We start from the raw sequence: 54763 nt of genomic DNA, 5'->3' as shown, positions 1-54763 counted from the left end.
CGCCGGTCAGCGCCTTGCCCACGCACATCACGTCGGGCGTGACGCTCGCGTGGTCCGCCGCGAACAGCGCGCCCGTACGGCCGAAGCCCGTCGCGATCTCGTCGAACACCAGCAATACGTCGTGCGCGTCGCACGCCTCGCGCAGCACCCGCAGATAGGCCGGGGAGTGGAACCGCATCCCGCCCGCGCCCTGCACCACGGGCTCGACGATCACGGCCGCCAGCTCGTGGGCGTGCCGCCCGATCATGTCGTGCAGGTGCGTCGCGTACGTCTCCTCGTACGCCGACGGCGGCGCGTCCGCGAAGAGCTGGCGGGGCAGGACGCCCTGCCAGAGTTCGTGCATGCCGCCCTCGGGGTCGCAGACGGCCATCGGCTGCCAGGTGTCCCCGTGATAGCCGCCGCGCCAGGTCAGCACGCGCTGCTTCGCCGGCCGGCCGAGGGAACGCCAGTGCTGGAGGCACATCTTGAGGGCGACCTCGACCGCGACGGAGCCGGAGTCGCAGAGGAAGACGTGCTCGAGGCCCTCGGGAGACATGTCGACAAGGCGCTTGGCGAGCCGGACGGCGGGCTCGTGCGTGAGCCCGCCGAACATGACGTGGCTCATGCGCTCCAGCTGGCCGCGCACCGCGTCGTTGAGCACGGGGTGGTTGTAGCCGTGGATCGCCGACCACCAGGACGACATGCCGTCTACCAGCTCGGTCCCACCGTCCGCGAGGCGCAGGCGGATGCCGCTCGCCGACTCGACGACCAGGGGTTCCTGGCGGCCCGGCATCGGCCCGTAGGGGTGCCAGACGTGCTGCCGGTCGAGGGCGAGCAGCTCCGACGTGGTCAGGTCAGGCATTGGGCGCCAGGTCCGTCCCCGCGCCCCGGCGGCGTACCGCCACCAGGTCCGTGCGCACCTCGCCCGGCTCGGCGACCGGCTCGGGAGCCGGCTGCGACACCTCGCCGGCGGCGGGCTCGGCCGACCCGCAGGGGCCGCAGCCGCCGCCATGGGAACCGCAGCCCCCACCCTCGTGGGACCCGCAGCCCGACGCGTCCGCGACGGCGTCCGACCGGTGCTTCGGCAGCGTCGTCCGGTCGGCGCCCTCGACCTCGAAACCCGCGTCCGCGATCATGTCCAGGTCCGTCTTGCCCGCCTGCCCCTCGCTGGTGAGGTAGTCGCCCAGGAAGATCGAGTTGGCGAGGTGCAGGGCGAGCGGCTGCATCGAGCGCAGATGGACCTCGCGGCCGCCCGCGATGCGCACCTCCACGTCCGGGCACACGAAGCGGACCATCGCGAGGATGCGCAGACAGCGCTGCGGCGTCAGGTGCCACTCCTTGGCCAGCGGGGTGCCCTCCATCGGGATGAGGAAGTTCACCGGCACCGAGTCCGGGTCCAGCTCGCGCAGCGAGAAGACCACGTCCACCAGGTCCTCGTCGCTCTCGCCCATGCCCGCGATCAGCCCCGAGCAGGCGGACAGGCCCGCCGCGTGCGCTTTGCGCACGGTGTCCACGCGGTCGGCGTAGGTGTGTGTCTTCGTGATGTCCGCGTAGGTCGCCTCGGAGGTGTTGAGGTTGTGGTTGTACGCGTCCGCCCCCGCGCCCCGCAGCCGTTCGGCCTGGCCGTCCGAGAGCAGGCCGAGGCACGCGCACACCTCGACGCCCTCGTTCTCTTCCTTGACGGCCGCGATGGTCTGCGCCACCCGGTCCACGTCCCGGTCGGTGGGCCCGCGCCCGCTGGCCACCAGGCAGACCCGCTTGGCGCCGCCCGCGACCCCGGCCGCCGCGGCCCGCGAGGCCTCGTCGGGCTTCAGCCAGGTGTACTTGAGGATCTCGGCCTTCGACCCGAGCCGCTGCGAGCAGTACGAGCAGTCCTCGGGGCACAGCCCCGACTTGAGATTGACCAGATAGTTGAGTTTCACCCGTCGCCCGAACCACTGCCGGCGCACCTTGCCGGCGGCGGCCACTACGTCCAGGAGATCGTCGTCGGAGGTGGCCAGGACGGCCAGCGCCTCTTCGCGGGTCGGCAGTTCGCGCCGAAGCCCCTTGTCCACCAGCGTGTTCAGCAGATCCATGGCGCTGATCCTTACCCACGGCAGGCTCCCCGGCCAAGGAGAGTTCACACAACAGAACCGGTTTGAGGTGTGGGTATTGCCACATACTGGCCAGGTGGCAGGACGGCTAGGGTCTGTGCAATGTCTACAAACAGGCACTCCGTGCCGGGCACGTCGAGTTCGCCCGGACCCGCACGCCCGCCGCACTCCGCGCCCCCGCCGCGCTCGCCGTTCGACTGGATCGACGAGCAGGCCAGGCTGCGCGCCGACGCCGGACTCGTGCGCGTCTTGCGGCCCCGCGCCGCCGACGCCGGCGGCCTGCTCGACCTGGCGAGCAACGACTATCTGGGCCTGACCCGGCACCCCGAGATCGTCGAGGGCGCCGCCGCGGCGGCCAGGCGGTGGGGCGGCGGCGCCACCGGTTCCCGGCTCGTCACCGGCTCCACGGAACTCCACGCCGAGCTGGAGCGGGAACTCGCCGCGTTCTGCGGCTTCGAGGCGGCGCTCGTGCTCTCCTCCGGCTACGCGGCGAACCTCGCGGCGGTCACCGCGCTCGCCCCGCACGGCTCACTCATCGTCTCCGACGCGAGCAACCACGCCTCCTTGATCGACGGCTGTCGGCTCGCGCGCGGTGTGACGCAGGTGGTGCCGCACGCCGACCCGGCGGCGGTGCGCAAGACCCTGGGCGCCCACGACGGGCCCGCCGTCATGGTGTCGGACTCGGTGTTCTCGGTGGACGGAGACGCCGCGCCGCTGGCCGAACTGGCCGCCGTGTGCCGGCAGGCGGGCGCGGGGCTCATCGTCGACGACGCCCACGGACTCGGTGTCCTCGGCGACGGCGGCCGGGGCGCCCCGCACGCCGCGGGCCTCGCGGGGGCCGCCGACACGGTGGTCACCCTCACCCTCTCGAAGTCCTTCGGCAGCCAGGGCGGCGCCGTGCTCGGTCCCGCCAAGGTCATCGAGCACCTGGTGAATGCCGCGCGCACGTTCATCTTCGACACGGGGCTCGCGCCCGCCGCGGCGGGCGCAGCGCTCGCGGCCCTGCGGCTGCTGCGCCGGGAGCCCGAACGCGCGGCGCGGGCCCGGTACGTCGCCACGGAACTGCACGCGCGCCTCACGGCCGAAGGGCTGTCGGCGGTACGTCCCGACGCCGCCGTCGTCTCCGTGCGCGCGCCGTCACCGGAGTCGGCCGTGCGCTGGGCCGCCGACTGCCGGGCGGCGGGACTGGCGGTCGGCTGCTTCCGGCCGCCGTCGGTGCCGGACGGTGTCTCCCGGCTGCGGCTGACCGCCCGCGCGGACCTCACCGACCCACAGATCGCCCAGGCCGTACGAGTGATCAGCCGCACCGCTCCCAGGTGAGAGGTACCGGCCTCCTGCGGGGCCGGCCCCGGCTCACCGGAGGCTGTCGACGAACGTCTCCCAGGGGCCGGGGGAGAAGAGCAGGGCGGGCCCCGCGGTGTCCTTCGAGTCGCGCACGGCCAGCAGGGCGGCCGGTGTGCCGGAGTCGAGCGTGGCCGTCTCGACGCAGTTGTTCATTCCGTTGCTGCGGCTGCTGCGCCGCCACCGCGCGCCCTTGAGGGTCGTGCTTGAAGGTACGTACCGAGGCATTGCGGTCATGGTGCCTCCTTACGCGCCGTCGCTTAGCCCGGCGATGAATTCCTCTGAGTCCTCGGGTGAAAGCGCCTGTTCCTGAAGGGAGTTGAAGGCCTCCGTGTACGCCTGGAGGTCGTCCTTCCCCTCCAGATAGAGGCTACTCGTCAAATGGTCGAGAACGACCACATCCAGATCAGCAATGCTCGGAAATGACAAAATAACGAAAGGTCCGATGAGTCCCGCATGCTCGCCGCAACCGAACGGCAGCACCTGGAGTCGCACCTGGGGCAACAGCGCCACCTCCCTTAACCGTGCGAGCTGTTGTGCGAAGACCAGCGGCCCGCCCACCGGACGGCGCAAAACCGCCTCGTCCACGATCGCGCTCAGGCGCAGTGGCGGCTGGGCGCGCAGCACCTCCTGACGGGCCAGGCGCACCTCCACCAGGGCATCGACCTGCCGCTCGGGGAGCTTGCCGAGCGCGGCCCGGGTCACCGCGCGCGCGTACGCGGGGGTCTGCAGCAGCCCGGGCACCACGGAGGTCTCCAGCGTGCGCACCCGGCCCGCCTGGGCCTCGAGACTGATGAAATCCCGGTAGGCGGCGGGCAGCAGGTCGCGATAGGCCTTCCACCAGTGCCGGCGCCCGGCCGTGCCCTGGTCGCCGGCCCCGGCCAGCGTCACGAGCAGCTCGCACAGATGGAGGTCCGCCACCTCGTAGGCCTCCAGCAGGAGGCGCACGTCCCCGGCCTTCACACCGCTGCGGCCCGTCTCGATCCGGCTCACCTTCGACTGGTGCCAGCCGACCCTGGCGGCGGCCTGGCTGCTGGTCAGTCCCGCGGCGCCGCGCAGTGTACGCAGTTCGGCGCCGAGCCGACGGCGGCGCACCGCGGGGCCGTACTGCATGTCCGTCTCCTTCGGGACCGGGCCGTCGGATTCCCGGCGGCGGAGCGGGGGCCAGGGGCGACAGTAGAGGAAGCACGGTCCCGGCAGCCAAATACGGTCGGCCGTAGCAGAGTTCACCGCTTCGAGCGACAGATATATGCACATCTCGGTGGATCGCCACCCGTGACCGGCCAAGGAGTGGGAGGCTGGCGCGAAGCACCGGTCCGGGGTCGTCCTCGAGTCATCCGCTCCGACGAAGGACCGACCCCGGTGGGAAAGGGACAGCGTCGCCATGGCAGACCATCAGGAAGCATCCGTCACTCTGCCGAGCGATCCCGCCTCGGTCTCCGCCGCCCGCACCTACGTGACGAAGGTCCTCACGGAATGGGGCCTGCCGGACGGCGCCGAGGTGGGGGACACGATCAGGCTCATCGTCTCCGAGCTCGCCACCAACGCCGTGCAGCACACCCTCGGCCAGTCGCCGACCTTCACCGTGGACGTCCGGCTCGACCGGGACGAGCAGCTGCGGATCGGGGTCACCGACAGCCATCCGCGCTATCCGCGACGGCTGCCCGCGGCCGTTCAGCAGGACAACGGCCGGGGCATGGTCATCATTCGCTGGCTGACCGCCGAGTGCGGCGGCAGGCTCTCGGTCAGCCCCACCGAGGAGGGCGGCAAGACCGTGTGGATCGCCCTGCCCTGGACGGTCCCCGCCCAGCACCGGCACCGCGACGCGGCGCACTGAGCGAGTGAGCCGGCCCGGCGCCGCGCGCGACGGACTCAGCTCATGCCCGCCGACCGCCCGAAGGCGCCCCGCAGCAGCGCCCGGAAGGAGTCCGCCGCGGCGTTCGACTCGTCGGCCCGGTGGACCACGGAGATGGTCCGCCGCAAGTCACCCGGGTCGAGGAGCCGCATGCCGACGGGCGTCGAGGCGGTGCGCGCCACCATCTCCGGCACCACGGCCACCCCGAGCCCCGCGCTGACAAGGGCACAGACCAGGGCGTAGCCCGGCGTCCCGACCACCACGGCGGGCGTCGCCCCGGCCCGGACGAGGGCGCGCTCCACGGCCCGTCGCGGTGGATGGTCGGGGGCCATGCTGATCAGCGGCTGCCCGGCCAGCGCCGACGGCGGCAGGCGTGATGTGCCGCTCGTCAGGGCGTGCCCCGGCTGGGACACCAGGACCAGTTCCTCCACAAGCACCGGCTCGGCCGAGACGGCGGCGGGCAGTGGCACCGGGTCGGCGGGCTCGTACGTATGGGTGAGGGCCAGATCGACCTCGCCCGACGCGACCGCCTCGACGCCGGAGGGCGGTTCGTGCGCCGTCACCGTCAGTTCCACTTCCGGGTGGGCCCTGCGGAAGGCGGTCAGGACCGGCGGCAGCAGATGGATGCCCGCCGTCTGGAAGGTGCCCACGCGCAGCCGCCCGCCGGACAGCCCGGCGAGCCGAGCCAGTTCGTGCCGGGCCCGCTCCAACTCGTCGAGCACCCGTCGGGCGTGCCCCACCAGCAGTTCGCCGGCGCCGGTCAGCCGGGCGCCGCGGTGATGACGTACGAGCAGAGCGCTGCCCGTCTCCCGCTCCAGCTTGGCCAGCTGCTGGGAGAGCGCGGGCACGGTGTAGCCGAGGCGCTCGGCGGCCCGGGTGATCGAACCCGCCTCGGAGACCGCGACGAGCGCGGCGAGCCGCGTGGGGTCGTACACGAGGACACCCTCTCTGCGCCGCGCGTCCGACGCGCCCACGGGGTAAACGTCTGCTTAAGGCAGACCCAGGATATTGCACATACCCGTTGAAGGCCCGCGCACGGCAGTCTGGCCGGCATGGACGCACAACTGGTCGCCTTCACGGGAGTCGCCGCGGGCATGGTCGCCGTGCCGGGCGCCGACTTCACCGTCGTCGTACGCAATGCCCTCGTCTCGCGGCGTACGGGGGTGGCCTGCGCGATGGGGGTCGCCGCGGGCCTCTTGGTCCACACGGCGCTGGCGGTCACGGGCGTGGCGGCGGTGCTCGCGGCGGCGCCCGCGCTCTTCAGGGCGCTGCAGCTCATCGGCGCCTGCTACGTGCTGTACCTCGCTTCGCGTGCCCTGCGGTCGGCCTTGCGGGCGCGCATCGGGGCGGGCGACGAGCCGGTGGTGCGGGGCGGTGGTCTGCGTGAGGGGTTCCTCACCAACGCGCTGAACCCGAAGGCGGCCATCACCTTCCTGAGCGTGCTGCCGCAGTTCGTGCCCGACGGAAGCCCGGTGCTGCCGAGAACACTGCTGCTCGGGGCCGTCGTCGTCGTGTTCGCCCTGCTGTGGTTCCCCGTCGTGGCGCTCCTGGTGGACCGGCTCGGCCCGTGGCTGCGCAGGCCGCGGGTCGCCCGCGCGGTCGAGGGCGTCACCGGCGCCGCTCTCGGCGCCCTGGGTCTCGTGCTCCTCCTCGAACCGCTCCTCGCGTGAGGACCGCGGCTCGCGCACCGAGCACCGGGGGAGTGCTCGGGGCGCGTGCGGGCGTGCCGGCCGGGTGAGGTCAGCGCACCCGGCCGTACCAGACGCTGCCGGTCCAGATCTTCTCCAGGCGCACCACGGCCCCCTTCTTGGGCGCGTGCCAGATACGGCCGCTACCGGCGTAGATCCCGACGTGGTAGACGTTGCGGCCCGAGTGGAAGAACACGAGGTCGCCGCGCGTGCGCTGGGACTTCGCGATGTGCCGGGTCTTGTTGTACTGCGCGGCGGCGGTGCGCGGCAGCTTCTTGCCCGTGCGCTTGAACGAGTACAGCGTCAGGCCCGAGCAGTCGAACCGGTGGGGCCCCACGGCTCCGTAGCTGTACGGGGCGCCCTTCTTGGACGCCGCGATCTTGAGCGCCTTCGTCCCATGAGTTGCCGCCTCGGCCTCGGACGTGAGCCCGGGGGCCACGACGGTGCCGCCCACGACGGCGAGCGTGAGAGCCGAAGCGGCTCCCGCCCGACTGAGCAGCGGCGGAACGTGATTCAGCGCGGTCATGCGTAACCCTTCGTCAGCCGCCTGTGAAGGATGACCTGTCGGGTTCGGGCAGGCGAAGATGCCCGGCCGCGTCGTGCTCTGCGGCTTCACCCCAAGGGCGTCGTCCGGACCTTCCGGACGGGCCCGCCATGCTTGGGTCCTCCACTCCTGCCGGTGCACCGATGTCGACCGGTCATCCGGGCGGCGGCAGGACTCGGCGTCCGCCCGGATCGCCCCGCCGCTGTGGCGGGGGCTTGTCGTCGGAAGGGATCTTGACCCGAAAAGGGTTCGAAAACCGAGTCGAAACGGTGTTTTGTGAACCTACTCACGGCTGATCTGTTCGGGTGGACACGGTGGAAATCGCCCTCCGGCCGCCGGGTCCGAGGACGGTTCGACCAGCAGCGGAAGGGTTCATTCCGCCCTCTTGGCGCGCGTCGGACGCAACTTCCGGCCGCACGACAAAGGAGGCCCGCGTACGCCGACCGGGGTAGCCCGTCTGGTCCGTTTCGAAAGGGAGCCGGACGTTCCGCAGAGCGGAACGGATCATTCACCCTGGCCCGGGGCCGGCGGCAGGCCCACCCGTCCGGCCCGCCGCTCGCCGTCGAGGACGCGTAACGCCTGGGCGAGCGTGGCGGCGTGCACCTCGCTCTCCCCGCGCTGGTGCATGAGCGTCAGCGCTTCCAGCAGGGCGTTCGCCCGGCCGACCAGCGCCTGGGCGGCGCGCAGTCCGCCGTAGGTGTGTTCCGCGCGGGCGGGATTGATCTTACCGAGCAGGTCGACGACTTCGAGGTAACGGTCGATCAGGTCCGCCTCGGCCCGGGTCAGCGCGGGCAGCGGGGGGAGTTCGGGGGGAAGCATCCTCGGATCACCTCGCGTCGCGCGCGGCGAGCGAGGACTTGCGGGACGGGATGATCCGGTCCACGAGTCCGTACTCCAGCGCGGCCTGGGCGTCGAGGATCTTGTCCCGCTCGATGTCCGCGGCGATCCGCTCCTTGCGCTGTCCCGTGTGCCGCGCCAGCAGGTCTTCGAGGAGCTCACGGGTCCGCAGCATCTCGTCGGCCTGGATCACCAGATCGCTGGCCTGGCCCCGCACCGGCTCCGTCATGGCGGGCTGGCGGATCAGCACCCGCGCCCCCGGCAGCATGTACCGCTTGCCGGGCGTGCCCGCCGCCAGGAGTACGGCGGCGGCCGAGGAGGCCTGCCCCAGGCATGTGGTCTCCACGTCGCAGGTGACGAACTGCATCGTGTCGTAGATCGCGGTCATCGCGGTCAGCGAGCCGCCCGGGGAGTTGATGTAGAGCGAGATGTCACGGTCCGGCGCCACGTGTTCCAGGTGCATGAACTGCGCCATGACGTCGTTCGCCGAGGTGTCGTCGACGGGGGTGCCGAGGAAGACGATGCGCTCGTCGAGGAGTCGTGAGTACGGATCCATGGTCCGCGTCCCCGAGCTGGTGCGCTCGGTGAACTGGGGCAGGACGTAACGGGCGGACGGACGGTTCATGGCGCGCCTCTCTTCTTCCGGTCGGCGGGGCGACCTCGGATCTGTACAGAAAGTACAGGAGGTACGTGCGCTGTGGGAGGCTTTCCGGGACATGGGCCGGGGCGGGCCGTGACACGGGCGTGGCCCGTACGGGATCGCTCGCGCCCGGGGCTCGTGAGGGCCGGGCGTCTAAGCTGGGGGGCATGGCCTACGAGATTCCGGTGACGCAAGCCCGCGCAGAGCTCGCCGAACTGATCAACCGTGTCGTCTACGGCGGCGAGCGCGTCGTCGTCACGCGGCACGGCAAACCGCTCGTGGCACTGGTCTCCGCCGCCGACCTGGAGCGCCTGGAGGCACTCGCGGAGGCCTCGCAGGAGCGGGCGGTCAGCTCCGTCACCTCGATCGGCTCCACGCAGGCGGCCACCGCCGGGCCGGAGCGCCACCGATTCGGCATCGCGGCCGAGCACCGGGGGCCCAACCCCGCGTAGCGCGGGGAGCGTTGACGCCCGTATGGCACAGCCCGGCCGGGGCGTCGCCCCCTCGCGCCCGGCGGCCCGCCGAGCGCTGCGCCGAGGAGACGCGGGCGGTCGGCGGCGCGAGGCGCCTTGGGGCAAGGACCGGTATGGCGCGGCCCAGCTGTCGGTCATGGGCCGGTCAACGTCTGGTTAACCTCGTTGAAACTCCTCCCAACTACCCTCCCGTGCCACGCCACCAGGGGTTTTGGTAACCGGGGTGCGCAAGATCGCGCGCATTCGTTGTGTGTTACATCTATACCCGCCGCGGTGGCCGCGGCAGCCGGACCCCGCACGGTTCGGAGCGAGGACGTGAGGTGGGACCGGTGCGACTGACCCCGCACGAGCAGGAGAGACTGCTCATCCATGTGGCCGCGGATGTGGCCGAGAAGCGAAGGGCGCGAGGGCTGCGGCTCAACCACCCCGAGTCGATCGCCCTCATCACCTCCCACATTCTCGAAGGCGCCCGGGACGGCCGCACCGTCGCCGAGCTGATGTCGTCGGGCCGCAGGGTCCTCACCCGGGACGACGTCATGGAGGGCATCCCCGAGATGATCCACGACGTCCAGGTCGAGGCCACCTTCCCGGACGGCACCAAGCTCGTCACCGTCCACGACCCGATCGTCTGACGGGAGTCACGCGCCTCATGCACGCCGCGACGCACGGCACGGCCCACGGCCCGGTCCCCGGAGAGATCCTCTTCGCCGACGAGCCCGTCCCCTACAACGAGGGCCGGGAAGTCACCCGCCTCACCGTCCTCAACGCCGCCGACCGCCCCGTGCAGGTCGGCTCCCACTACCACTTCGCCGAGGCCAACCCGGGGCTCGACTTCGACCGCGGCGCCGCGCGCGGCCTGCGGCTCAACATCGCCGCCGGAACCGCCGTGCGCTTCGAGCCCGGCATCCCCGTCGACGTCGAACTCGTCCCGCTCGCCGGCCGGCGCGTCGTGCCCGGCCTGCGCGGTGAGACCGGAGGTGCCCTCGATGCCTGAACTGTCCCGTGCCGCGTACGCCGATCTGTTCGGCCCCACCACCGGCGACCGGATCCGGCTCGCCGACACCGACCTCCTCGTCGAGATCGAGGAGGACCGCTGCGGCGGCCCCGGACGCTCCGGGGACGAGGCGGTGTTCGGCGGCGGCAAGGTCATCCGCGAGTCGATGGGCCAGTCCCGCACGACCCGCGCCGAAGGCGCCCCGGACACCGTGATCACCGGCGCAGTGATCATCGACCACTGGGGGATCGTCAAGGCCGACGTCGGAATCCGCGACGGCCGCGTCACCGGCATCGGCAAGTCCGGCAACCCGGACACCATGGACGGCGTCCACCCCGACCTCGTCATCGGCCCCGAGACCGAGGTCATCGCCGGCAACGGCAAGATCCTCACCGCGGGCGGCATCGACACCCACATCCACTTCATCTCGCCGACCATCGTCGACGAGGCCCTCGCCTCGGGCGTCACCACGCTCTTCGGCGGCGGCACGGGGCCCGCCGAGGGCAGCAAGGCGACCACGATCACCCCGGGCGCCTGGCATCTGGCCCGGATGTTCGCGGCCCTGGAGTCGAGCCCGGTCAACATCGGCCTCCTCGGCAAGGGCAACACCGTCAACGCCGAGTCGATGCACGCCCAACTCCGTGCCGGCGCCGTCAGCTTCAAGATCCATGAGGACTGGGGCGCGACCCCCGCCGCCATCGACGCCTGCCTGAACGTGTGCGAGGAGACCGGCGCCCAACTCGCCGTCCACACCGACACACTGAACGAAGCGGGCTTCATCGACGCCACCTTCGACGCCGTCGCGGGCCGCACCCTGCACGCCTTCCACGTCGAGGGCGCGGGCGGCGGGCACGCCCCCGACATGATCACGGCGGTGTCGCTGCCCAACATGTTGCCGAGCTCGACCAATCCGACCCGGCCGCACACCGTGAACACCGTCGAGGAACACCTCGACATGCTGATGGTCTGCCACCACCTCAACCCCGCCGTCCCCGAGGACCTCGCCTTCGCCGAGTCCCGCATCCGCCCCACCACCATCGGGGCGGAGGACATCCTCCACGACCTCGGCGCCATCTCGATCATGTCGTCGGACTCCCAGGCGATGGGGCGCGTGGGCGAGGTGATCATGCGCACGTGGCAGACCGCGCACGTCATGAAGCGACGCCGCGGCTTCCTGCCGGGTGACACCCGCGCGGACAACCACCGCGCCCGTCGCTATGTCGCCAAATACACGATCAACGCAGCCGTCGCCCAGGGCATCGACCACGAGGTCGGCTCGGTCGAGCCCGGCAGACTCGCCGACCTGGTGCTCTGGGAACCGGCGTTCTTCGGCGTCAAGCCGCAGCTCGTCCTCAAGGGCGGGCAGATCGCCTACGCGCAGATGGGCGACGCCAACGCCTCCATCCCCACCCCGCAGCCGGTCCTGCCGCGCCGCATGTTCGGGGCCCACGGCAGGGCGCCGGGCCTCAACTCGATCAACTTCGTCACCCAGTCGGCCCTGGACGACGCGCTGCCCGAACGCCTCGGCCTGGACAAGCCGTTCCTGCCCATCCGCTCCACCCGCGGGCGCTCCAAGGCGGACATGCGTCAGAACGACGCGCTGCCCCGCGTGGAGGTCGCCGCCGACAGCTTCGCCGTCACCATCGACGGCGAACTGGTCGAACCGTCCCCCGCGGTGGAACTGCCGCTCGCCCAGCGGTACTTCCTCTTCTGACGACCCCTCTCCCGCCTGCCCCTCTCCCGACGGCTCCCACGACACCACTGGCGACGATCACATGTCACGCGCAGCACTTCTCGTCCTCGCCGACGGCCGCTTCCCCGCCGGCGGGCACGCCCACTCCGGCGGGGCCGAAGCGGCCGTCAAGGCGGGCCGCGTCACCGGAGCCGAGAGCCTGGAGGCCTTCTGCCGGGGGCGACTGCACACCAGCGGTCTGGTGGCGGCCGCCCTCGCGGCGGCCGCCGCCCTCGGCGTCGACCCGGCCGCCCTGGACGAAGCGGCCGATGCCCGCACGCCCTCGCCCGCCCTGCGCGCGGCGGCGCGACGGCTCGGCCGGCAGCTGATGCGGGCCGCCCGCGCCACCTGGCCCCACCCCGAACTCGACGCACTGGCGCGGCGGTTCCCCAAGGGCGCCCACCAGCCGGTCGTCCTCGGACTCACCGCCCGCGCCGCCGGACTCGGGCCGCAGGACGCCGCGTACTGCTCGGCGTACGAAGGGGTCAGCGGTCCGGCGACCGCCACGGTGCGGCTGCTGAGCCTCGACCCCTTCGACGCCACGGCGGTCCTGGCGCGGCTCGCCCCCGACCTCGACCGTGTCGCCCAGGAGGCGGTCGAGGCGGCCGGACGCGTCGCCGCCGAAGGCGTGGAGGCGCTGCCCGCCGCGTCGGCTCCGCTGCTGGAGATCGGCGCGGAGGCGCATGCGGGGTGGCCTGTGCGGTTGTTCGCGTCCTAGCTCGGCACCGCCCTGGGGGCTGCGCCCCCGGACCCCCCTATCGGCCTGGACGGCCTCGTCCTCAAACGCCGGACGGGCTGGAGATGCCCGGCCTCGTCCTTGAACGCCGGGCGGGCCGGAGATTCGCGGCTCGCCTCGACCATTGGAGAAAACCATGCACCTCGACCACTCCCACGACGGGGCCGCCGCCGTCAGCGCCGACGCCGTGCGGCCCGACGGGCGCCGCCGCGCGCTGCGCATCGGGCTCGGCGGGCCCGTCGGCTCCGGCAAGACCGCCACCGTCGCCGCCCTGTGCCACGCGCTGCGCGACCAGCTGTCCCTGGCCGTCGTCACCAACGACATCTACACCCGCGAGGACGCGGAGTTCCTGCTCCGCGAGGCCGTCCTGCCGCCCGAGCGGATCACCGCCGTGGAGACCGGCGCCTGCCCGCACACCGCCATCCGCGACGACATCTCCGCCAACCTGGAGGCCGTCGAGGACCTGGAGGACGAGGTCGGCCCGCTCGACCTGATCCTCGTCGAGTCCGGCGGCGACAACCTCACCGCCACCTTCTCCAAGGGCCTCGTCGACGCCCAGATCTTCGTCATCGACGTCGCGGGCGGCGACGACATCCCGCGCAAGGGCGGCCCCGGCGTCACCACGGCCGACCTGCTCGTGGTCAACAAGACCGACCTCGCCCCGCACGTCGGCTCCGACCTCGCCCGAATGGGGGCCGACGCCAAGGCACAGCGCGCCGAACTCCCCGTGGTCTTCCAGTCGTTGCGCTCCACGGAAGGCGTCGGCCCGGTCGCCGCCTGGGTCCGCGCGCAGTACGCCGCATGGACCACGTCGGCGTGAGGGCCGACCTCGCCCCGGCGGGCGGCGCCCGTGCGCGCGGCGGCGCGGGCCTGCGGGCCACCGCCCGCGTCGTGGCCCGCGCCGACGGCCGAGGCGGCACCGCGCTGCCCGTGCTCGACGGCGAAGGACCGCTGGCGCTGCGCCGCACCCGCTCGACCGGGCCGGCCGCACGCGTCACGCTGGTCGGCGCGATGAGCGGCCCCCTCGGCGGCGACCACCTCACCGTGGAGGCCACCGCGGACGAAGGGGCGAGGCTGCACATCGACTCCGCGGCGGCGACCCTCGCCCTGCCCGGCCAGACCCGGGAGACGGCACGCTACGACGTACGCCTCGCCGTCGCCGACGACGCCGAACTGCACTGGCTGCCCGAGCAGTTGATCTCGGTGCGCGAGAGCGACCTGCGGATCACCACGCGCGCGGAGCTGGCCCGCGGCGCCCGGCTGGTCCTGCGCGAGGAACAGGTGCTCGGCCGCACCGGAGAATCCTGCGGCCGCCTGACCAGCCGGCTCACCGTGCGTCGCGCGGGGGCGACCCTGCTCGACCAGGAACTCTCCTGCGGCCCGGGCGCCCCCGGCGGCTGGGACGGTCCCGCCGTCCTCGCCGGACACCGCGCCGTCGGCCAGCTCGTCGTCGTCCGTCCGCAGTACGAGCGGCACAAGCCGCCCGCGACGCCCCTGGGGGAGTGGGCCGCGCTCATCCCCCTGGCCGGACCCGGCGTCCTCGTCACCGCCGTCGCACCGGACGCCCTGCGGGTGCGCCGCGTACTGGACCAGGCCCTGCGCGACCTGGGCTGACCGCTGGTCGCGGTGCCCGGCCTACTGGGAGATCGCCTCGATCCGAGGGTCGGCGATCTCCCGGTAGTCCGCCGTCCGCAGCGCCAGCGACCGGTCGAGGCGCGCCGCGTTGAAGAAGATCTCCTCGTGGTCCAAAAGCGCCGGATCCACGACCAGTTCCAGCTCCGGGTCGAACGAGAACGGCAGGATGGTCCCGCTGACGCTCCCCGAGAGCCGCTCGGCCACCTCCTGCGTCGCGAACCCGGCGTACGTGCCGCCGAGCAGCGCCTTCAGCGCGTTCAGGTCGACGCGCCGGTCACCCGGCACCACGGCGAGGACGTACCGCTTCGTCTTCTTGCCGGTCTTCACCATCACCACGATGCACTTGGCGGCCTGCTCCAGGGTGTTGCCCCGCAGCGCGCTCACCGCCTCCGTGGCGCCCTCCGGCTCGTGCTCGATGACCCGGTACGCCGCCCCCCGCTCGTCCAGCAGTCCCACCAGCTTGGTGTACCGGGCGTGCTGCTCGCTCACTTGGCCTCCCCGCCGCGCCCCTCGGACGCCTTCCGCTGTGTAGTCGACGAACTCGACTCCGGGATCATAGTTCGGGGGCGCCGGCCCAGCGGCATCCGCGGCAGCCCGCGCGGCTCCTTGCCGCGCGCCGCGGCGCGTTCGGCCTCCTCCTCCTTCACGACCGCCGCGTACTTGTCGACGTACTCCTGCCCGGAGAGGCCGAGGATCGCGTACATGATCTCGTCGGTGACGGCCCGCAGGACCGCCTTCTCGTTGTCCATGCCGGCGTACCGGGAGAAGTCGAGGGGCTCACCGAAGCGGATCGTCACCCGCCGGATGCGCGGCACCTTCTTCCCCGGCGGCTGCGCCTCGAAGGTGCCGATCATCGCGCAGGGGATCACCGGCGCCTCCGCCTTGAGCGCCATCGCGGCCACCCCGACCTTGCCCTTGTACAGCCGCCCGTCGTGCGAGCGCGTGCCCTCGGGATAGATGCCGAGCAGCTCCCCCTTGCGCAGCACCCCGAGTCCCTCCCGGATCGCGGCCTGCCCCGCCTCCTTGCCGGAGCGGTCGACCGGGATCTGCCCCGCGCTGCGGAAGAAGGCGGCCGTCAGCCGACCCTTGATGCCGGGCCCCGTGAAGTACTCGGCCTTGGCGAGGAAGGTGATGCGCCGATTGATGATCGCCGGCATCAGGAAGTGGTCGGAGAACGACAGATGGTTCCCGGCGACGATCGCGGCACCGGACTCGGGCACATGCTCCAGACCCTCGATCCTCGGCCGGAACAGCAGCCGTAGCAGTGGACCGAGGATCACGTACTTGAGCAGCAGATAGAACATGACGGCCACCTTCCCTGATCCGGGTGCCGACGCACAGTAGCCAATCGGCGACGCGTATGCGAGGGCCCGTTCGGGCTCTTACCCGCCGCCGCGCGGGCGACTCACCGGCGAGGCGGCTCGACGCACGGCCCGGACGGAGGATGCGCTGGTTGTCTCCCGGCGTCCCCGACGCCACAGACCGACGCCGCCGCACATCACCGTCACTCCACCCGGAGGTTTCGCATGCGCCCGTTCACCGTCGCAGCCGCCGCTCTGATCGCACTCGGCGCCGCCGTCCCCGCCCAGGCGGCGGACGAGGCCCCCGCCCCACGCCAGCGCGGCCTCTTCCTCACCGTCTCGGGCTCCGACAACACCTGGGTCCGCGGCGTCCTGCTGCGCTGCCACCCCCGGCCCGACGGGCACGGCCACCACCCGCACGCGGCCAAGGCGTGCGCGGCGATCGGCCGGGCCAAGGGAAACTTCGACAAGCTGGCCGACGAACCGCACGCGTGCACCAAGCAGTACGACCCGGTGACCGTCACGGCGACCGGCACCCACCGGGGCCGGACCGTCAACTGGCACAAGAAGTACCCCAACGCCTGCGCGATGGACGTGGACACCGGTCACGTCTTCCGCTTCTGACGTACGTGACGGGCCGAAGCACCACTGTCGGCCCCCGGCTGTCGCGCGGCGCGCACCTCACGTGGCGCGCGACAGCACCATCGCCAGCGTGATCAGGCCAAGGACGACCCAGCCGAACCACAGCCAGCCGTTGCTCCCGAGCGTCACCGAATAGGCCGTCACCATGACCAGGCCTCCGATGGTGAACCCACCCATGGTCTTCGTGGAACCGGGCATCGCTCAGCCTCCTCCCGGCAGTCTCGGGCGCCTGCGCGCCAAGACCGCGGTCCGAAGACCATCGTGACCCGTGGAGGCCCTCCCGCGCTAGCGGCCGCGTGCGGCCAGTGAGGCCAGATAGGCGTTGTACGCCTCCAGCTCCTTGTCCCCGTCGCGGTCCGCGGCGCGGTCCTTGCGGCGGGCCTCACGGTCCTCGGAGCGCCGCCACTGGAAGAGCAGGGCCACCAGGACCACCACGGAGGGAATCTCGCTGAAGGCCCAGGCGATACCGCCCGCCGCCTCCTGATCGGCCAACGGATCGATGCCCAGCGAGGCCGGCGGGTGCAGATACGTGCCGATCATCGGCTGGGTCGCCATCATCAGCGCGATGCCGAAGAACGCGTGGAAGGGCATGCCGGCGAACAGCTCCAGCATCCGCATCACGTAGCCGGGGCGGTGCGGCCCCGGGTCGACGCCCATGATCGGCCAGAAGAAGACCAGGCCGACGGCGAGGAAGTGCACCATCATCCCGATGTGGCCGGCCTTGGAGCCCATCAGGGTGTCGAAGATCGGCGTGAAGTAGAGCGCGTACAGGCTCGCGATGAACAGCGGGATCGTGAACGCGGGGTGCGTGACGATCCGCATGTACCGGCTGTGCAGCAGCCACAGCAGCCACTCGCGCGGCCCCTTGTGACCGCGCGCCGCGGCCGGCAGCCCGCGCAGCGCCAACGTGATCGGCGCGCCGAGCAACAGCAGGATCGGCGACAGCATGCTGATCACCATGTGCTGGACCATGTGCACGCTGAACATGACCATGCCGTAGTCGTTGAGCTTGGTGCACATCACGAGCAGAACGGTGAGGATGCCGGTCACGAAGGAGATCGTGCGGCCCACCGGCCACTTGTCGCCGCGCCGCACGAGCCGCGCCACGCCCCACCCGTACAGGGCGAGGGCCACCAGGCAGCCGATGAGGAAGAAGGGGTCGGCGGAGAGTTCCAGGCCTCGCCCCAGCGTGAACGGCGGCAGATCCATGTTCATGCCGTGCCCGCTGTGATCCATCCGGTGGCTCCTGATTCGTGCGGATTGTGCGACGTGCGTCGGCACCAGAGTAGAACCGCCCCCGGCCGCTGACGCGACCGGGGGCGGGTAGTGCAACGGGCAACGACTAGAGCACGCACTCCGCCTCGGCGTACCGCTCGTCCGGCACGGTCTTCAGCGTCTCGACGGCCTCGGCGAGCGGCACCATCGTGATGTCCGTGCCGCGCAGAGCCGTCATCCGGCCGAACTCGCCGCGGTGCACGGCCTCCACCGCGTGCCAGCCGAAGCGGGTCGCGAGGACGCGGTCGTACGCGGTCGGGGTGCCGCCGCGCTGGACGTGGCCGAGGATGACCGGCCGTGCCTCCTTGCCGAGGCGCTGCTCCAGTTCGAGGGAGAGCTGCCGGGCGATGCCGGCGAACCGCTCGTGGCCGTAGACGTCCTTGGCGCCCTCGTCGAAGTCCATGGACCCGGCCCGGGGCTTGGCGCCCTCGGCGGCCACGACGATCGCGAACTTCTTGCCCGCCGAGAACCGCTCGCCGACCTTCGCGGCCAGCTCCTTGATGTCGAAGGGGCGCTCGGGCACGACGATGGCGTGCGCGCCGGCCGCCATGCCGGAGTGCAGGGCGATCCAGCCCGTGTGCCGGCCCATGACCTCGACGATCAGCACCCGCTGGTGCGACTCGGCGGTGGTCTTGAGGCGGTCGAGCGCCTCCGTCGCGACGCCCACCGCGGTGTCGAAGCCGAAGGTGACGTCGGTGACGGCGATGTCGTTGTCGATCGTCTTGGGCACGCCGACGATCGGCAGGCCCGCGTCGGAGAGCAGCCGGGCCGCCTTCAGCGTGCCCTCACCGCCGATCGGGATGATCGCGTCGAGGCCCAGATCGGCGACATGGCCCCGGGCGCGCTCCACACCGTCCCGCAGATGGGCGGGCTGCACGCGCGAGGAGCCGAGGATCGTGCCGCCGCGGGCGAGGATGCCGCCCACCGCGTCCAGGTCGAGCTTGCGGTAGTCGCACTCCAGGAGGCCTTTCCAACCGTCGTGGAAGCCGATGACCTCGTCGCCGTGGTCCACGACCGCGCGGTGCACGACGGAGCGGATGACGGCATTTAGGCCGGGGCAGTCGCCGCCGGAGGTAAGGACACCAATGCGCATAGCCCGGGAAACCTTTGCAACGTGGGCCGAAAGGGCCGGACCACGTCGTCCGGCTGGATCCCCGCCACCCTATAGGCGCCGGGGGGCGGGCCCGCATCAGGCGTCCGAGGGCTGGACGCCCCCGCTCACATGTGCGGGCGGGGCGTCAAGCGGGCCACCGCGGGGCCGGCGGGGCGGGTGTTACGCGGGCTGCTGCGCGGCGTTGATGCGCTCGGCGCGCAGCGCCTCGTACCAGCGGTCGTCCGTGGGCGGCAGCGCGTTCACGTCGAGGGCCAGCTTGAGCAGCAGGTCCGCGATCAGCGGGTTGCGGGCCAGGACCGGGCCGTGCATGTACGTCCCGAAGACCGTGCCGTTGTACGCGCCCTCGGTGCCGTCGCCCGTGCCGTTGCCCCGGCCGAGCGTGACGCGGGCGAAGGGGCGCGCGGAGGGACCGATGTGCGTGATGCCCTGGTGGTTCTCGAAGCCGGTCAGCGGGGGCAGGCCCAGCTGCGGGTCGATGTCGCCGAGGACGTCACCGACGCAGCGCTCGCCCTCACCGCGCGTGGAGACCACGTCGAGCAGGCCGAGGCCCGGCTCGCGCTGACCGAGGTCGTTGATGAACTCGGTGCCGAGGATCTGGTAGCCGGCGCAGACCGAGAAGACGATCGCGCCGTTGCCCACGGCGCGCTGGAGGCCGCCGTCCCGGCGCAGCCGCTCCGCCGCGAGCCGCTGCGGGCGGTCCTCGCCACCGCCGATGAGGTAGATGTCACCGGAGGTGGGGATCGGCTGGTCGCTGCGCACGTCGTACCGCTCGACCTGGAGGCCGCGCTGGCGGGCGCGGCGCTCCACGACCAGGGCGTTGCCCTGGTCTCCGTACGTGCTGAGCAGGTCGGGGTAGACCCACACCAGCCGCAGGCTGTTGTCGCTCATGCTCATGTGTCCCTACGAAAAGGTCTAGAGGGGCCGGTGGGGTCAGTTGCCGACGCGGCGGCGCAGGTCCTGGAACGCGGTGTAGTTCGCGATCGTCTCGATGCGTCCCGGCGGGGCGAGCTGCACCGCTTCGTCGAGGCTCTCGCAGACCCGGAAGTCCAGGTTCGCGACCTCCAGGCGCACGGCCAGGTCCAGCTTGCGGTCGCCGAGCACGAAGATCGGGTGACCGGCGAGGCGGGTGTAGTCGACGTCCCACAGCCAGGAGGTGTCGGTGCCGTCGGCACCCCGGGCGTTGACGGAGAGGATCACCGGGGTCGGCGGCGGGTCGATCAGCGAGAACGTCTCCAGCCAGCCCGCGGGGTTCTTCGCGAGGAGCAGACGCAGGTCGCGGCCCTGGAACTGCACGACGTCATAGCGTCCGGCGACCGCCTGCACCTGGTACATGCGCTCCAGGGCGACCTGCGGCGGCACACCGAAGACGGCGGCGACAGCGGCCGAGGAGGCGGCGTTGGCCTTGTTGGCGCGGCCGGGCAGCTGCAGGTGGATCGGCCAGGCGGAGCCGTGCGGGTCCAGGACGTGGTCGCCGGAGAGCACCCAGCTGGGCGCGGGGCGGCGGAAGCCGCACTCGCCGCAGAACCAGTCGTCGCCGGGGCGCTGCATGACGCCACCGCAGGACGGGCACGACCAGGCGTCGTCCTTCCACTCCTGGCCCGCTGCCACCCACACCACGTTCGGCGAGGAGGAGGCGGCCCAGACGACCAGCGGGTCGTCGGCGTTGGCGACGACGACGGCCTTGGTGCCGGCCAGGCCCTCGCGCCACTTCTCGGCGAGCATCCGGGTCTCGGCGGCGCGGTCCAGCTGGTCGCGCGAGAGGTTCAGCAGCGCGATGGCCTTGGGGTCCACGTCACGGGCGACGCCCGCGAGGTACTTCTCGTCGACCTCGATCACGCCGTACCGGGCGTCGGAGCCGCCGGCGAGCGCCGAGGTGATTCCGGCGGGCATGTTGGCGCCGAGGGCGTTGGAGACCACCGGGCCGCTGGCGCGCAGGGCCTCCGCGATCAGACGCGTGGTGGTCGTCTTGCCGTTGGTGGCCGACACGAGGACGACGTCCAGGTGTGTGGCGAGCCGTCCGAGCAGCTCGGGGTCGAGCCTGAGCGCGACCTTGCCGCCGATCACCGATCCGCTGCCGCGGCCCGCGGCGCGCGACACCGCGGCGGCCGCCTTGCCCGCCGTCACGGCCAGCTTGGCCCGCGGCGAGAGCGGGTCCGTGTTGCCTGACATCTGTCGAGATCCTCCTTGCGTACGGCGCCGCGCCTGCCCCCGGCATCGTTTCTCTGCTCAGCCTATCGAGATCCGCTGACAAGCCCGAACCACGGCACCACCTCGGCGCCGCTCCACTTCAGGACCGTACTCTTGCCGCCATGCGACACGGCTCGATCCCGGGCGCCTCGGGGCGCGTACGACCTCTGACCCTGCTCGGTGACCCCGTGCTCCACACGGCCTGCGCGGAGGTGAGCGACTTCGGGCCCGAACTGGCGCGGCTGGTCGAGGACATGTTCGCGACGATGTACGCGGCGCAGGGCGTGGGTCTGGCCGCGAATCAGATCGGCGTGGCCAAGCGGGTGTTCGTCTACGACTGCCCCGACGACGAGGACGTCCGCCACCTCGGACACGTGGTCAATCCGACACTCGTCACGGGGGACGGCGTCACCGTGCGCGGCCCCGAGGGCTGTCTGTCGCTGCCGGGCCTCGAAGCGGGCACGCCCCGTTTCGACCATGCCGTGGTCGAAGGGTTCGACCTGCGGGGGGAGCCCGTGCGGGTGCACGGGACGGGCTGGTTCGCGCGCTGCCTCCAGCACGAGTGCGACCACCTGGAGGGCGGGGTCTACACCGACCGCGTCACCGGCTGGCGGCGCCGCAGGGTGCTGCGGGCCGCCGCCAGGGCCTCCTGGAACAGCTGAGACGGCCTCCTGGAACAGCTGAGGTCCGCCGAGGGCCGGCCGCGGGCCGGGGCGGACGTCTGCTCAGAAGCCCGGCCCACCGACGCGGTTGCCCGCGGCGGCCAGGCGCCCCCAGAGCAGATCCGCCAGGCTGCGCACCAACTGCTCGCGCGAGCAGGGTCGTTCGCCGAGCCACCAGTCGCCGGCCGCGTGCATCATGCCGACGATGCCGTGTCCCCATACCCGGGCCAGTTGGGCGCCGTCGGGGCCGAGGTCGACGCGCTCCTCGATGACCTCCGCCAGCTCCTCGCCGAGGCGGCGCAGGACGGGGGCGGAGTGCAGACCGACGTCGAAGCCCTGCTCGCCGGAGGAGGGCGCCTCTGAGGGGTGCATCAAGAAGCGGTACACCTGCGGGCGGGCCTCGATCGCCGCGAGGTAGGTGTCGAGCGTCGCCTCGACGCGCTCCCTGCGCTCGGCGGGGGCGTCCAGGGCGGCGCGCAGGGCCTCGAGGAGCGCGTCCGTGTGCCGCTTGGCGAGGGCGGCGTACAGGCCGCCCTTGTCACCGAAGTGGCGGTAGAGGATGGGCTTGGTGATGCCCGCCTCCGCGGCGATGGCGTTCATGGAGGCGCCGGGGCCCTCACGGAGCACCACCCGGTCCGCGGCCTCCAGCAGCTCGCGCCGCCGGTGCTCGGCGGATTTCTGCTGCTCGTTCCGCTGTGTGGTCTCCATAGCGCTTCTCCCCGCCCCGTGCGATTGCGTGCCGCACGCGCAACGTAACACCTGGCGGGCGGCGGGCATCGAACGGGCTGCCGGAGGTTGACACGGACTACTGGCCGGTAACAGACTTCCGTTACCGCTAGTAACGCCGCAGTTGACCGCTGGTCCTGGAGGAGTCATGGCCGAGTTCACCATGGAGCTCAACGACGAACAGAAGGAGGTCCGGGACTGGCTCCACGGGTTCGCCGCCGAGGTGATCCGCCCCGCGGCCGCCGAGTGGGACGAGCGCGAGGAGACTCCCTGGCCCATCATCCAGGAGGCGGCGAAGCTCGGCATCTACTCCCTGGACTTCTATGCCCAGCAGTTCTTCGACCCGACGGGCCTCGGCATCCCGATGGCCACCGAGGAGATCTTCTGGGGCGACGCCGGCATCGGCCTGTCCATCATGGGCACGGGCCTGGCCGCGGTCGGGGTGCTCGCCAACGGTACCGAGGAGCAGATCGGCACCTGGATCCCGCAGATGTACGGCGACGCCGACGACGTCAAGGTCGCCGCCTTCTGCTCCTCCGAGCCGGACGCGGGGTCCGACGTGGCCGCCATGCGCACCCGTGCCGTCTACGACGAGGCCAAGGACGAGTGGGTCCTGAACGGCACGAAGACCTGGGCGACCAACGGCGGCATAGCCAACGTCCACGTCGTCGTCGCGGTCGTCGACCCCGAGCTGGGCTCCAAGGGGCACGCCTCCTTCATCGTCCCGCCGCGGACGCCGGGACTGGCCCAGGGCCAGAAGTTCAAGAAGCACGGCATCCGCGCCTCGCACACCGCCGAAGTGGTCCTCGAGGACGTACGCGTCCCCGGGCACTGTCTGCTGGGCGGCAAGGAGAAGCTGGACGAGCGCCTCGCCCGCGCCCGGGAGCGCGCCAGGTCCGGCGGCGAGCGCGTGAAGAACGCGGCGATGGCCACCTTCGAGGCGTCCCGCCCGGCCGTCGGCGCGATGGCGGTGGGCACGGCCCGCGCCGCGTATGAAGAGGCCCTGGAGTACGCCAAGACGCGCACGCAGTTCGGCCGCCCGATCATCGACAACCAGGGCGTGGCCTTCCAGCTCGCCGACATGCGTACCCAGATCGACGCGGCACGCCTCCTGGTGTGGCGCGCCTCGTGGATGGCGAGCACGGGCAAGAAGTTCGAGTCCGCCGAGGGCTCGATGTCCAAGCTCTACGCGAGCGAGGTCGCCAAGAAGGTCACCGCGCAGGCCGTCCAGATCCTCGGCGGCAACGGCTTCACCCGGGAGTACCCGGTGGAGCGCATGCACCGCGACGCCGCGATCTACACCATTTTCGAAGGCACGAGCGAGATCCAGCGCCTGGTCATCGCGAGGACCCTTTCGGGCATGCCGATCCGCTAGGGCACCCGGCGTCCCCCCCCCGCTTCCCGCCCGCGGCAGGCGGGAGCGGGGCCCGTCTCACGGCTGGTACACGTACGGGGTGGTCGTGCACAGCGTCGCGAAGCCCAGCCGGTCCAGGATCGGACGGCTGTCGTCGGAGGCGTCGACCTGGAGGTAGCGGTAGCCGCGCTGGACGGCGACCCGGGCGCGATGGGCCACCGTCGCGCGGTAGATGCCCTTGCCGCGCCACCCGGGTGCGGTGCCGCCGCCCCAGAGCCCGGCGAAGTCGGTGCCGGGGCGCAATTCCAGCCGGGCGCCGCACACCGGCCGGTCACCGGCCATCGCGACCACCGCGACGATCTCGTCCGGCGTCTCGGCCAGCTGGGCGAGCACCCGCTGGGCGAGCCGCTCGCTCAGCGCGGCGTCGCCCTCGCCGAACGCCGCCAGATGGGCCTCGGCCATGAGCCGGGCGCCCGCCGCGTCCGTCACCGGCAGCAGCCGCACGCCCTCGGGCAGCCCGGGCCCGGCCGGCAGCCCTTTCGCCTCGGCGACCATCACGGTCTCCGTCGGCTCGGCCACGAACCCCGCGGCGAGGAGCCGCCCGGCCAGATCGGCGGGGCGGTCGTAGGAGTGGAGCTTCCATTCGAACGCGCGGTGGGCGGCGGTGTAGTGCCGCACCTGCTCCGCGATCACGGCGTCCGCCGTCGTCGCGTCGGTGTCCGCCCACAGGACGCCGTTCCAGTCGTGCTCGGACCCCGTCTGGCGGACGATGCCGCCGACCCGCTCGACCCGGGTACCAGGGCTGTCACTTCGCGCGTCGCGCCTGATCTGCCGGTCGTACGCGGCCAGTGCCGCTGCGTGATCCATTGCGTCACTTCAACAGGGGCGGCCAAGGGGCGGCAAGCGAATATCGGCGGCGGCGAGGGGTCAGGAGCGCCAGTGGCAGCGCAGCGCCGCCATGGAGAAGCCGGGGCCGAAGGCCACCGCGATGCCGGGAGCGCCGTCGGCGGGCGGTCCGCAGTGGGTGCGCTCGATGACGCGCAGGATGCTCACCCCGCCGAGGTTCCCCTCGTCGGTGAGGGTGTCCGTGGAGTGCCGCGCCGCGTGGGCGTCCAGGCCGAGCGAGGCGGCGGTGTCGGTGATGATGCGCAGGCTGCCGGGGTGGATGACGGCGAAGTCCACCGGCCGCGTGCCGACCCATTCGGTGAGCGCGGGCAGTACGTCGTCGGCCGCGGTGAGGGCCTTCTTGGTCGAGTCGAAGTGGAAGCCGTCCGGGGAGATCCGGCCGCGCTGCCGGTCGAGGCTGTCCGGCAGGACGTACTCGAAGGAGTCCTCGATCGCGAGCCCCGGCCCCAGCGGGACATCGGTGACGACCGCGGCGGCCGCGGAGTCCCCGAAGAGGGCTTTGTAGATCATCGATTCGATGCCGGTGTCGGAGTGGTGATAGACGCTGGAGATGACCTCGGCCGCCACGACGAGGACCTTGCTGCCGGGGCGCGCCGCGACGAGTTCGGCCGCCCGCATGAGGCAGTGGGTGCCGCCCGGGCAGGCCAGCGTGGTCAGGGCGATGCGTCGGACCGTGGGGCGCAGCCCGAGCCGTGCGATGAGGTTGACGTCGAGGTTCGGGACGGACCAGCCGGTGCTGTGGGTCGTGACGATCGCGTCGATGTCGCGGGCCTTCAGGCCGGCGGTGTCCAGCGCGGCAAAAGCGGCGCGTTCGGCCATCGTGAGCGCGTCGGCGAACGCGGCGCGGGCGCGCTCGCCGATGTCGGCCGCACCCGACACGGTGGGGGCGTTGAGGGGGCGGGTGAAATTACGGGTCCGTACCCCGCAGTTCTCCACCACGCGCAGGATCGCGCGCAGGCGGGGGTGGCCGGCGTGGTGGGTGCGTATGTCGTCGGCTATCTCCGCGGTGGTGACCTTGTGGTCGCCGACGACGGTCTGCGGTCTGGAGACATAAGCGGGCACAGGGCGGCTCCGACAGGGCTCGTGAGGACGTTCGGGTGCGGCACAACGTACTTCACCGTCACGAAGCCGTCTTCCGACGAAAGTGAGCGGAAGACCCTGGAGGATCTGCGGAGTTTGTGGGGTCTGTGGGGCTCACAGAGCGCGGAGCATCGGCGAGCGCCGGTGGGAGCGCAGTTCGCCGGGGTGGAACACCAGGATCATCAGACGCGCACCGGGCGCGGTCATGGGCTGCGCCGTGCACATGGTGACCCAGCCGGGCCCCAGTTCGGGATGCAGCAAGGGGCGCTCGTCCCCGTCGGGGTGGGGGTAGGAGACCCCCGTGCGGTACAGGTCGGCGGTGTCGGGTTCCGCGAGCACCTCCTTCTCGATCTGCAGGAGGGTGTCGTCCTCGGGTCTGGAGGCGAGGGCGGCCCGCAGCTGGGGGAGGACCATCGGGGCCCAGGCGGCGTGCCAGTCCATGAGGGCGCGGCGGCCGTCGGGGTCGAGAACCATCCAACGCATCACGTTGGTGGGGACGTTGCCCGCGGGGAACATGGCGGTGAGCGGCTCGTTGTAGGCGAGCATGTCCCAGGACGCGTCGGTGACGTAGGCCATGTGGGATATGCCGTCGACCGCCTCCTGCCATACACCGGGGACTTCTTTGCCCGAGGACAGATGGAGCGGGCCGGGCGGGTCCTGGAGCAGCGCGTAGCGGTTGAGGGAGACCCACTCCTGTTCGTTGAGCCCGAAGAGACGCGCCACGTCTCGCAGCAGGGAGGTCGGCGGGTTGGGGTAATTGCCGGATTCGAGACGGTGGTACGTCCCGAACGTGCGGTGCAGCAACTGGTCGACCTGGTGCTGCGACAGACCGGGAGCCCGCCGCCCCTGACCGCTCGGCCGGGAGAAGCCATGCGATTCGGGGGCAATGAGGGCGCGTCGTTCGCGGAGCAGAGCGCGGAGCGCCGTCTTGTTCATGGTGGGTAATCCCTCTTGGTGCACGCCGAGTTGGAGCGTGATCAGTCTAAATATTCACAGCTTCTTTGGTAGTAAACATTGCCCGAAGAAAACGATCAGACACTGCGGCATCATGGAGTGCGCGACCTCGCCGGCCTGCAGGTTTGATCGTCGGCGTGTGCGCGGGCACAACAGTGGGGCATCTTGTCCGGGGAGCTTGAAAATGGCTGAAATTCCCCGGCATTGGGTTCCCCCCAGGCCCCTCGGGCCGATGTGGGAAGCGTGTGGGACGGTTGTTCGTATTCCGATCCGTGTGGTTGGAAACAGGGCGACGCGGGACCGCGCGGAGCTTCTTCCCCGGTCGGTCTGGTGGGTCCACCGGCTGCGGTCGGTGCCGTCACTCGCCATTACGTAGCGGCCACGGTACCGACCGCCCGCGGTTGCCCCGGTTCGCTCACGCGGCGGCGATCCGCTCCTGTGCCCGTGCCAGGATCTGCGTGACCCTCAGTCCGAACCGGACGTCGCAAGGGTGTGCCGTGCCGGTCCGCGCGGCCGCGACCAGGGCGTCGATCGCGTTGCGGAACGCCTCGTCCGCGCCCTCCCAGGACGGCAGCACCGCGATGCCGTGCTCGCCCCGCAGCTCCATCGCGAGGCCCGCGCACTTCTCCGGCGCCGTCAGGCTGAGCGCGGCCGTGCTGGACGCGCCGCCGGTGTGCCGCAGGATGAGGTGGGCCGTGTCGCCGGGTCCTGGCGCCGCCGTCACGTCGGTGACGTCGCCGAGGACCGGCAGCAGCATCGACAGGGCGTGCGGGCCCACGTCCCACAGGCCGCCGCGGCTCGCCCGCCACGGGGAGTCGAACGCGGCGCCCCCGTCGGGGGTGTAGAAGGAGCCGTACCAGTCGGCGCGCCCGGTGAACCAGCCGCCGAGGGCGACCTGTTCGGCCAGCCAGGCGGAGCTGTCCGGGGCGAAGCGCAGCGTGAAGAACACCACCGACGCCACCTGGGCGCGTTCGGCGGCCCGTGCGAGGTGGCGCGCGGCGTCCGGCGTGGTGGCCACCGGCTTGTCGAGCAGCAGATGGCACCCCGCCGCCGCGGCGCGCGCGGCCAGCGGCGCCTGCACATCGGGCGGAACCGCGAACGCCACGGCGTCACTGGCCGCGAACAGTTCGTCCGCGTCCGCGTACGCCGTCGTCCCCTGTGCGGAGGCGAGCGTGGCGGCGGCCTCCGGGCGGCGGCCCCACACACCGCTGAAGTCGACGTCGGGATGCGCGGCCAGGGCGGGGGCGTGCGTGGTGGTGGCCCAGGGCCCGGTGCCCACCAGGCCGATGCGGAGTCGGTTCATGGGCGGCAGTATGACCGAAGCTGTCCGAAGAGGGCCTCTCGCGGCAGGAATCGTCCTCTGCAATGGCCGGTTGCGCACGGCGCGCATTCCCGGAGAACGGCAGGCATGCGCTCCCGGCACATGCCAACTTCCGGGTGGTGAACACCCATTCACCCGCTATGGTGAATTTCCATTCACCTCGTGGTGGCGGGGGAGCTTCATGGCGGCCATCCCGATTTCCGGCGATTCGTGCGTCCAGGGCAAGCGGTTTCGTCCAGGAGGCGACCGTGGAAGGAATGTGTCCGTGGGGAGAAGACACATCATCGCGGAGAGTGTGAAGAGTGTGGAGAGCGCGCGCAGGGATGTGTCCGGGGTTCGTGCGCGCGCCGGGGCCCCGGAGGCGCCACGCGCCCCCGTGCCTCCGCCGGCCGGCTGCCGCAGGGGCTCCGAGGCCACCAAGGAGGCGATCACCCGCGCCGCGCGCTACCTCCTCGCGCGTCACGCGCACGGTGACATCACCCTCAAGGCGGTGGCCGACCGCGCCGGGGTGAGCGCCCCGCTGGTCCTGAAGTACTTCGGCAACAAGGACGCCCTGTTCGCGCACGTCATGTCCTTCGAGGCGGACGCGGAGGCGTTCTTCGACGCGCCCCTCGCGGGTCTCGGGCGGCACATGGTCCACCATCTGCTGACCGGCCAGGCCGAGCGGGGCGCCGATCCCATCCTGCGCATCGTCTTCGCCCCGCTCCACGGCGAGCGCGGCGACATCCTGCGCGCCGACTTCCGCGCCCAGGTGGTCCAGCGGCTGACCGATCGGCTCTCCGGACCGGACGCGGGGCTGCGGGCCGAGCTGGCCGCGAGCATGCTGCTCGGGCTCGGTGTCATGTACGGCATCGCGCGCGGCCCACGGCTGCGGGCCGCGGCGATCACCGAGATCACCGACCGGTACGCGCCCGCGGTGCAGGCCTTCCTGACTCCCCGCTGACGCGTCCGGCCGGGAGCCGGGCAGCCGTTGACAAGACTTTGCCCGTGGCCGGAATGTTTCCTTCCGCGCTCGCCCGCGCTTCCCTTCCCGTGGGGCCGGGGAGTCGGAACGGGCCATGAGTCACCCTCTGGCCTTGGCAAAGTCCGGCCGAAACCATGCGGGTCAAGCCGTCGCGAGACCCTCGGCATATTGACCGCACGCTCTCGCAGGCGCAGGATCCCTATATGGGTGCTAGATACATCTAATTCGATGACCGGGAGGAACGACATGTGTGGCATCACCGGCTGGGTCTCCTTCGACCGTGACCTGACGGCCGCGTCCACCACCTTGGACGCCATGACGGAGACGATGTCCTGCCGGGGGCCCGACGACCGCGGCACGTGGACGGAGGGCCCCGCCGCGCTCGGGCACCGCCGGCTCGCCATCATCGACCTCCCCGGCGGCCGCCAGCCCATGACGGCCGAGACCCCGACCGGCACCGTCGCCCTCGTCTACTCGGGGGAGACCTACAACTTCACCGAGCTGCGGCGCGAACTGGCGCGCCGCGGCCACCCCTTCGCCACCGACTCCGACACCGAGGTGGTCCTGCGCGGGTACCTGGAGTGGGGCGAGGCCCTCGCCGAGCGGCTCAACGGCATGTACGCGTTCGCGATCTGGGACGCCCGGCACGACAAGCTCGTCATGGTCCGCGACCGCATGGGCATCAAGCCCTTCTACTACTACGAGACGCCGGACGGCGTGCTGTTCGGCTCCGAGCCCAAGGCGATCCTCGCCAACCCGCTGGCCAGGCGCCGCGTCACCAGGGACGGACTGCGCGAGCTGTTCACCGTCGTCAAGACCCCCGGCCACGCCGTGTGGGACGGCATGCGCGAGGTCGAGCCCGGCACCGTGGTGACCGTCGACCGCTCGGGACTGCGCCGACACGTGTACTGGACCCTGGAGACCCGGCCGCACACCGACGACCGTGACACGACCATCGCCAAGGTGCGCGAACTCCTGGAGGACATCGTCCGCCGCCAGCTCGTCTCGGACGTGCCGCGCTGCACGCTGCTCTCCGGCGGCCTCGACTCGTCGGCGATGACGGCCCTCGCCGCGCAACAGCTGGCCGAGTCGGGCGAGACGGTGCGCAGCTTCGCCGTCGACTTCGTCGGCCAGGCGGACAACTTCGTCGCCGACGAACTGCGCGGCACGCCCGACACCCCTTTCGTGCACGACGTGGCGAAGGCGGCGGGCACCGAGCACCGCGACATCGTCCTGGACTCGGACGCGCTCGCCGACCCCGAGGTGCGCGCCAAGATGATCCGGGCGCGGGACCTCCCCATGGGCTTCGGTGACATGGACGCCTCCCTCTACCTCCTCTTCCGTGCCATCCGCGAGCACTCCACGGTCGCGCTCTCCGGGGAGTCCGCGGACGAGGTCTTCGGCGGCTACCTGCAGTTCTTCGACGAATCGGCGCGCACGGCCGACACCTTCCCCTGGCTGGTGCGGTTCACGAACCACTTCGGCGACGACTCCGACGTGCTGCGCCCCGACCTGACCGCGGCGCTCGATCTCTCCGCGTACGTCAAGGACAGCTACGCGGGCGCCGTCGAGGGCATCCGCCGCCTGGACGGCGAGAGCGACTTCGAGTACCGGATGCGCACGATCTGCCATCTGCACCTGACCCGCTTCGTCCGTGTCCTGCTCGACCGCAAGGACCGCGCGAGCATGGCCGTGGGGCTCGAAGTGCGCGTGCCGTTCTGCGACCACCGCCTCGTCGAGTACGTCTACAACACGCCCTGGGCGCTGAAGTCCTTCGACGGCAGGGAGAAGAGCCTGCTGCGCGAGGCGACCGCCGATGTACTGCCCAGGTCGGTGTACGACCGGGTGAAGAGCCCGTATCCCTCCACGCAGGACCCCAAGTACGCCACCGCGCTCCAGGGGCACGTCAAGGATCTGCTCGCCCGGCGCGGCCACCCGGTCTTCGAGCTCGTGGACCGGGAGCGGGCGGCGCGGGCCGCCGGGCGGGAGGCGCCGCAGATCACCCAGGCGTCGCGACGCGGCCTGGAGCGCACCCTGGACCTCGCGCTCTGGCTCGACCTCTACCGGCCCGAGCTCGACCTGTCCTGATCCCGGGCACTCACTCCTGGGGCTCGGCCGTCGCGGCCAGGGTGTCGAGGAACCGCTGGAGCGCGACCTTGCGCCCGGCCCCCAGGTCCCGCTGTACGGGCGGCACGCCGGCCCCGCGCCGGGCCTCGGGAACTCGGGCGCCGGGGTGGTCCCCGATGTGGACGGTCGCCGCGTGACGTATGAACTCCGCGACCGGCATCCCGAGCCGGTCCGCGTGGCCCACGATCGCGGCGTACTCCTCGGGCGTGAACAAGACCTGCACAGGCTTGGCACCGTCCATGGACGCATGATGCCGCCCGGGTGGGTGCCACGAGGTGCGGTCGGCATATTCGCCCACGAAGGCATGAACCTATTCGCCCACGAAGGCGTGAAAAAGGGGAAGGCGGCCGCGGCGGGGCAGCGAAGCGACCCCGGCCGGACGGGGGAATCTCGGCCGGGGCCGCTTCATGCTTCAACGATAAACCATCGGGGGTGTTCCCCGCTGAGGGGGGCGGCTGGAGGGAGTGTGCCGCGTGCGGGCCCCGGCGCCCGCGCGCTGTCCAGGACCTCGCGGCACGCCCCGCCTAGTTCAGGATCATGGCCGTCGAGGCCGTGACACCCACGACGACGATGAAGCCGCGCAGGGCGGCCGGCGGCAGGCGGCGGCCATAGCGCGCGCCCACGAGCCCGCCCACCGTGGAGCCGGCGGCGATGAGACCCGCCGCCGTCCAGTCGATGTCCGCGACCACGACGAAGACGACCGCCGCGACGCCGTTGACGATCGAGGCGAGGACGTTCTTCACGGCGTTCAGGCGGTGCAGGTCGTCCAGGAGGAAGGCGCCGAACAGGCCCATGAGCAGCACGCCCTGGGCCGCGCCGAAGTAGCCGCCGTAGATGCCGGCGCCGAGGACGCCGCACCACAGCGGCACGCCGCCGTCCCGCCTGCCCCGGCCCTCGCGCTCCTTGAGCCGCCGGCCGAGCCGGGGCTGGAGCAGCACCAGCACGCAGGCCGTCAGGATCAGCACCGGCACCACCGCCTGGAAGGCGTCGGCGGGCAGCTTCAGGAGCAGCAGCGCGCCGATCAGGCCGCCGATGAGGGAGGCCGCGCCGAACCGCACCAGGCGCCCGCGCTGCCCCTTCATCTCGCGGCGGTAGCCGTACGCAGCGCTCAGGGTGCCCGGCACGAGGCCGAGGTTGTTCGACACGTTGGCCGGCACCGGTGGGAGGCCGAAGGCCAGCAGGGTGGGGAAGGTGATGAGCGTGCCGGACCCCACCACCGCGTTGATCCCGCCGGCCGCGACACCGGCGGCGGCGACGGCCACCATTTCGAGCGCTTCCACACATCACCTTCCGCAGAGGGGCATGGCCCGGGCCTCGGAGTCCGGTGGACCCCGGGTCGACGCCCGTCACCGGGTCGCCGCCCGGGCCGACAACGATCTTGGGCCCGGCACATACCCAAGTCAATCCTCGGGTTTTCTTGCATCGCCCCAAGCGATGGCTTCACCCGGGGCCGGCCAGCCGGTAGCTTCGGTTCCCGTGACTCTCGATGATCTCCGTGTCTTCGTGGCCGTGTGCCGCGCGGGCAGCCTCAGCGCGGTGGCCCGCGACCTCACCTGTACGCAGTCGGCCGTGAGCCAGCACGTCAAGCGGCTGGAGAAGGAGCTGGGCGTCACCCTCCTGGAGCGGCACGCGCGGGGCGTGGTCCCCACCTCGGCCGGCCGGGTCCTGAGGGCCGCCGCCTCCGAGGGCATCGGCGGCATCGACCTCGCGGTGCGGCGCCTTCGGGAGCAGGCGCGCGGGGACGGCGGCACGGTGCGGATCACCACCGGGGCCACCTCCGTGCGGCACTTCATGGCCGAAGGCGTCGTCGACTTCCGCAGGCGCTATCCACGCGTCGGCCTGGAGTTCCAGACGGTGAGCTCCAGCAGCGGCTGTTTCGACGCGCTCGCCGCCGGTGACCTCGACCTCGCCTGGATCACCCTCGGGGAGCCCGTGCGCGGCATCGAGCAGCGGCCCGTGGTGGCCCTGCCGTGGGTCCTCGCCGTCCGCGCCGACGACCCGCTCGCCGGGCGGCCGTGCGTCGAACCGGCCGACCTGGCCGCCTGCCGGCTCATCACGCCGCCGGCGAACTCGACCTCACGTGCCCATCTCGACTTCCACCTCGGCGAGTTGGGCGTGGTGCTGCCGGCCGGCACCAGCGTCGCCGACTGGGACACGGCCGTACTCCTCGCGGAGCTGGGCCTCGGGCAGGCGGTCGTGCCCGCGCTGCCCGACTCGCGGGGCCCCGCCCTCGCGGGCCTGCGCATGATCCCGGTCCCGGGTCTGCCACCGCTCTCGGTCGGCTGGGCGGTACGCCGCTGGGACGCGCTCGGCCCGCTGGCCCGCGCCTTCGCCGACACCGTGGCCGAGCACTGCGCGCCGACCGGCTCCCTCCCGGCCCAGGGCGCGGCAGCCGTCCTCGCCCCTCCTCGGTGAGAGACCGCCCGTCCCCGGCGAAAGACCAAAGGAGCGGCAACCTTTGTGCGCCCTGCGGCGACTGCTCAGCGGCCCGTGATCCACGGGCGCCCCCACGTACGTACAGACGGGAAGCGACACATGACTGAGCAGCACGGCCGCGGCAAGGCGCGGCACCGCAGGAAGAAGAAGGCTCTCCTGGTGGGTGCCCCGACGGCGCTGGCGGCCGCGGGGGTCCTCGCCTATGGCACGGCCTTCGGGGTGTTCGGTGCGGACGCGCGGCCCAAGGCGGCGGCCGCCCCGGCGCCGGCCTGGGCCGACGACACCGCCGACGGTTTCGCGTCGGTCCACGCGCTCGGCCAGAAGGGGACCTACGGCGGTCGGGACGGGAGGACGGTCACCGTACGGAATCTCGCCGACCTGGAGAAGTACGCGACCGCCCCGGAGCCCTACGTCATCGTGGTGGCCGCCACGATCCCGATGGACCCCAAGGGCAAGGAGATCAAGGTCGCCTCCGACAAGACGATCGTGGGCGCGGGCACCTCGGGGCAGATCGTCGGCGGCGGATTATTCCTCGGCCAGGGCGTGCACAACGTGATCATCCGGAACCTCACGATCCGTGACGCGTACCACGGCATCTGGAACGACAAGGAGCACGACTGGGACGCCATCCAGATGGACGGCGCGCACCATGTCTGGATCGACCACAACAACCTGCGGCACATGGCCGACGGGCTGATCGACAGCCGCAAGGACACCACGTACGTGACGGTGTCGTGGAACAGGCTCAGCGACAACAACAAGACGTTCGGCATCGGCTGGACCGAGCACACGACCGCGGACCTGACGATCCACCACAACTGGTTCCGCGAGACCGCGCAGCGCAATCCCTCGACCGACAACGTCGCGCACGCGCACCTCTACAACAACTACCTCCAGGACGACCCGGGCACCGACATCACCTCCTCCTACGGCAACTACGCGCGCGGCAACACGAAGATGGTCCTGGAGAACAGCTACTTCGAGGGCATGAACAACCCCGTCATCAAGGACGGCACCGCCGCCCTCGTCCAGCGGGGCAACGTCTTCTCCCGCACCAGCGGCCGCAACGAGAGCGGCGGCACCGCGTTCGACCCGAAGCGGTACTACTCCTACCGCCTGGACAAGGCGGCCGCCCTGCCCGCCCTCCTGAAGTCCGGTACCGGGCCGAGGAGTTCCTTCGGCACCAACGAAAGCGGCAAGGCCACCGCGGCCGGCACCCTCACCGTGGCCAAGGACGGCAGCGGCCAGTACCCGAGCGTCCAGAAGGCCGTCGACGCCGTTCCCGCCGGCAACACCTCGCGGGTCGTGATCCGGATCGCCCCCGGCACCTACCGCGAGACGGTGAAGGTCCCCGCGAACAAGCCGCACGTCACGTTCGAGGGCACCGGCCGCAGCCGCAAGGACACCGTCATCGTCGAAGGCCACGCCGCCGGCATGGCCAAACCCGACGGATCGGGTACGTACGGCACCGGCGGCAGCGCCACGGTCGCCGTCGAGGCCGACGACTTCCAGGCCCGCAACCTCACCGTCTCCAACGACTTCGACGAGGCGCGCAACCAGCAGCTGAACGGCCAGCAGGCCGTCGCGCTGCGCACCGCCGCCGACCGGATCCGCCTGGACGACCTCATCGTCAGCGGCGACCAGGACACCCTGCTGCTCGACACGGCGGCCAAGGACAGGACGGGCCGGGTCCTGCTCACCGACTCCTACGTCATCGGCAACACCGACTTCGTCTTCGGCCGCGCCACCGCGGTCATCGACAAGTCCGTCCTCACCCTGAAGAAGCGCTGGAACGGGACCTCGGCCGGATACGTCACCGCGCCCAGCACCCCGGCCGGACGCAAGGGCTTCCTCGTCACCCGCACCACCATCGACGGTGATGTCACCGCCCGCAGCTTCTACCTCGGCCGTCCCTGGCACGCCGGGGGCGACGCGAGCCTCGACCCGCAGGCCACCATCCGCGACAGCAAGCTGGGCGCGGCCGTCAAGGCGACCCCGTGGACCGACATGGGCGGCTTCTCGTGGAAGGACGACCGTTTCGCCGAGTACAAGAACACCGGCCCCGGCGCGGGCGGCCCCAGCGGGGAGCGCCCGCACCTGACCGACGCCCAGGCCGCCGCGCAGGAGCGGGCGGACTGGCTCGGCGACTGGCGGCCCACCGACTGACCTGAGGGACGCTCACGGGCGGCGACCGGGGCCGGTCCCCGCCCGTGCCGGGCCCGCGCCCGGCGGCGGGGCGCCCCTGGCACCGTCAGAAGTTGATCATGTGTCCGGCCAGGCCGTGCACCGCTTCCTTGACGGCCTCGCCCAGCGTCGGGTGCGCGTGGACGTTGCGCGCCACCTCGTGGACGGTCAGGTCCCACTGCTGGGCCAGGGTCAGTTCCGGCAGCAGCTCGGTCACGTCGGGGCCGATCAGGTGGGCGCCGATGATCTCGCCGTACTTCGCGTCGCTGACGATCTTGACGAAGCCGACGGTGTCACCGAGGCCGTGCGCCTTGCCGTTGGCCTGGAAGGGGAACTTCGCGACCTTGACGTCGAAGCCCTTCTCCCTGGCCTGTGCCTCGGTCCAGCCGAAGCTCGCGATCTGCGGCTGCGAGTAGGTGGCGCGCGGGATCATCGGGTAGTCGAGTTCCATCGTCTCGGCCTCCCCGATCGTCTCGGCGGCGACCACGCCCATGGCCTCGGCGGTGTGCGCCAGCATCAGCTTCGCCGTGACGTCACCGATGGCGTAGATGTGCGGGACGTTCGTGCGGCAGCGGCCGTCCACGTCGATCGCGCCGCGCTCGGTGAGCGCCACGCCCGTCGCCTCCAGGCCGTAGCCGGTGACGTTCGGCGCGAAACCGATGGCCTGAAGGACCTTGTCGGCCTCCAGGACCTGCTCCTTGCCGTCCTTGCCGGTGACGGTCACCCGGACCTGCTCGCCCGACTCGTCGATGGACTCCACGCGCGTGGAGGTCAGCACGTCGATGCCGAGCCTGCGGTACTGCTTCGCCAGTTCCTTGGACACATCGGCGTCCTCCAGCGGCGCGACGCGGTCCAGGAACTCGACGATCGTCACCTTCACGCCGTAGTTGTGCAGCACGTACGCGAACTCGATGCCGATCGCGCCCGCGCCCGCGATCACGATGGAGCGCGGCAGGGAATCGGCGAGGATCTGCTCCTCGTAGGTGACCACGCGCTCGCTGCGCGAGGTGCCGGGCAGCAGCCGGGGCGTGGCGCCGGTGGCGATGACGCAGTTGTCGAAGCCGATCGTGGCGGTCGTGCCGTCGGACTTCGCCACCTGAAGCGTGTTCGCGTCCAGGAAGGTGCCGCGGCCGTCGAACTCCGTGATGCCGTTCTTCTTCATCAGGAAGTGGACGCCCTTGACGCGACCGTCCGCGACCGTGCGGCTGCGGTTGAACGCCGCGCCGTAGTCGAAGGACACCTGGCCCTCGACCTCGATGCCGTACGTCTTCTGCTCGTGCGTGAAGAGGTGGGCCAGCTCGGCGTTGCGCAGCAGCGCCTTCGTCGGGATGCAGCCGACGTTCAGGCAGACACCGCCCCAGTACTTCTCCTCGACGACGGCCACCCGCTTGCCCAGCTGGGCGGCGCGAATGGCGGCCACATAGCCGCCGGGTCCTGCTCCGAGCACGACGACGTCGAAGCGGTCTTCCATGGGGAGGTCCTCTCTGGGGTGGAACGGGATCCAGTGGTGCGGATGGCTCTCTGCCACGATCATGCGCCATGCGGCGGCCCGGAGGGCGGGCGGGTGGCGCACACCACGGCACGCCCCGGCCGCCGCCCCCGGGGACACGGTCGGCCGTGTCCCCAACCACCGCTCAACACGCGTCCGTTGGACTTCCCGTGAGCAGTTCACCCGAACGTGGATCACCGGATAGTGTCACGCCGACGGCACACGTTCCGTGAACCCCGCGGGAGAGGTGGAGAGCGCGCTGTGGACAGTGACAACCGGTCCGGGACGGCGGCCACGCCGCCGAGTCCGTCCATTCCCTACGACATCCCGACCTCGGCCCGCGCCTACGGCTGGATGCTGGGCGGCAAGGACAACTACGAGGTGGACCGCGACTTCCTGCTCTCCACCCTGCCGTCGTTCCCCGAGTGCGTCGACATCGCCCGGCAGAACCGCCAGTTCCTCTTCCGTGCCGTGCGGTACCTGACCCGCGAGGCGGGCATCCGCCAGTTCATCGACCTGGGCTGCGGTCTGCCCACCGACGCCAACGTCCACCAGGTCGCCCAGCGCTTCGCCCCCGACGCCCGCGTCGTCTACGTCGACATCGACCCGATCGTCCTCGCGCACGGCCGCGCGCTGCTCGCCGACGACTCCTCCACCACCGTGATCCACGGGGACATGCGCGATCAGGAGGCGATCTTGGACCACCCCGACGTGCGGCGCCTGATCGACTTCGACGAGCCGGTCGCGGTGCTCTTCCTCTCCGTCGGCCACCACCTCACCGACGCCGACGAACCCTCCCGCGTCCTGCGGACCGTCATCGACCGGGCGGCCCCCGGCAGCCTCGTCGGCTTCTCCCAGGTCGTCGCCGACGACCCGGCCCGGGGCGCGGCGATGACCGCGCACATCTCCGGTGGCGGCGTCCCCTGGCAGACCCGCACCCCCGCGGAGGTCGACGCGCTGCTCGACGGCCTCGAACCCCTGGAGCCGGGCCTCGTGAACCTCGCCGACTGGCGCCCGGACGCCGCCCAGCCGCCCCTCGCGCCGGTCGACCCGGACCTCGTGCCCTATCTCGGCGCCACCGAACTCAACAAGGGCATCTACGAGTACGGGGGAGTGCTCGGGGTGCCACGCCGGCACGGCTGAACGGCCCCCCTGCAATCGGTTGACCCGGGGCGCCACGCGGCCCACAATGACGACCATGATCCAGCACCTGACCGCCGCCGTACGGACGTTCGGCGTCCCGTGGCGGCGCGGGTGCGAGCGCTCGGGCCGCTAGCCGTACGGAACCGCTCCGTCGCCCCCGCCCGGCACCGCGCCCCGAAGGATCACCCCCCATGGCCGTCACCGACCGCGCCCTCCAGCCCCCGACCACCGTCCTGCGTGAGGCCCGCGTGCCCGCCGACGGCATGTACGAAGGCCGCCGCACCTTGCGCCGCCTGCCAAAGGGGTGGCAGGAGCGGCCCTACGAACTGATCGACGTCACGCCCCTCGGCCGGCTCATCGGCGCCGAGATCCGCGGCGCCGACCTCGCGCGGCCCCTCGCGCCCGCCCTGCGCGACGAGCTGAACCGCGCCCTCCTGGAGTGGAAGGTGCTCTTCTTCCGGGGCGCGCACCTCACCGCCGGGCAGCAGCGCGCCTTCGCCCGCAACTGGGGCGAACTGGAGACCAACCCGCTGCTCGCCAGCGGCTCCGCCGACGACGTCGTCCGTTTCGACAAGGGAGCCGGCGCCGTCCCCACGTACGAGAACGTCTGGCACGCGGACGTCACCTTCCGCCGGCGCCCGGCCCTCGGCGCGGTGTTGCAGCTGCGCGAGGTGCCGCCGTTCGGCGGGGACACGATGTGGGCCGACATGGCCGCCGCGTACGACAATCTCGCCGACGACGTCAAGGAGCGCATCGAAGGGGCGCGGGCCGTGCACGACTTCATCCCCGGCTTCGCCCGCTTCTACGGCCCCGAACGGCTGGCCCCGTTCCAGGACCGCTTCCCGCCCGTCACCCACCCCGTGGTGCGCACCCACCCGGAGACCGGGCGCCGGACGCTCTTCGTCAACACGTCCTTCACCACGCACATCGTCGGCATGGAGCGCGCGGAGAGCGACCGGCTCCTCGGCCACCTCGTGCGACAGGCCCATGTGCCGGAGTACCAGGTGCGTTTCCACTGGCAGGCCGGCGACGTCGCCTTCTGGGACAACCGCGCGACCCAGCACTACGCCGTCGACGACTACGCGCCGCACCGCCGGATCGCGGAGCGGGTCGCGATCGCCGGGGACCGCCCGTACTGACGGGCGATCGGCCCGGCAGGCGGCGGCCCGCTCTTGACCCGCCGACCTGCGGACTTCTAGCCTCGCGGCATCCCGACCGGCCGCCGAACGAACGAACTGGGGCAGTGATCCATGGACTTCGCGTCGACCGAGGAGCGGGGGGAGCCGGCCCAGGGCGCCCTCGCCGGAGTCAAGGTGCTCGACCTGTCCCGGGTCCTGGCCGGGCCGTACTGCGCGCAGATGCTCGCCGACCACGGCGCCGACGTCACGAAGGTCGAACCGCCGGCGGGCGACGAGACCCGGGGCTGGGGGCCGCCGTTCGTCGCTCCCGGCACCTCCGCCTACTACCAGAACCTCAACCGGGCCAAGAAGAACATCGTCGTCGACCTGTCGCTGCCCGCGGGGCGCGAGATCCTCGACACCCTGCTGCGCGACACGGACGTCCTCGTGGAGAACTTCAAGGCGGGCACGCTCGCCAAGTGGGGCTATCCCGACGAGGAACTGCGCCGCCGTTTCCCCGCCCTCGTCCACTGCCGTGTCACCGGCTTCGGGACCGACGGCCCGCTCGGCGGGCAGCCCGGCTACGACGCGGTGCTCCAGGCGTACGGCGGTCTGATGAGCGTCAACGGCGAGCCGGACGGGCCGCCCCTGCGCGTCGGGGTGCCGGTCGTCGACCAGGTCACCGGCATCCTCGCCTTCTCCGGCATCCTGCTCGCCCTGCACGAACGCCACCGTTCGGGCCTCGGCCAACTCGTGGACTGCACCCTCCTGGACACGGCCGTCAGCCTCCTGCACCCGCACTCGGCCTCCTGGCTCGCGGGCGGCGCCGTGCCCCGCCGCACCGGCTCGGCACATCCCACCATCGCCCCCTACGACTCGTTCACCGCCGCCGACGGGCCGGTGTTCATCGCGGTCGGCAACGACCGGCAGTTCGCCGCGCTCGCCGACGTACTCGGTGTTCCCGGCCTCGCGGACGACCCCCGCTTTCGCACCAACCCGGACCGCGTGCGGCACCAGGGGGAGCTGCGGGACGCGCTGGAGGAGCCCGTCGCGGCCCACCTCCGTGCCGAGTTGGCCGCCCTGCTCACCGCACGGGGTGTGCCGGCCTCGCCGGTGCACGACGTGGCACAGGCGCTGACCGCGCCGCAGGTGCGCCACCGCGGACTGGTGGTCGAGGACGGCGACTACCGCGGGATCGCCTCTCCGGTGTCCCTCTCCCGTACGCCGGCGCGGGTACGGCCCGAGGTGCGGGGCGCGGGAGCGGACACCCGAGAGGTTCTCGGCGCGGCGGGTTACGACGACGGGGCCATCGCCCGAGCGGTGGCGGACGGCGTCGTGCGCGCCGCCGAGGCGCCGCCGCCGAGCGGGCGGAGATCGACCTGACGCGCCGCCCGGCGCACACTACGGCCCCCGGTGTCCTCGGACACCGGGGGCCGCCCCGCATCCCGGCTGCCTTCCCCCACGAAAGGTCACCGGGACTCCCCTGAGTGTGGATCAGGGTCGGATCTCGTCAGAAGGTCAATGCGGCACCCTCCCCGAGTCCGGCCTTCATCATGCACCGGTTGGCGAAGGTGCTGGACCAGCTGACGTGCTTGCCGTTCCAGACCCCGCTGACGGTCACTGTGACGGGCCGCCATTCCTTGGTGCAGATGGCATCGGGCGTGTTGTTCACCAGGAGGCCGAACTGGCCCTCCGCCTTGGTGAGTTCGGCACACGCGGCCGCCGGCGAGGGGTGGCTGCCGGAGGGACGCGGTGCACAGGTGAGCGTCACGGCGCGTTCGACCGCCGCGGAGGTGGCGTCCTCGCCCTGACCGACCGTGAGCACCAGGACCGAGGGCGCGTGGAGGCTCGTCGGCTTGGGAGCCCCGGCCTGCGCGGTACCTGATGTCGCGGCGAGGACGCAGGTGGCCGCCGCGGCGGCTGCTCCCATCGTCCTGAGGGTGCGACGCATGGTGATCTCTCCTTCGCTCGTTGCGGTTGGTGACTGCGGTGGGGAGTCTTGCCGGTGCGCAGAGTGAGTGCCAATACGGATGGTCGATTTCCGGATGTGTGCGTTCGGTGGGCGGTTCCCGCACGGGCGTTCGGGCAGCTCAGGAGTGGTGGATCGATGCCGCGTCGCTTGTCCAGCATATGGACGAACGTCACTGGTATAAACGCCAACTACCCTTTGACCTGCGAGAACGCGAAATTGGTTCCTTTTTCGACCATTCGCATCGTCCGGAAATCGCTGCTGGATCATCAGTGACTGCCCATCAGGCCATGGCCGGGACGGCCGGACTTCCGGGTCAGCGACGTGTGCAGGGAGTCGGGTGCTGTGTCAGTCGGCGGGGTTGGCGGCTGTCCCCTCGGTGCTGATCAGTACGACGGTGGCGGCGGGCCCGAGCCCCAGCTCGGCCCGGCGGGCGGCACCGCCCTCGCCGCGGAGGGCGGCGCGCAGCCCGGCGAGGGAGGCCGCGCCGCAGGGTCCGGACGAGACACCGAGCCGCGCCAAGTCCCGCACCGCCGTGGCGCTGTCGGCGTCGGTGACGGTGACCGCCGCGTCGAGTCCGTCGCGCAGCACGGGCCAGGCGAGCGCCGAGGGCGTGCCGCAGTTGAGGCCGGCCATCGCCGTCACGCCGGTCGTCACCCCGGTGAGCCGCCCCTCGCGCAGGCTCGCCAGTACGCAGGCGGCCGTCTCCGGCTCCACCGACAGGAGGGCGGGGGCGGGGGAGGGCCCGGGAAGGGGACGCCGGCCGCGATAGTGGGTCACGGCGGACTGGGCGAGCGATCCCACACCCACCGGGATCGCGACGAGGGAGGGCGCCCCGGCGCCCGCCGCTTCCAGTTGGGCGTCGATCTCGGCGAACAGCGTCGCATACCCCTCGACGATCAGCGCCGGAATCTCCTCGTAGCCGTCCCACGCCATGTCCTGGACGAGCACCGTGTCCGGCGCCTCGGCGGCGCGCGCCGCCCTTTCCACCGCCGCGTCGTAGGGGCCGGTCACGGCGGTGACCTCGGCGCCCTCGCCCTCGATGGCGGCCACGGCCGCCGGATGTACGCCGTCAGGGACGAACACGCGGGCCCGGCACCCGAGTTGGCGGGCCGTCCTGGCCACGGCCCGGCCGTGATTGCCGTCGGTGGCCGTGACCAGACACGGCCGCGCGCCGGAAGCCGACGGCCCTTCCTCCGCCCTCGCCACAACCTGGTGGATCGCCCAAGAGGCGCCGAGCGCCTTGAACGCGGGCAGGCCGAGCCGTGTCGACTCGTCCTTGACGAAAACCCGGCCTACGCCCAACTCGGCGGCCAGTGACGGGAGGTCATGCAGCGCGGTCGGTGCGTAGCCGGGCAGCGAGCGGTGGAAGGCGCGGGCATCCGACCGCGGAGGGGCGCAGATCCACGCCCGTGCGGCGGGACGCGCGTACCAGGGGAGGGAAGAGCGGGAACCGGCCATGGAGTCAGTCTCTGGAGTCTGCACGTGATCACCTTCCCGCCCGCCCCGACCACCGGTCCAGCGAGGGAACCAGGGAACTGAGGCACGGGCATGTCGACGTCTTCGCTCGCCGGCTGTGAGCTGCTGGACCTCGGCCGGTTCCGGTCAGTTCCGGTCAGCTTCGGGAGAAGGCGAGTACCGCCGCGAGGTTCATGGGCCTGCGCGTCGAGACGTAGATGTAGGGCGCGCCGCCGTAGGCGTTCCTCAGCTCGATGCGCAGGGCGGTCGGGATGTAGGAGCGAAGGAGCAGCAGCGCGTACGGATTCGCCTTGGCCGTGCGCCATTCGAAGGCTTCCCGCTCGTCCAGGATCTCCGTCATCCCCAGCGCCTCGATGGGGACGGTCCGCTCGCCGACGACCAGGGAGCCCGGTGTCACGAGGATGCGCGCCCTGCCGTGCGCGTGCACGATCGCGGAGGCCACCGTGATGCCGAGCGTCGCCACGGTCGCCGCGACGATCGGTCCGAAGGGAATCGCTCCGAGCCCCAGTCCGGCTCCGCCCAGGACGACCAGGGCCCACCAGGAGCGGGGGACGCTCAGCCGCTCTTCGTAGATGTGCATGACCGCATCCTGGCAGGGGAGTCCGCCGCCGCGTACAGCAGGATCCGGCCCTGCCGGTCCCTTGCGGTCCGTATGCGCGGGGAGGCAACGCGAAGCCTCCGGTTGCCGTCCTCGAAGAAGCAAGAGGGGCACATGAGTTCGTTTCTGTGCTCCGCGGACAGTGATCCAGAGGAGGACCACTTTGAGACGCGTGTCAAGAGTGGCGACCACGGCGCTCGCGATGCTCGCACTCGCGGCGGCGTCCCCGGGGGCGGCGCAGGCGCTGCCGTCGGCCGACGCCCGGCCCCCCGCGTCACCCACCCCGCCGGGGAACGACGACGGCCTTCCCCACGGCTGGCGGGTGGTGGGCGAGGGCAACGGCAGGGAACTGGTCTGGGCCGCACCCGAACCGGTGCCCATGGGGGACGCCCGCGTCGAGTTCTACGCGGGGGACAAGCTCCTCGGGCGGCCCGAAGCGGCCCGCGACGGCCGCTCGTTCCGGCTGCCGCTCGGCGGCGCGCGCGTCGGGGCGGCGAAGAAGCTGCGTGTCGTCGCCGGCGGCCGCCGCCTGGACGAGGCGGGAGCCGGACGGGAGTCGAACGCCCCGCGCTCCGCGTCGCTGCCGGCCCCGGCGCCCGCGAACGAGGTCGACCCCGGCGCGCCGGGCCGCTACCGCACCGTCGGCGGCTCGTACACCCTGGACTCCGTGCGGCTGCCCGGCTACGCGCAGCCGGTGGAGATGAAGGCCGACGTGGTGGGCCCCGCCGACGCCCCGGGGAAGCGGCCACTGGCGCTGTTCCTGCACGGCCGGCACGCCACCTGTTACGGCGGCGGCGACGAAGCAGACGGTTCCTGGCCCTGCAAGGGCGGCTCCAAGCCGGTACCGAGCCAGTCCGGTTACAAGAAGGCCCAGAAGCTCCTGGCCTCCCAGGGCTATGTCACGGTGTCCATCGCCGCCAACGGCATCAACGGCCAGGACCACCTCGCCGAGGACGCCGGCGCGCAGGCCCGTTCCTCGCTGGTGCGCCTGCACCTCGCCCGCTGGGCGGACTGGGCCGAGAAGCGGGACGGCGCCCCGGCGGCGGTCCGCGACACCGCGCCCGCGGACCTGGACCGGGTGCTCCTGGTCGGCCACTCCCGCGGCGGCGAGGGCGTCAACCGGGCCGCGCTGGACAGCCTTTACGCTCCGCCCGCCGACCAGGACGGCTACCACGGCCCCGTGCGCTGGAAGATACGGGGCAACGTCCTGATAGGCCCCACCATCTTCGGGCAGAACCCGGTCCCGGACGTGCCCTCCGCGACGATCCTGCCCGGCTGCGACGGAGACGTCTCCGACCTCCAGGGCCAGCTCTACGCCGACGGGACCCGCCGTGTCAGCAACGGCACCGCCCTGCACAGCTCGCTCTACATGGTCGGCGCCAACCACAACTTCTTCAACACCGAATGGACTCCCGGGCAGGCCAAGGCGCCCGCCGACGACGACTTCCAGTCCGAGGGCCGGGACCCGGTGTGCTCGCCGGGTAGCAGGACCCGCCTGACGGCCAAGCAGCAGCAGACCGCGGGCGCCACGTACATAGCCGCGGCGGCACGGCTGTTCGTCGGGGGCGACGACCGGGTGCGTCCCCTCCTCGACGGCTCGAACCGGCGTGCTCCCTCGGCCGGCCCCGCGCGGGTGCTGAGCCACGCCGTCGGCGCGCGCCGCACGGAGGCCTTCCTGCCCGACTCCTCGACCACCGTCAAGGGCGGCCGGCTCTGCGCCCAGGTGCATCCGGACGCCACCCGCTCCTGCCTGCCGCCCGACATGGCGGGCGGCTCACCGCACTTCGCGGGCTGGGAGGTCTCGCCGGAGCCCGGCCGGGACGCCGTGGCGATGCGCTGGACACGGGCCGGCGCCCCGGTACGGGTGAGCCCCGCCCGCCCGGTGTCGCTGGCGGGCGCCAAGAACCTCGCGCTGCGGGTGATCGTGCCGCCCAACACCACCGGCACCAAGCTGGACGTCACACTCGTGGACGCCTCCGGGCACCGCGTCGAGCTAGGCCGGGTCCGCGTCGACGGGCTCCCCGGCAGCGGCCGGACCACCTCCTACTGGGGTCGCGAGGTCCGCGTGCCCCTGACCGCCGAGGCCCGGGCGAAGCTCGACCTCAAGCAGGTGAAGACCCTGGAACTGACCCCGCGCACCCGCTCCGGGAAGGCGTGGCTGGTGGACGCCTGGGGCTGGCGGGCCGGGACACCCGCGGTGAAGCAGTCCGCGCTGCCCCGGGTGGACATCGGCCGGCTGACGGTCGACGAGGGCGATTCCGGGGTACGCACGCACCACGTCCCGGTCCGCGTCTCGGGCTCGGGCACCGGCAAGATCCGCCTCTTCGCGCCCAGGCCCGGCTCGGGCGAGGTCGGCCACCGCACGGTGACGGTACGCCCGGGCGCCCAGGACATCGACGTGCCGATCGAGGTGCGAGGCGACACCCGCTACGGCTACGACGTCCCGCACGACGCGTTCGCCAAGGCGGTGCGCGGCGCCGTGATCGGGTCCCACCACGGCGGCGTGACGGCACGCAACGACGACCCGATGCCCAAGCTGACCCTTGAGCCCGTCGCCGACCGCGTCACCGAGGGCAAGCGGCTGAAGTGGCGGCTGACGCTCGCGGAGCCCATCGACGTGGACCTCATGGCCGGACTCGCGTTCCGTCCCGTCGACCGGGGTGCCGAACTCTCCACGCTCGACGTGGATCCGCGCTGGCTCATGGACGAGGCGGGCCAGGAACCCCGCCCGGGGCGCGCGCTCTCCAAGATGTGGAAGAACGGCGAATCCCTCTTCCTCGTCTTGCCCGCCGGCAAGAAGAGCGTCGAGGTGGGCGTGCCGACCATCAAGGACACCGTGCGCGAGCCGGACGAGCACCTGAAGGCCCAGCTGTTCGTGTATGACCAGAACTGGGAACCGCAGGACGGCGGACCGGTGATCACCGGAACGGTCCGGGACGCGAGGTAGTGCGGGGGTCGACCGGCCCGGCGGTCAGTTCAGTCGCCGGGCCGGCCGACCCGCGGGCGCGTTCGGACCGGCGCATGAGTCAACAGCAGGGCGGCGGGAGAGGTTCCGGGGGGGGGGGCGTAAATCCCCGACCCCTTCCGTCGATCTTGCATAGGGTGCGCCCATGTCCGCCTCCTCGAACGCTCCCCAACTCCAGCTCCTCGGCCCCGGGCACGCACCGGCCCTGCTCGCCTTCGAGAAGGCCAACCGCGCCTACTTCGCCGCGTCGGTGCCCGACCGGGGCGACGCCTACTTCAGGGACTTCGCGACGCGGCACAGCGCCTTGCTGGCCGAACAGGCCGAGGGTGTCTGCTACTTCCACGTCCTGGTCGACGACGCGGGCGACGTGCTCGGGCGGGTCAACCTCGTGGATGTGACCGACGGCAGCGCCGAACTCGGCTACCGCATCGCGGAACGGGCCACCGGCCGGGGCCTGGCCACCCGTGCCGTCCGGCAGGTCTGCGACCTCGCCGGCACCGCGTACGGCCTCACCGGGCTGCGTGCCGCCACGACCTTCGACAATCCGGGCTCACGGGCCGTGCTCGACCGCGTCGGATTCCTCCCCGCCGGCGACGTCCGGCTCGACGGCCGCCCCGGGACCCGCTACACGCTGGCGCTCTGACGCCTCGGGGGCGGCCGCCGGAGGCTGCTGGGCCCGCTCCAGGAAGCGGAGCAGCTCCACCGGGAAAGGCAGGACGAGGGTGGAGTTCTTCTCGGCGGCGACGGCCACCACGGTCTGGAGCAGCCGGAGTTGGAGCGCGGCGGGCTGTGTGGACATCTCCTTCGCGGCCTCGGCGAGCTTCTTGGAGGCCTGGAGTTCGGCGTCGGCGTTGATGACGCGGGCCCGGCGCTCGCGGTCGGCCTCGGCCTGGCGGGCCATCGAGCGCTTCATCGTCTCGGGCAGCGACACGTCCTTGATCTCGACGCGGTCGATCTGCACGCCCCAGCCGATGGCCGGGCTGTCGATCATCAACTCCAGGCCCTGGTTGAGCTTTTCGCGGTTGGAGAGCAGGTCGTCGAGGTCGCTCTTGCCGATGATGGAGCGCAGCGACGTCTGCGCCATCTGCGAGACCGCGAAGCGGTAGTCCTCCACCCGCACGACGGCCTCGGCGGCGTCCACCACCTTGAAGTAGATGACGGCGTCCACCCGCACCGTGACGTTGTCCCGCGTGATGCCGTCCTGCGCGGGCACCGGCAGCGTCACGATCTGCATGTTCACCTTGCGCAGCCGGTCGACGAACGGGACGACCAGCGTGAAGCCGGGCTCCCGCACATGTCCGGAGAGCCGGCCGAGACGGAACACCACGCCACGCTCGTACTGCTTGATCACCCGGGCTGCGGCCATCCCGTACACCAGACAGCCTGAGGCGACCGCCGCGCCTGCTGTCAGCAGCTCCTGCACCATGGCGACCCCCCTGACGTCCGAGTCGGCCACTGTTTTCACGATATGCCTGCGCTTGTCCATCGGTCGAGCCCCGGGGCAGCACCGAAGTCGGTCGACACCGGAATCAGCCGTCACCGGAATCAAGCGGCGGCGGGCCCAGGCCGGTCCGGGTGGGCCGGGACTCGTGCAGTCGCGTGTGAAAGCGCCCCTCGGACTCGCGCCCGGCCGGATCCTCACCCGCCACGATCACCTGCCGCACGGTGTCCCGCCGCTCCTCGGGACCGGTGAAGAGCCGCTGCGGATAGGTGCGCGACCTGTCCGTCTCGGTGCGCAGGCCGTGCGCCGCCAGCGTCGCCGCGATGCGGCCGTAGGGCACGCTCCGCAGCACGAACGCGCTCACCCACACCTGCGTGCGCGCACAGTCGAGCAGCGCGTCGAACGTGCGGTGCGAGAGGTAGCTGATACCGCCCGTGACGGCGATCAGCCCGACGCGCGCGACCGCGTGGCACAGCCCGGCACTGGGCGGGCGCTGTTCCAGGTCCTCGGCGTACGCCTCGTCGAGCAGCCCCACCTCCAGCGCGTAGCGGGTGGCGTTCGCCGCGGCGTCGAGCCCGATGACCGGCGTGGCGTCCGCGCGCCGCCGCGAGGCGTAGAACTCCTTGTCGTACTGGACGAGTTCGTGCGGGGGGAGTGCCGTGGTCCGCGCGGAGGTGTAGTGGGCGTACAGGTCGGCGAGGGTGAGGTCGTGGTTGAGCAGCGCCGCGTTGATGCCGTAGGAGCAGCACACGTCGAGGACCGTGACGGGGCCGCTGCTGCCGGGCACCTGGGCGCGCAGGTCGCGGGTGCGGCGGAACACCGCCTGGGCGTGGTGCGGGATCTCGTACTCGTACGGCGCCAGCGTGCGGAAATAGGCGCGGGGGTCCGGCTGGTCGTAGATGTCGTCGAACCGGGTCTTGCCCGATGCGGTCCTTTTCCTCGGCCGGTCTGTGGCCATGGGGCACCTCCGGGAGTGAGGGGTCGGTCGGGGCCGACGTGCAGCACTACCCGACCCGCGCCGACCCCGCCAGGCCCCGTGGCGGCTACCGGCCACAGCGCCGCCCGCCGCGCCGTTCCCGGGGCGTGTGTCCGACCGCCCTGGAGCCGATGCTCACCTTCCAGGGTCCCACGCTCCGGAGCCGGCCGTTCAGGCGCTTTCGTCCGGGCACCCGAGTCGGTGCACCCGGCGAGGGGCGCGTTTTCGTACGGCTCCCGTCAGCCGACCGCGACGGCAGACCCCTCGGCCGGGGCCGTGTGGCCCGGCTCCCGCGCGGCCGCCCCCGCCCGCCGGGCCCACCGCACCACGGGCCCCATCAGCAGGGACGCGGCGAGGAAGACCGCGCCGAGCACCAGCCACCCCGGCACGCCCCACGCCACCAGGAGCCACGTCAGCAGGAGCGGTCCCGCGGTGCGGGCGACCGGGACACCCGTGCCGAAGAAGCCCTGGTACTGGCCCACGTGCCGCGCGGGCGCCAGCGCGAAGCCGATCTGCCACGCCCCGGCCGACTGCTGCATCTCGGCGATCACCTGGAGCACCGCGCCGACGACCAGGACGGCGGCCGCCGCCCACGGGGAGAACCCCGCCGCCGACACCGCGAAGACCGCGCACGAGGCGAACATGACGAGCCCGGAGCGCCGCACCGCGCGGACGGCCGTCGCCGGTCCGGTCACGCCCCGGGCCATGCGCACCTGGAAGGCCATCACCGCGAGGGTGTTGAGGACGAACAGTGCCGAGACCAGCCACCCCGGGGCGGCGGTGCGCTCCACCGTCCACAGCGGGATCGCGAGGCTGAGCAGCGGCATCCGCAGCAGCAGCACCGCGTTGAGGAGCGCCACCACCGCGTAGGGCCGGTCGCGGAGCACGGCGAGCCTCGGCCCGCCCACGGCTGCGGCCGGGGTCCGCGGCAGCGCGGGAAGCCGTAGCAGCACGGCCCCGCAGAGCAGGAAACCCGCCGCGTCGAGTGCGAAGACCGCGCGGTAGGCCTCGGCGGTGTCATGGCGCAGGGCCAGCCCGCCGATGGCCGCCCCGAGGGCGAGACCGGCGTTCAGCGTCGACTGGAGGTGGGCCAGCACCGCCGTGCGCTCCGGGGCCGGTACGAGCCCGGCGAGCAGCGCCTGCCGGGCCGCCGCCAGACCGCACTGGGCGACCGCGTACACCACCGCCGCCACGACGAACAGCGGGAAGGAGCGGACGAAGAGGAAGGCCCCCACCGCCGCCGCCGTGGCCAGGGCGAGCAGCACCGACGTCCCGCGCGGCCCCCGCCGGTCGGCGAGCGCGCCCAGCGGCACCCCGGCGACCGACCCGATCGCCCATGCCACCGTCAGGCCGAGCCCGATCTGGGTGGGGGAGAGGCCGACGACCCGGGTGAAGTAGAGCGCCGACGACACGTAGTACGCGCCGTCACCGACGGAGTTGCTCAGTTGCGCGGCCGCGAGGGCGCGTGGCGCCCCCGGCGGCGGAAGGACACGGATCGACACGACGCTCCCCGAGTCGGCGGCCCGGTGGGCCGGCCCTGGTGTGACGCGTCGAAGGTAGGCCGCGGACGACGACCGCGAGCGGGCCAATCATCCACCGCGATCGTGCGCCAATTCGGCCTCGCGCCTCGCGCCCCTGGGCCTCAGCCGTCGGCCGCCGCCCGGAGCGCCGCCACGTCGAGCTTCTTCATGCCGAACATGGCCTGCATGGCGCGCTGGGCGCGCTCCGGATCCGGGCCGGTGACCAGTTCGATGAGGAGGGTCGGCACAACCTGCCAGGACAGGCCGTACTTGTCCTTGAGCCAGCCGCAGGGACCCTCCTCGCCGCCCTCGGACAGCTTCGCCCAGTAGTAGTCGACCTCCTCCTGGTCGGCGCAGTCGACGCACAGGGAGACGGCCTCGCTGAAGGTGAACTCCGGGCCGCCGTTGAGGGCCGTGAACGGTTTGCCGTCCAGCTCGAAGTCCACCGTCAGGACGGTGCCCGCCGGGCGCGGGGCGCCTTCTCCGTAGTACGAGATGTTCTTGATCGCGGAGTTCGGGAAGACCGAGACGTAGAAGTTCGCGGCCTCCTCGCCCTGCGTGTCGAACCAGAGGTTGGGAGTGATCTTGGGCATGGCACTCTCCTGTCGCGTACGCGCCGGTCCCGCCCGCGTCTGCCGGGCGAACTGTCTCTATGGGGACCGTCGCAGCGCCCGGAACTCATCGCCACTTGGTCACCGGATTGGCCGCACGCGCGGCTCCCCCTCCAGCTGGATGCCGAAGTACCGCTCGTACGCCGCGAGGACCTCCGCCTCCGAGGCCAGCTCGGTGACCGTCCGCTCGCCGTCGCGGGTGGTGGTCAGGGAGCGGCCGCTGAGCGTGATCCGGCTGTCGCCGTGGATGATCGAGCAGACCAGGGAGCGGGTGAAGTGGGAGGCGGGGGAGGTGCGGTGGTACCAGGCGCCGCCCGTAAAGTCCGCCAGGGTGCGCGGGCGCGGGTCCAGCAGATACTGCGGTTTTCCGTCCTTGAGAACGTCCAGGTCGCCCTCCGCGCTCTCCACGAGACGGAACGTGCCGCCGGGGTCCGTCTGCTCGCCCCGCTCGCCGTAAGCCAGCGGCAGATGGCTCTGGGCGCCGAACCCGATGTCCGCGAGCCACTGGCCGCCGTCCCGCGTACGCACCAGGAGCGCCAGATGGTCGAAGGGGATGCCGAGCCGCCCCTCCTCGTCGTACACCCGGGCCTGCAACGGTGTGACATCGAAGCCGAGGGCCGTCAGAAGGACCCCGAAGGCGCCGTTGAGTTCGTAGCAGAAGCCGCCGCGGCGCTTCCGCACGACCTTCGCTACCAGGGCCTCGGCGGTCAGTTCGATCTCCTCGCCGAGGTGGACCGAGAGGTTCTCGAAGGGGACGCTGCGCAGGTGCGCGAGGTGCAGCTCGCCGAGGGCCCGGGCGGTGGGGGCGGCCGGGCGCGCGGCGCCGATCCGCCGCAGGTAGGCATCGGTCTGTTCGGTGTCCATGGGCCCAGTGTGGCGGGGGCGGACGCGCCCGGACCACGGCCCCCCGGCGTTGCCCGCACCGGCCATCGGTCCTAGGACTTCCGCCCTACCGTCCCGCGCGTCGATTCCCGGGCGCGGCACGACGCGAGACCTCAGGAGGTGGATCACCGATGGACCACAGACAGGGGGAACCGATCGTTCCGCGCCAATGACCGGGGCGAGTATTGACACGTGACTGCACCCTGTGAACTAGACGGGGACCGCGGCTCTCCTCCCAGGGGATGAGACTCCACCGCACGCAGTACACCGCCCGTGGGCCGATAGTCGGGCTCGCAGTCGGACTCTTGCGCTGCCGTGGGCGGCGAGTATGGAGAGGAATCCTGCCGACCCGCCCGACGTGCGTCGATCGCACCGACGGAGGGCCGGCTCCTGCCAGCTCCAACCCGACGGGGGTCCCTTTCGCCGTGGCTACGTTCCTGTACAAACTAGGCCGCCTCGCCTTCCGGCGACGCCGTTACGTGGCGCTGCTCTGGGTGGCGCTCCTCGTCGGTGCGGGCGTCGCTGCCTCGACCGCCCCGGCCCCGCCCGAGGACTCCTTCTCCATGCCGGGAACCGAGTCGCAGAAGGCCTTCGACCTCCTGGAGAAGCGCTTCCCGGACGCCAGCGCCGACGGCGCCAGCGCACGCGTCGTCATACGGGCCCCCAAGGGTGAGAAGATCACCTCAGCCGATTCCAAGGCCGAGGTCGAGAAGATGGTCGCGGCGATCGGCGAGGGCTCGCAGGTGGCGGGCGTCGACGACCCGTACAAGGCGAAGACCGTCAGCAAGGACGGCACCACCGCCTACACCTCCGTGACGTACAAGGTGGCCGCCACCGAACTCACGGACAAGTCGCGGGACGCCCTGACCAAGGCCACCGACAAGACCCGGCACGCGGGCCTGACCGTCGAGGCCGGCGGCGACGCCGTCATGGCCGAGCAGGACATGGGCGGCAGCGCCGAACTCATCGGCATCGCCATCTCCGCCGTCGTCCTGATCCTCACCTTCGGCTCGCTGGTCGCCGCGGGCATGCCGCTGCTCACCGCGATCATCGGTGTCATGATCGGCGTCAGCGCCATCGGGGCGCTGGGCAGCACCCTCAACCTGTCCGCCACGACCTCCACCCTGGCGACGATGATCGGCCTCGCCGTCGGCATCGACTACGCCCTGTTCATCGTCTCCCGCTTCCGGGCCGAGATAGCCGAGGGCCGCACTCCGGAGGACGCGGCGGGCCGCGCCACCGGAACCGCCGGTTCCGCCGTGGTGTTCGCCGGACTCACCGTCGTCGTCGCCCTCTCCGGCCTCGCGGTCGTCAACATCCCGATCCTCACCAAGATGGGCCTGGCCGCCGCCGGGACCGTGGTGGTCGCCGTCCTCATCGCGCTCACCCTGATCCCCGCGCTGCTCGGCTTCGCCGGCCGCAAGGTACTGCGCCGCAAGGACCGCAAGAAGTCCCCGAGCCAGCTTCAGGACCCGAACGCCAAGCCCAAGCTCGGCACCCGCTGGGCGCGCTTCGTGCTGCGCCGCCCGCTCGCCGTCCTGCTCGTCGCGGTCGTCGGCCTCGGCGCGATGGCGATCCCGGCCACCAGCCTCGAGCTCGGCCTGCCCGACGAGGGCACGGCGGCGCCGGACACCACCCAGCGCAAGGCGTACGACATGCTGTCCGAGTCCTTCGGCGCCGGTTTCAACGGCCCGCTGATGGTCACCGTCAGCAAGGACTCCGGGGTGGCGGCCGCCGCGAAGACCGTCGGCGAGAAGCTCGCCAAGGTCGACGGCGTCGTCGCCGTGACGCCTCCCACGGCCAACAAGGCCGACGACACCGCCATCCTGAGCGTCGTCCCCGGGAGCGGACCGAGCGACCACAAGACCGAGGAATTGGTCAAGTCGATCCGGTCCAGCGCCGAGGGCATCGGGGCCGACACCGGCTCCGAGATCCTGGTCACCGGCCAGACCGCGATGACCATCGACTTCTCGCAGACCCTGGACGACGCGCTGCTGCCCTACCTGGGTCTGGTCGTCGGCCTCGCGTTCCTGCTCCTGATGCTGGTCTTCCGCTCGATCCTCGTGCCGCTCAAGGCGGCGCTCGGCTTCCTGCTCTCGGTGGCCGCCGCGCTCGGCGCCGTCGTCGCCGTCTTCCAGTGGGGCTGGCTCGCGGACGTCGTGGGCGTCGACCAGCCGGGCCCGATCATGAGCATGATGCCGATCTTCATGATCGGCGTGGTCTTCGGTCTCGCCATGGACTACGAGGTGTTCCTCGTGACGCGGATGCGCGAGGCGTACGTCCACGGGGCGCGCCCCGGCGAGTCGATCGTCACCGGCTTCACCCATGGCGGACGGGTCGTGGCCGCGGCCGCGATCATCATGATCAGCGTCTTCTCCGGCTTCATCATGGAGAACGACGACATGATCAAGATGATGGGCTTCGGACTGGCGGTGGCCGTCCTCTTCGACGCGTTCGTCGTCCGTATGGCGATCGTGCCCGCCGTGCTCGCGCTGCTCGGCAAGGCCGCGTGGTGGCTGCCGCGCTGGCTGGACAAGGCGCTGCCGAACGTGGACGTGGAGGGCGAGAAGCTGCACAAGTCCCTCGGCGACACGATGACGCCCGACGCGCGGGACGAACGGGAGCTCGAGCGCGTCGGCAGGTGACACGGCCGTATCCACCGGGCGGGGGGGGGGGGGGGGTGGGTGGGGGGGGGGGGGGGGGGGAAAGAGGGGGGGGGGTAGGTAACGGGCAGGGGGCTGGTGGGGGTTGGGTCTCTGCTTTTGGGAGGGGGGGCATGAAGGGGGAGAAGG

54 protein-coding genes and 1 riboswitch (1 of these 55 cut by a window edge) are annotated in these 54763 nt (G+C 71.9%); of the genes, 23 read left to right on the top strand and 31 right to left on the bottom strand.

Annotated elements, in window-relative coordinates; genetic code table 11:
• Together ACZ5GP_RS10715 and bioB are read right to left on the bottom strand one after the other, a co-directional pair.
• Positions 1-841, bottom strand: the 5' portion of a protein-coding gene (locus ACZ5GP_RS10715) for an adenosylmethionine--8-amino-7-oxononanoate transaminase (protein ID WP_468750497.1). The gene continues 440 nt to the left of window position 1, outside the view; only the first 841 of its 1281 coding nucleotides appear in the window; its start codon is at positions 839-841; its stop codon lies off the left edge, out of view.
• A complete protein-coding gene (gene bioB, locus ACZ5GP_RS10710; RefSeq protein ID WP_468750496.1) occupies positions 834-2054 on the bottom strand; it encodes a biotin synthase BioB in 1221 nt (406 codons plus the stop codon). Before bioB ends, ACZ5GP_RS10715 begins: the two co-directional genes overlap by 8 nt.
• Before the next feature lie 120 nt (positions 2055-2174).
• Here bioB and ACZ5GP_RS10705 point away from each other — a divergent pair, with 120 nt between their 5' ends.
• Entirely contained in the window at positions 2175-3392 is a 1218-nt protein-coding gene (locus ACZ5GP_RS10705) for an 8-amino-7-oxononanoate synthase (protein WP_468750495.1), read from the top strand.
• Positions 3393-3425: 33 nt separating this feature from the next.
• Here the strand turns inward: ACZ5GP_RS10705 and ACZ5GP_RS10700 are convergent, their stop codons facing one another.
• On the bottom strand, positions 3426-3650 hold the full coding sequence (locus ACZ5GP_RS10700) for a DUF397 domain-containing protein (RefSeq protein WP_468750494.1): 225 nt from the start codon (positions 3648-3650) through the stop codon (positions 3426-3428).
• A 9-nt stretch (positions 3651-3659) separates the two neighbouring features.
• Positions 3660-4526 (bottom strand): helix-turn-helix domain-containing protein, encoded by an 867-nt coding sequence (locus tag ACZ5GP_RS10695; protein WP_468750493.1) that lies wholly within the window; start codon positions 4524-4526, stop codon positions 3660-3662.
• Between the two features lie 271 nt (positions 4527-4797).
• Here ACZ5GP_RS10695 and ACZ5GP_RS10690 point away from each other — a divergent pair, with 271 nt between their 5' ends.
• Positions 4798-5250, top strand: coding sequence for an ATP-binding protein (locus ACZ5GP_RS10690; RefSeq protein ID WP_468750492.1), 453 nt, complete (start codon positions 4798-4800; stop codon positions 5248-5250).
• 35 nt (positions 5251-5285) lie between these two features.
• On the opposite strand, the gene ACZ5GP_RS10685 is transcribed toward ACZ5GP_RS10690, so the two are convergent.
• Positions 5286-6203, bottom strand: a complete 918-nt coding sequence (locus ACZ5GP_RS10685) for a LysR family transcriptional regulator (protein ID WP_468750491.1) — start codon at positions 6201-6203, stop codon at positions 5286-5288.
• 117 nt (positions 6204-6320) lie between these two features.
• Between ACZ5GP_RS10685 and ACZ5GP_RS10680 the strand changes: the two genes are divergently transcribed.
• Positions 6321-6938: a LysE family translocator gene (locus ACZ5GP_RS10680; RefSeq protein ID WP_468750490.1), complete on the top strand. Its 618-nt coding sequence runs from the start codon at positions 6321-6323 to the stop codon at positions 6936-6938.
• A 70-nt stretch (positions 6939-7008) separates the two neighbouring features.
• On the opposite strand, the gene ACZ5GP_RS10675 is transcribed toward ACZ5GP_RS10680, so the two are convergent.
• The 3 genes from ACZ5GP_RS10675 to ACZ5GP_RS10665 form a co-directional block, all read right to left on the bottom strand.
• Positions 7009-7482 (bottom strand): C40 family peptidase, encoded by a 474-nt coding sequence (locus tag ACZ5GP_RS10675; protein WP_468750489.1) that lies wholly within the window; start codon positions 7480-7482, stop codon positions 7009-7011.
• 3 nt (positions 7483-7485) lie between these two features.
• Positions 7486-7653, bottom strand: a riboswitch (cyclic di-AMP (ydaO/yuaA leader).
• A gap of 351 nt (positions 7654-8004) precedes the next feature.
• Positions 8005-8319, bottom strand: coding sequence for a hypothetical protein (locus ACZ5GP_RS10670; protein ID WP_468750488.1), 315 nt, complete (start codon positions 8317-8319; stop codon positions 8005-8007).
• Positions 8320-8326: 7 nt separating this feature from the next.
• Positions 8327-8962 carry an ATP-dependent Clp protease proteolytic subunit gene (locus tag ACZ5GP_RS10665; protein ID WP_468750487.1) on the bottom strand — a complete coding sequence of 212 codons (636 nt, stop codon included), beginning with the start codon at positions 8960-8962 and terminating at the stop codon, positions 8327-8329.
• Positions 8963-9144: 182 nt separating this feature from the next.
• Here ACZ5GP_RS10665 and ACZ5GP_RS10660 point away from each other — a divergent pair, with 182 nt between their 5' ends.
• From ACZ5GP_RS10660 to ACZ5GP_RS10630, 7 genes are all read left to right on the top strand, one after another.
• Entirely contained in the window at positions 9145-9429 is a 285-nt protein-coding gene (locus ACZ5GP_RS10660) for a type II toxin-antitoxin system Phd/YefM family antitoxin (protein WP_468750486.1), read from the top strand.
• Between the two features lie 350 nt (positions 9430-9779).
• Positions 9780-10082: an urease subunit gamma gene (locus ACZ5GP_RS10655; RefSeq protein WP_358589402.1), complete on the top strand. Its 303-nt coding sequence runs from the start codon at positions 9780-9782 to the stop codon at positions 10080-10082.
• A gap of 17 nt (positions 10083-10099) precedes the next feature.
• Positions 10100-10444, top strand: a complete 345-nt coding sequence (locus ACZ5GP_RS10650; protein ID WP_468750485.1) for an urease subunit beta — start codon at positions 10100-10102, stop codon at positions 10442-10444.
• Positions 10437-12158 (top strand): urease subunit alpha, encoded by a 1722-nt coding sequence (locus tag ACZ5GP_RS10645; protein ID WP_468750484.1) that lies wholly within the window; start codon positions 10437-10439, stop codon positions 12156-12158. Before ACZ5GP_RS10650 ends, ACZ5GP_RS10645 begins: the two co-directional genes overlap by 8 nt.
• A 61-nt stretch (positions 12159-12219) precedes the next feature.
• The gene (locus tag ACZ5GP_RS10640) at positions 12220-12894 is read left to right on the top strand and encodes an urease accessory protein UreF (protein WP_468750483.1); all 675 of its coding nucleotides are present in this window, start codon (positions 12220-12222) and stop codon (positions 12892-12894) included.
• Positions 12895-13048: 154 nt separating this feature from the next.
• Complete coding sequence (gene ureG / locus ACZ5GP_RS10635) at positions 13049-13732, top strand: urease accessory protein UreG (protein ID WP_468750482.1); 684 nt, start codon at positions 13049-13051, stop codon at positions 13730-13732.
• A complete protein-coding gene (locus ACZ5GP_RS10630; protein ID WP_468750481.1) occupies positions 13714-14526 on the top strand; it encodes an urease accessory protein UreD in 813 nt (270 codons plus the stop codon). The genes ureG and ACZ5GP_RS10630 overlap by 19 nt, the downstream gene beginning before the upstream one ends.
• 21 nt (positions 14527-14547) lie before the next feature.
• Here ACZ5GP_RS10630 and ACZ5GP_RS10625 read toward each other — a convergent pair whose 3' ends face one another.
• Together ACZ5GP_RS10625 and ACZ5GP_RS10620 are read right to left on the bottom strand one after the other, a co-directional pair.
• Positions 14548-15036: a YbaK/EbsC family protein gene (locus tag ACZ5GP_RS10625; RefSeq protein ID WP_468750480.1), complete on the bottom strand. Its 489-nt coding sequence runs from the start codon at positions 15034-15036 to the stop codon at positions 14548-14550.
• Positions 15033-15851, bottom strand: coding sequence for a lysophospholipid acyltransferase family protein (locus ACZ5GP_RS10620; RefSeq protein WP_468750479.1), 819 nt, complete (start codon positions 15849-15851; stop codon positions 15033-15035). Before ACZ5GP_RS10620 ends, ACZ5GP_RS10625 begins: the two co-directional genes overlap by 4 nt.
• A gap of 222 nt (positions 15852-16073) precedes the next feature.
• On the opposite strand from ACZ5GP_RS10620, the gene ACZ5GP_RS10615 reads away from it, so the two are divergent.
• On the top strand, positions 16074-16472 hold the full coding sequence (locus ACZ5GP_RS10615; protein ID WP_468750478.1) for an SSI family serine proteinase inhibitor: 399 nt from the start codon (positions 16074-16076) through the stop codon (positions 16470-16472).
• A 57-nt stretch (positions 16473-16529) separates the two neighbouring features.
• Here the strand turns inward: ACZ5GP_RS10615 and ACZ5GP_RS10610 are convergent, their stop codons facing one another.
• From ACZ5GP_RS10610 to ACZ5GP_RS10590, 5 genes are all read right to left on the bottom strand, one after another.
• Positions 16530-16688 carry a hypothetical protein gene (locus ACZ5GP_RS10610; protein WP_468750477.1) on the bottom strand — a complete coding sequence of 53 codons (159 nt, stop codon included), beginning with the start codon at positions 16686-16688 and terminating at the stop codon, positions 16530-16532.
• A gap of 87 nt (positions 16689-16775) precedes the next feature.
• A complete protein-coding gene (locus ACZ5GP_RS10605) occupies positions 16776-17726 on the bottom strand; it encodes a cytochrome c oxidase assembly protein (protein WP_468750476.1) in 951 nt (316 codons plus the stop codon).
• Positions 17727-17832: 106 nt separating this feature from the next.
• The gene (locus tag ACZ5GP_RS10600) at positions 17833-18858 is read right to left on the bottom strand and encodes a 6-phosphofructokinase (protein WP_468750475.1); all 1026 of its coding nucleotides are present in this window, start codon (positions 18856-18858) and stop codon (positions 17833-17835) included.
• A gap of 180 nt (positions 18859-19038) precedes the next feature.
• Positions 19039-19767: a type 1 glutamine amidotransferase gene (locus ACZ5GP_RS10595; RefSeq protein ID WP_468750474.1), complete on the bottom strand. Its 729-nt coding sequence runs from the start codon at positions 19765-19767 to the stop codon at positions 19039-19041.
• A gap of 42 nt (positions 19768-19809) precedes the next feature.
• Entirely contained in the window at positions 19810-21048 is a 1239-nt protein-coding gene (locus ACZ5GP_RS10590; protein ID WP_358589865.1) for a MurT ligase domain-containing protein, read from the bottom strand.
• Positions 21049-21188: 140 nt separating this feature from the next.
• Between ACZ5GP_RS10590 and def the strand changes: the two genes are divergently transcribed.
• Positions 21189-21728, top strand: a complete 540-nt coding sequence (def, locus tag ACZ5GP_RS10585) for a peptide deformylase (protein ID WP_468750473.1) — start codon at positions 21189-21191, stop codon at positions 21726-21728.
• Positions 21729-21791: 63 nt separating this feature from the next.
• Here the strand turns inward: def and ACZ5GP_RS10580 are convergent, their stop codons facing one another.
• Positions 21792-22436 (bottom strand): TetR/AcrR family transcriptional regulator, encoded by a 645-nt coding sequence (locus ACZ5GP_RS10580; protein WP_468750472.1) that lies wholly within the window; start codon positions 22434-22436, stop codon positions 21792-21794.
• 166 nt (positions 22437-22602) lie between these two features.
• Here ACZ5GP_RS10580 and ACZ5GP_RS10575 point away from each other — a divergent pair, with 166 nt between their 5' ends.
• A complete protein-coding gene (locus ACZ5GP_RS10575; protein ID WP_468750471.1) occupies positions 22603-23829 on the top strand; it encodes an acyl-CoA dehydrogenase family protein in 1227 nt (408 codons plus the stop codon).
• A 57-nt stretch (positions 23830-23886) separates the two neighbouring features.
• Here the strand turns inward: ACZ5GP_RS10575 and ACZ5GP_RS10570 are convergent, their stop codons facing one another.
• The 4 genes from ACZ5GP_RS10570 to ACZ5GP_RS10555 all read right to left on the bottom strand — a co-directional run bounded on the left by ACZ5GP_RS10570 (position 23887) and on the right by ACZ5GP_RS10555 (position 28051).
• The gene (locus ACZ5GP_RS10570) at positions 23887-24675 is read right to left on the bottom strand and encodes a GNAT family N-acetyltransferase (RefSeq protein WP_468750470.1); all 789 of its coding nucleotides are present in this window, start codon (positions 24673-24675) and stop codon (positions 23887-23889) included.
• 60 nt (positions 24676-24735) lie between these two features.
• Complete coding sequence (locus ACZ5GP_RS10565; protein ID WP_468750469.1) at positions 24736-25776, bottom strand: PhlD; 1041 nt, start codon at positions 25774-25776, stop codon at positions 24736-24738.
• A gap of 132 nt (positions 25777-25908) precedes the next feature.
• Complete coding sequence (locus ACZ5GP_RS10560; RefSeq protein WP_468750468.1) at positions 25909-26730, bottom strand: MmyB family transcriptional regulator; 822 nt, start codon at positions 26728-26730, stop codon at positions 25909-25911.
• A gap of 433 nt (positions 26731-27163) precedes the next feature.
• The gene (locus tag ACZ5GP_RS10555; protein WP_468750467.1) at positions 27164-28051 is read right to left on the bottom strand and encodes a Gfo/Idh/MocA family protein; all 888 of its coding nucleotides are present in this window, start codon (positions 28049-28051) and stop codon (positions 27164-27166) included.
• Positions 28052-28445: 394 nt separating this feature from the next.
• Here ACZ5GP_RS10555 and ACZ5GP_RS10550 point away from each other — a divergent pair, with 394 nt between their 5' ends.
• Both ACZ5GP_RS10550 and asnB read left to right on the top strand, forming a co-directional pair.
• Positions 28446-29012 carry a TetR/AcrR family transcriptional regulator gene (locus ACZ5GP_RS10550; protein WP_468750466.1) on the top strand — a complete coding sequence of 189 codons (567 nt, stop codon included), beginning with the start codon at positions 28446-28448 and terminating at the stop codon, positions 29010-29012.
• Between the two features lie 267 nt (positions 29013-29279).
• Positions 29280-31121: an asparagine synthase (glutamine-hydrolyzing) gene (gene asnB, locus ACZ5GP_RS10545; protein ID WP_468750727.1), complete on the top strand. Its 1842-nt coding sequence runs from the start codon at positions 29280-29282 to the stop codon at positions 31119-31121.
• Between the two features lie 10 nt (positions 31122-31131).
• Here the strand turns inward: asnB and ACZ5GP_RS10540 are convergent, their stop codons facing one another.
• Both ACZ5GP_RS10540 and ACZ5GP_RS10535 read right to left on the bottom strand, forming a co-directional pair.
• A complete protein-coding gene (locus tag ACZ5GP_RS10540; protein ID WP_468750465.1) occupies positions 31132-31401 on the bottom strand; it encodes a plasmid mobilization protein in 270 nt (89 codons plus the stop codon).
• Positions 31402-31684: 283 nt separating this feature from the next.
• The gene (locus ACZ5GP_RS10535; protein WP_468750464.1) at positions 31685-32440 is read right to left on the bottom strand and encodes a sulfite exporter TauE/SafE family protein; all 756 of its coding nucleotides are present in this window, start codon (positions 32438-32440) and stop codon (positions 31685-31687) included.
• A 196-nt stretch (positions 32441-32636) separates the two neighbouring features.
• Between ACZ5GP_RS10535 and ACZ5GP_RS10530 the strand changes: the two genes are divergently transcribed.
• Positions 32637-33575, top strand: a complete 939-nt coding sequence (locus ACZ5GP_RS10530) for a LysR family transcriptional regulator (protein WP_468750463.1) — start codon at positions 32637-32639, stop codon at positions 33573-33575.
• Between the two features lie 120 nt (positions 33576-33695).
• Positions 33696-35762, top strand: coding sequence for a pectinesterase family protein (locus tag ACZ5GP_RS10525; protein ID WP_468750462.1), 2067 nt, complete (start codon positions 33696-33698; stop codon positions 35760-35762).
• 85 nt (positions 35763-35847) lie between these two features.
• Here the strand turns inward: ACZ5GP_RS10525 and lpdA are convergent, their stop codons facing one another.
• Entirely contained in the window at positions 35848-37251 is a 1404-nt protein-coding gene (gene lpdA, locus ACZ5GP_RS10520; protein ID WP_468750461.1) for a dihydrolipoyl dehydrogenase, read from the bottom strand.
• Between the two features lie 279 nt (positions 37252-37530).
• On the opposite strand from lpdA, the gene ACZ5GP_RS10515 reads away from it, so the two are divergent.
• The 3 genes from ACZ5GP_RS10515 to ACZ5GP_RS10505 all read left to right on the top strand — a co-directional run bounded on the left by ACZ5GP_RS10515 (position 37531) and on the right by ACZ5GP_RS10505 (position 40913).
• Complete coding sequence (locus tag ACZ5GP_RS10515; RefSeq protein WP_468750460.1) at positions 37531-38412, top strand: SAM-dependent methyltransferase; 882 nt, start codon at positions 37531-37533, stop codon at positions 38410-38412.
• Positions 38413-38675: 263 nt separating this feature from the next.
• Positions 38676-39551 (top strand): TauD/TfdA dioxygenase family protein, encoded by an 876-nt coding sequence (locus tag ACZ5GP_RS10510; protein ID WP_468750726.1) that lies wholly within the window; start codon positions 38676-38678, stop codon positions 39549-39551.
• A gap of 111 nt (positions 39552-39662) precedes the next feature.
• Complete coding sequence (locus ACZ5GP_RS10505) at positions 39663-40913, top strand: CaiB/BaiF CoA transferase family protein (protein ID WP_468750459.1); 1251 nt, start codon at positions 39663-39665, stop codon at positions 40911-40913.
• A gap of 127 nt (positions 40914-41040) precedes the next feature.
• Here the strand turns inward: ACZ5GP_RS10505 and ACZ5GP_RS10500 are convergent, their stop codons facing one another.
• From ACZ5GP_RS10500 to ACZ5GP_RS10490, 3 genes are all read right to left on the bottom strand, one after another.
• Positions 41041-41481 carry a subtilase-type protease inhibitor gene (locus tag ACZ5GP_RS10500; protein ID WP_468750458.1) on the bottom strand — a complete coding sequence of 147 codons (441 nt, stop codon included), beginning with the start codon at positions 41479-41481 and terminating at the stop codon, positions 41041-41043.
• 366 nt (positions 41482-41847) lie between these two features.
• Positions 41848-42960 (bottom strand): diaminopropionate ammonia-lyase, encoded by a 1113-nt coding sequence (locus tag ACZ5GP_RS10495; protein ID WP_468750457.1) that lies wholly within the window; start codon positions 42958-42960, stop codon positions 41848-41850.
• A gap of 154 nt (positions 42961-43114) precedes the next feature.
• Complete coding sequence (locus ACZ5GP_RS10490) at positions 43115-43558, bottom strand: DUF3093 domain-containing protein (RefSeq protein WP_468750456.1); 444 nt, start codon at positions 43556-43558, stop codon at positions 43115-43117.
• A 220-nt stretch (positions 43559-43778) separates the two neighbouring features.
• Here ACZ5GP_RS10490 and ACZ5GP_RS10485 point away from each other — a divergent pair, with 220 nt between their 5' ends.
• Both ACZ5GP_RS10485 and ACZ5GP_RS10480 read left to right on the top strand, forming a co-directional pair.
• On the top strand, positions 43779-46523 hold the full coding sequence (locus ACZ5GP_RS10485; protein WP_468750725.1) for an alpha/beta hydrolase: 2745 nt from the start codon (positions 43779-43781) through the stop codon (positions 46521-46523).
• Between the two features lie 163 nt (positions 46524-46686).
• Positions 46687-47184 carry a GNAT family N-acetyltransferase gene (locus tag ACZ5GP_RS10480; protein ID WP_468750455.1) on the top strand — a complete coding sequence of 166 codons (498 nt, stop codon included), beginning with the start codon at positions 46687-46689 and terminating at the stop codon, positions 47182-47184.
• On the opposite strand, the gene ACZ5GP_RS10475 is transcribed toward ACZ5GP_RS10480, so the two are convergent.
• The 5 genes from ACZ5GP_RS10475 to ACZ5GP_RS10455 all read right to left on the bottom strand — a co-directional run bounded on the left by ACZ5GP_RS10475 (position 47092) and on the right by ACZ5GP_RS10455 (position 51953).
• A complete protein-coding gene (locus ACZ5GP_RS10475) occupies positions 47092-47967 on the bottom strand; it encodes a slipin family protein (protein ID WP_468750724.1) in 876 nt (291 codons plus the stop codon). The genes ACZ5GP_RS10480 and ACZ5GP_RS10475 overlap by 93 nt on opposite strands.
• Positions 47968-48070: 103 nt before the next feature.
• A complete protein-coding gene (locus tag ACZ5GP_RS10470) occupies positions 48071-48940 on the bottom strand; it encodes a hypothetical protein (protein WP_468750454.1) in 870 nt (289 codons plus the stop codon).
• A gap of 257 nt (positions 48941-49197) precedes the next feature.
• Positions 49198-50460 (bottom strand): MFS transporter, encoded by a 1263-nt coding sequence (locus ACZ5GP_RS10465; protein WP_468750453.1) that lies wholly within the window; start codon positions 50458-50460, stop codon positions 49198-49200.
• Positions 50461-50600: 140 nt separating this feature from the next.
• Complete coding sequence (locus ACZ5GP_RS10460) at positions 50601-51071, bottom strand: VOC family protein (RefSeq protein WP_468750452.1); 471 nt, start codon at positions 51069-51071, stop codon at positions 50601-50603.
• A 99-nt stretch (positions 51072-51170) separates the two neighbouring features.
• Positions 51171-51953 carry an arylamine N-acetyltransferase family protein gene (locus ACZ5GP_RS10455; protein WP_468750451.1) on the bottom strand — a complete coding sequence of 261 codons (783 nt, stop codon included), beginning with the start codon at positions 51951-51953 and terminating at the stop codon, positions 51171-51173.
• Positions 51954-52396: 443 nt separating this feature from the next.
• On the opposite strand from ACZ5GP_RS10455, the gene ACZ5GP_RS10450 reads away from it, so the two are divergent.
• Entirely contained in the window at positions 52397-54616 is a 2220-nt protein-coding gene (locus ACZ5GP_RS10450; protein ID WP_468750450.1) for an MMPL family transporter, read from the top strand.
• Positions 54617-54763 lie beyond the last annotated feature (147 nt).

It is taken from the genome of Streptomyces sp. NPDC031466, assembly GCF_055581265.1.
This window is presented reverse-complemented; position numbering and strand designations above follow the sequence as displayed.

Bases quoted from the DNA above. Each gene is read 5' to 3' on its own strand.
- bioB (WP_468750496.1), bottom strand. From the start codon at position 2,054: ATGGATCTGCTGAACACGCTGGTGGACAAGGGGCTTCGGCGCGAACTG.
- ACZ5GP_RS10705 (WP_468750495.1), top strand. From the start codon at position 2,175: ATGTCTACAAACAGGCACTCCGTGCCGGGCACGTCGAGTTCGCCCGGA.
- ACZ5GP_RS10700 (WP_468750494.1), bottom strand. From the start codon at position 3,650: ATGACCGCAATGCCTCGGTACGTACCTTCAAGCACGACCCTCAAGGGC.
- ACZ5GP_RS10695 (WP_468750493.1), bottom strand. From the start codon at position 4,526: ATGCAGTACGGCCCCGCGGTGCGCCGCCGTCGGCTCGGCGCCGAACTG.
- ACZ5GP_RS10690 (WP_468750492.1), top strand. From the start codon at position 4,798: ATGGCAGACCATCAGGAAGCATCCGTCACTCTGCCGAGCGATCCCGCC.
- ACZ5GP_RS10680 (WP_468750490.1), top strand. From the start codon at position 6,321: ATGGACGCACAACTGGTCGCCTTCACGGGAGTCGCCGCGGGCATGGTC.
- ACZ5GP_RS10675 (WP_468750489.1), bottom strand. From the start codon at position 7,482: ATGACCGCGCTGAATCACGTTCCGCCGCTGCTCAGTCGGGCGGGAGCC.
- ACZ5GP_RS10670 (WP_468750488.1), bottom strand. From the start codon at position 8,319: ATGCTTCCCCCCGAACTCCCCCCGCTGCCCGCGCTGACCCGGGCCGAG.
- ACZ5GP_RS10665 (WP_468750487.1), bottom strand. From the start codon at position 8,962: ATGAACCGTCCGTCCGCCCGTTACGTCCTGCCCCAGTTCACCGAGCGC.
- ACZ5GP_RS10660 (WP_468750486.1), top strand. From the start codon at position 9,145: ATGGCCTACGAGATTCCGGTGACGCAAGCCCGCGCAGAGCTCGCCGAA.
- ACZ5GP_RS10650 (WP_468750485.1), top strand. From the start codon at position 10,100: ATGCACGCCGCGACGCACGGCACGGCCCACGGCCCGGTCCCCGGAGAG.
- ACZ5GP_RS10645 (WP_468750484.1), top strand. From the start codon at position 10,437: ATGCCTGAACTGTCCCGTGCCGCGTACGCCGATCTGTTCGGCCCCACC.
- ACZ5GP_RS10640 (WP_468750483.1), top strand. From the start codon at position 12,220: ATGTCACGCGCAGCACTTCTCGTCCTCGCCGACGGCCGCTTCCCCGCC.
- ureG (WP_468750482.1), top strand. From the start codon at position 13,049: ATGCACCTCGACCACTCCCACGACGGGGCCGCCGCCGTCAGCGCCGAC.
- ACZ5GP_RS10630 (WP_468750481.1), top strand. From the start codon at position 13,714: ATGGACCACGTCGGCGTGAGGGCCGACCTCGCCCCGGCGGGCGGCGCC.
- ACZ5GP_RS10620 (WP_468750479.1), bottom strand. From the start codon at position 15,851: ATGTTCTATCTGCTGCTCAAGTACGTGATCCTCGGTCCACTGCTACGG.
- ACZ5GP_RS10615 (WP_468750478.1), top strand. From the start codon at position 16,074: ATGCGCCCGTTCACCGTCGCAGCCGCCGCTCTGATCGCACTCGGCGCC.
- ACZ5GP_RS10610 (WP_468750477.1), bottom strand. From the start codon at position 16,688: ATGCCCGGTTCCACGAAGACCATGGGTGGGTTCACCATCGGAGGCCTG.
- ACZ5GP_RS10605 (WP_468750476.1), bottom strand. From the start codon at position 17,726: ATGGATCACAGCGGGCACGGCATGAACATGGATCTGCCGCCGTTCACG.
- ACZ5GP_RS10600 (WP_468750475.1), bottom strand. From the start codon at position 18,858: ATGCGCATTGGTGTCCTTACCTCCGGCGGCGACTGCCCCGGCCTAAAT.
- ACZ5GP_RS10595 (WP_468750474.1), bottom strand. From the start codon at position 19,767: ATGAGCGACAACAGCCTGCGGCTGGTGTGGGTCTACCCCGACCTGCTC.
- ACZ5GP_RS10590 (WP_358589865.1), bottom strand. From the start codon at position 21,048: ATGTCAGGCAACACGGACCCGCTCTCGCCGCGGGCCAAGCTGGCCGTG.
- def (WP_468750473.1), top strand. From the start codon at position 21,189: ATGCGACACGGCTCGATCCCGGGCGCCTCGGGGCGCGTACGACCTCTG.
- ACZ5GP_RS10580 (WP_468750472.1), bottom strand. From the start codon at position 22,436: ATGGAGACCACACAGCGGAACGAGCAGCAGAAATCCGCCGAGCACCGG.
- ACZ5GP_RS10575 (WP_468750471.1), top strand. From the start codon at position 22,603: ATGGCCGAGTTCACCATGGAGCTCAACGACGAACAGAAGGAGGTCCGG.
- ACZ5GP_RS10570 (WP_468750470.1), bottom strand. From the start codon at position 24,675: ATGGATCACGCAGCGGCACTGGCCGCGTACGACCGGCAGATCAGGCGC.
- ACZ5GP_RS10560 (WP_468750468.1), bottom strand. From the start codon at position 26,730: ATGAACAAGACGGCGCTCCGCGCTCTGCTCCGCGAACGACGCGCCCTC.
- ACZ5GP_RS10555 (WP_468750467.1), bottom strand. From the start codon at position 28,051: ATGAACCGACTCCGCATCGGCCTGGTGGGCACCGGGCCCTGGGCCACC.
- asnB (WP_468750727.1), top strand. From the start codon at position 29,280: ATGTGTGGCATCACCGGCTGGGTCTCCTTCGACCGTGACCTGACGGCC.
- ACZ5GP_RS10540 (WP_468750465.1), bottom strand. From the start codon at position 31,401: ATGGACGGTGCCAAGCCTGTGCAGGTCTTGTTCACGCCCGAGGAGTAC.
- ACZ5GP_RS10525 (WP_468750462.1), top strand. From the start codon at position 33,696: ATGACTGAGCAGCACGGCCGCGGCAAGGCGCGGCACCGCAGGAAGAAG.
- lpdA (WP_468750461.1), bottom strand. From the start codon at position 37,251: ATGGAAGACCGCTTCGACGTCGTCGTGCTCGGAGCAGGACCCGGCGGC.
- ACZ5GP_RS10510 (WP_468750726.1), top strand. From the start codon at position 38,676: ATGTACGAAGGCCGCCGCACCTTGCGCCGCCTGCCAAAGGGGTGGCAG.
- ACZ5GP_RS10505 (WP_468750459.1), top strand. From the start codon at position 39,663: ATGGACTTCGCGTCGACCGAGGAGCGGGGGGAGCCGGCCCAGGGCGCC.
- ACZ5GP_RS10500 (WP_468750458.1), bottom strand. From the start codon at position 41,481: ATGCGTCGCACCCTCAGGACGATGGGAGCAGCCGCCGCGGCGGCCACC.
- ACZ5GP_RS10495 (WP_468750457.1), bottom strand. From the start codon at position 42,960: ATGGCCGGTTCCCGCTCTTCCCTCCCCTGGTACGCGCGTCCCGCCGCA.
- ACZ5GP_RS10490 (WP_468750456.1), bottom strand. From the start codon at position 43,558: ATGCACATCTACGAAGAGCGGCTGAGCGTCCCCCGCTCCTGGTGGGCC.
- ACZ5GP_RS10485 (WP_468750725.1), top strand. From the start codon at position 43,779: ATGCTCGCACTCGCGGCGGCGTCCCCGGGGGCGGCGCAGGCGCTGCCG.
- ACZ5GP_RS10480 (WP_468750455.1), top strand. From the start codon at position 46,687: ATGTCCGCCTCCTCGAACGCTCCCCAACTCCAGCTCCTCGGCCCCGGG.
- ACZ5GP_RS10475 (WP_468750724.1), bottom strand. From the start codon at position 47,967: ATGGTGCAGGAGCTGCTGACAGCAGGCGCGGCGGTCGCCTCAGGCTGT.
- ACZ5GP_RS10470 (WP_468750454.1), bottom strand. From the start codon at position 48,940: ATGGCCACAGACCGGCCGAGGAAAAGGACCGCATCGGGCAAGACCCGG.
- ACZ5GP_RS10460 (WP_468750452.1), bottom strand. From the start codon at position 51,071: ATGCCCAAGATCACTCCCAACCTCTGGTTCGACACGCAGGGCGAGGAG.
- ACZ5GP_RS10455 (WP_468750451.1), bottom strand. From the start codon at position 51,953: ATGGACACCGAACAGACCGATGCCTACCTGCGGCGGATCGGCGCCGCG.